This is a genomic window from Polaribacter sp. KT 15 (assembly GCF_900143115.1).
Taxonomy (GTDB): Bacteria; Bacteroidota; Bacteroidia; order Flavobacteriales; family Flavobacteriaceae; genus Polaribacter; species Polaribacter marinaquae.
This window is the reverse complement of record NZ_LT670850.1, coordinates 1,540,457-1,597,701: the sequence shown is the minus strand read 5'-3', so window position 1 is coordinate 1,597,701 and position 57,245 is coordinate 1,540,457. Positions and strand designations below refer to the sequence as shown.

The following is a 57,245-nucleotide window of genomic DNA, read 5'->3' as shown; positions in this document are numbered from 1 at the left end:
TGTGGCACTTCTTTGTCTAAAATCATTTGTAAACCAGTATTAACCAATTTAAAACCCATCATTTTAGTAGCGTTATAAAAATGATACATGGCTTCGTCTATAATTTTAGGGCCTTTATCTTCTTGATACGAAGACAAAACAACAGCAGAAGCTCCGTCGCCAAAAATGGCTGCAGAAACAATATTTGTCATCGAATAATCTTCTAACTGAAACGTTGCCGTTGGTGCCTCTACGGCAATAACAGCTGCTCTTTTATTCGGATTCGCTTTTAAAAAATTTTTAGCATAAATAATACCAGAAACACCTGCAGCACAACCCATTTCTGTAACTGGCAAACGCACAATATCTTGTTTCATTTCAAGCGAATTTATTAAATACGCATCTACAGACGGAATCATGATTCCGGTGCAACTTACCGTAATTATATAATCGATATCTGTAGGTTTTAGATTGGCTTTATTTAAAGATTTTTTAAGAGATTTTTCTGCCAATTGCACAACTTCTCTTGTATAAATATCATTTTTTTCTTCAAAAGAAGTCGCTGTAAAAACCTCTTCCGGATCCATTATAGAATAACGTTTATCTACGCCTGCACCTTCAAAAAGCTTGATAACTTTTCTTTGAAAACGAGTTTCTTGATCTTGCATCCATAATTTTACAAACGGAATAATATCTTTTGTTTCTTTATAATATTTTGGTAATTGCTTTGCTACCGAAGTTATTTTAACTGCCATTTATTTTGTAATTATCCATTGAAAACGAAACGCCCATTTCCAAGAAATTTGTGGTTTTCTATTTAATTTATTAGACATTCTAATTAAATCTTCTCTTTTAAAACTTCTTAAAACAGAAATCAAACCATCATGAATAATCATTTTATTTTTTATAAAAACAGACAATAATTTAAACAAATAATAGGCTAATTTATGTCTGTGTAAATCGTTTACAATAATTGCTTTTTTAGTATGTTTTAATGTATCTTTTAAAAAAGAAACCAAAGGTTTTTCTTTAAAATGATGAAAAAACAAGGTGGCTAAAACAATATCAAACTCTCTATTTTTAAAAGCATCAGAAAAAATATCTTCAACAATAAAAGTTAACTCTGTAAATTCTGTAGATAGTTCTTTTGCGTACTCGATAGCTGTTGGGTTTGCATCTATACCTAGTAACTTAAATCTATATCCATTTTTTCTTCCGAATTTGGCTACATCACGTAAAATATCTCCGTGCCCACAACCAATATCTGCAATTACGAATTCTTTAGATTTATCGTGATTTTTTAATACCTTTTTTAAGGAATTTACGGTAACCAAATTGCCACCTAACCATCTATTAATATTTTCTAATTTATCTAAAACATCTCTTAAATAATCGCCACCAATAGAAAAATCATCCATCAATTCTTCTTGATCAGACCTTTTTGATGTATCTACTAATAAAGCCATTATATTTTAATTAATTTACCGTGAGTTTGTTTAATTATTATGGGTAATAAAAAAGGAAATTTTCTTAAAACTCTTAATAAAAATGCTGCAATTTTATCTTTTCTAAATAACATTGCTATAAAATGACCTGTTTTTAATCGCCATTTAAATTCTTTGTTCCATTGTCTAATATACTCTTTTTCTAGCTCGTTTCTAGACAAGACAACACCGTCTAGATAATTTAGAATCAATTTAGATGCTATTTGTGCAGATTGTATTGCCATACTCATTCCGTTACCACAAAGTGGATGGATCATTCCGGCAGCATCACCACACATTATTAAATGATTTTCTATTGGCTTCTTGGTTTCAAACGAAATCTGACTAATAGAAAGTGGCTTGTTCCAAACAGGTTTAGAATTTTTAAAAATCTCTTTTAAAAACTTATTTTTAAAAACTACATTTTCTTGAAAATCATCTATATTTTTATACTTTTTAAATGCTGAAAAACTCGTGATATAACACAAGTTAATTGCATTATTTTCTACTTTAGAAACCCCACAATAACCACCTTTAAAATTATGCAACGCGACTAAATTTTCTTGAAAATTACCTTTTACATGTATTTTTACACCTAAATAAGGAGACTTCTTTTTGATAAAACCTCTATTTAACTTTACATCTATTAAAGATCTTTTTCCAAAAGCACCAATACATATTTTAGAATGAAAACACTTATTTTCTTTAGTTTCAAGGGTAAAAACATCATCTTTATATTTAACATCTACAACATTGTCTTGTAAAAAAACCACACCATTTTCTTTGGCTTTTTCTGATAAAATAAAATCTAATTTGTAACGAGAAATACCAAATCCGCCTAAAGGTAACTTTGCGGTAATCATCTTACTTTTTGTGGTTGATAATTTAAAATTATCGATTTTTACAGCTCCATAATCAAACGGATTGATATTTAAAAACTGTAAATAAGGTAAAACTTCATTAGAAATATATTCACCACAAACTTTGTGTTTTGGGTATTCACTTTTTTCTATCAGTAAAACTTTTTTACCAAACTTAGACAAGTGAATTGCACTGCACAAACCTGCCAAACCTCCGCCAATTACTACAATTTCATAATTCTTATTCATCTAATAAATCTGCCAATTCTTTACCAACTAAACTACCAATTGCAATTCCCATTCCGCCCAAGCGAACACCACAAAAAACATGGTTAGAAATTTGTTTTACAATTGCTTTTTTCTGATTACCAACTCCCATAATTCCGCTCCAACGATGGTCGATTTCAAAATTTGTATCTGGTAAAATCGTTTCTTTTAAAATACTTTCTAATGTATTCTGAATAATATCTGTTTGACCAAATAGAGTTGTTTCTTCGGTTGTAAAATCTAGATTTCTACCGCCACCAAACAAAATTCTATCATGTATATTTCTAAAATAATAATAACCTTTATCTAAATGAAAAGTACCTTTAATGTGTAAGTTTTTAATAGGTTTTGTTATTAAAATTTGCGCTCTTGCAGGTTGCACTTTTTCTTCTATTAAATTATTTGCAAAACCATTTGTAGCAATAAGCAAGTTATTGGTTTTAAAATTGATTTTATCGGTTTTTACTTCAACCCAACTATCTGTTTCAGTAAAAGCATCAACATACATATTATTTAAAATTTTAACTCCTAATTTTTGAACTTCTAAGAGCAATTGATGCATCATTTTACCTGTATCTACTTGCCCTTCAAAATTATTAACGATATAATCTTGATGTATATTTTGAAAACTAAAAGTATTGTGTGATGTTGTAAAAACATCCTCTTTAAAAATAGGTTTTAAAAACTGATTTATTTCATCTTTTTTAGAAATACATTCTTCAAAAAAACTGCTGTTATTACATAATTCAAAACCTTTATTTTGCTGAAAATCGATGTTTTTATCTCCTAAATTATTTCTTAATAATTGTAAACCTTCGCAACGCTTGTTAACTAAATTAAAAACCTCTTCTGTTGTATGAGTATTTAAATCGTCTATAATTTCAGATAAACTTCCAAAACAAGCAAAACCTGCATTTTTAGTACTTGCGCCTTGTGGTAGCATTCCTTTTTCTAAAATTAAAACCTTTGCTTTTGGGTGTTGTTTTTTTAATTGCAAAGCACAATTTAAACCTACAATTCCGCTACCAACAATAGTAAAATCTATGTTGGTAAACCATTCTTTTAACTCCCAATAACTGTAATTCATTTACACGTTTTTTTCGAAACAAATACTATTTTTCATTCCAATATATTGTCCGTAATTGTCAATAATATTATACTTACTTTTTTTATAAAATTTTACTGCTGCTTTTTGTCTTTTGCCAGTTTCTAAAATACATTTAGAAAAACCCAATTCTTTTGTCCAGATTTCTAATTCTTCTATTATTTTTTGTGCTAAACCTTTGCTTCTATACTTGCTAGAAACATACATCCTTTTAATTTCCATAGTAGAATTGTCAAACTTTTTAATAGCGCCACAACCTACCGTAATTTTATCAACATATAATACAACTACATGTTTTATTACATCAATATGATTAAATTGATTGTAAAAATCATGCTCATCTTGGTCTGTAATTTTAAGAAATGCGTCTAATTCTTTTACTAAAATCTTAAAATCTGGATGTGTTGCATTGGTTCTAAAAACTTCTATATTCATGCTACTAATCTTCTTCGTTAAAAAAATCTGACTCTTTAAATTTTAACTTTAATTGCACCCAAACTGGTTCTTTAATTTCGGTGTTTAAATTACCAAATGACAACCCCAATAATCTAACTGAGTTTGGCAATTCATCTTGATATAACAACTCTTTTACCACAGGAAAAAATTCTTCCTTTTTCTGCATAAAATGGCCTTTTGTTTTACTTCTAGTTTGTTGTGTAAAATCAGAATATTTTATTTTTAAAGTAATTGTTTTGCCTTTGGTGTCTGCCTTTAGCATGCGTTTTTCTAACTCGTCTGCAATTTTGTCTAAACGTTCTAGCATAAAGATTTCCGAAGAAATGTTTTCGCTAAAAGTTCTTTCTGCAGCTAACGATTTTCTAATTCTGTTTGGCTTAACCGCACTGTTATGAATGCCTCTAACAATATTAAAATAATGCACGCCAGATTTACCAAAAAGTTTTACAAGTTCTTCTAGAGATTTCTTTTTTAAATCGTTGCCAACAAAAATACCGTTGTTGTACATTTTTGCTGCAGTTACTTTACCAACACCATAAAATTTGTTTACCGGTAATTCTTCTAAAAACTGAATTACCTCATCTGGATGCACGGTTTTTTGACCGTTTGGTTTGTTAATATCAGAAGCAACTTTTGCAATAAATTTATTTATAGAAATTCCTGCGGATGCTCTTAAACCTGTTTCTTCGAAAATTTTTTGACGAATTTCTCTTGCTATTTCATTTGCAGACGGATTTCCTTTTTTATTTTCTGTTACATCTAAATACGCCTCGTCTAAAGAAAGAGGTTCTACTAAATCTGTGTACTCAAAAAATATTTCTCTTACTTTCGCAGAGATTTCTTTATAACGCGGAAAATCTGATTTAACAAATATTAAATGCGGGCATTTTTGTCTTGCTAAACTACCACTCATAGCAGATCTTACACCAAATTTTCTTGCCTCGTAACTTGCCGCAGAAATAACACCTCTTCTACCTTCGCCACCAACAGCAATGGCTTTTCCTTTTAATTCTGGATTGTCTAATTCTGCAACAGATGCATAAAACGCATCCATATCTACATGAATTATTTTTCTAAAAGGCGGTTGCAATTCCATAGGTCTAAATTACGAAGTTAGACAGGAATATCATTAATTATTTCAATAGAAAACTACGTTTTAATCTAAAAAATGAATACACAAATTTTTAACTTCTTCTAATTCTTTTGATAAACTTTCTTGTAACCAAGGATGCGAGACATTAAAAACATGATCGGCATTTTCTATAATTTCTAATTTACTGTTAGAACACCAAGAATCTATTTTTTTACCTTCATTTAAAGAAATTGATGTATCATTATCTCCGTGGATAATTAATAACGGAATCTTTAAATTTTTTACGGCATTTTCTATAAATAATCGATTTTCGTTTTCTTTAAAATTGGTGTAAAATTGATAAAAATGTGGCATATTTTGCTTTGTTCGTCCATTTACAACATATTTTACACCGTTTTTTCGCCAGTTTTCTAAATCACCTATTGTAGAACTTCTACTACCAAAATCTGAAACCGCAGCCAATGTAATTACCTTTTTTACTCTCGAATCTTCGTTAGCTTTAAGCAATACGATTCCGCCACCTCGACTATGACCAATTAAAGTAATATGATTCAAATCAACATCATTTTTAAAATTTTCTTCGGATGAAATCCAATCTAATACACTTTCTAAATCGTCTAATTCTTTGGTATAATTATTATTACCAAAAGCCTCTAAATCTGGAAAATCTATTGGTTGTTCTGCTGTACCACCGTTATGCGAAAAATTAAATTTTATAAAGAAAAAATCGGCTTTTGCAAACGCTTTTGCCATAATATTCCATGCGCCCCAATCTTTAAAACCTTTGTAACCATGACAAAAAATTACTACTTTTTTGGGTGTTTTATCCTCTTTATAAAAAACATCTGTTACAATTGGTTTTTTATGTTTTCCTGGTACTAGAACATTCTGTATAACTTTCATTTTAAACAATTTTAAAGAACAAATTTTAAAAGTGTACATAACGCAAAAGTCGCAGTTAAAACACATAAAAATAAGTTGATATGATTGGTGAATTTACCTGTTTTTTGCTTAATTACAAGTGCAAATTTTCCGTATAATAATAAAATAGAATATGTACCAAGTACAGATCCTAAAACAAAAAATAAGACAAAAATTATATCGAAATTAAAAGAATTAAATGCAATAAGTATGGCTACAATTGTACAGAAAAACGGAATTGCAAACATGTTTAACAAGGATAAAATTATGCCTGTAAAAAAAGAATTTCGTGTTTTAATTTCAATTTTCTTTTGTTCTTTTTTATGCTGTTTATAAAAGTAAATCGATAACGATACAAGAACCAAAATACCAGTTTTTTCTAAAAACGCTAATAAAACTGTGTTTGTTGAAAAATATTCTATAATGTAAACAGAAATGCAAACCTGCATAAAAACCACCAGCAAAACGCCTAAGGTAAATTTTGTAAATTCTATTTTGGTAGCGTTTAATCTAATTTTTAAAGCAGTCATATTTAGTACGCTTGGTAGCGTAAAACCTAAAAAAGAACCTAAAAAACCATAAAGAAGTAAAGAAAACATAAACACTATCTTGTATAAGAAATCAGTCGGTTTACAAACTTATTAATTACTTTTTTAAATTAAAAAAACAATTTTACTATCGAAAATAACGCTACAAAACCAGTTAAAATTGATAAAACTAAGTTTATATCCTTTGTAAGCTTTCCTGTTTTTTGTTGAATAAATTGTGCAAATTTTCCGTAGACAAAGAGAATATAAAAGGTTCCTAAAACAGAACTTATTATAAAAATAAACGTATCTAAAGTTGAATAATTATACATATCGTAAGCATTTAATAAAATGATTACGCCACAGTAAAATGGTATAGAAAACATGTTTAAAATAGAAAGAATTATACCTGTTAAAAACGGGTTTTCTTTTTTGGTTTTCATTTTAGCTATTTTAATTTTACTTTTTTGAGATTCTCTATAGTAATAGTAACTTAAAAATATAAAAATAACTGTTGCAATTTTTTCTAGAGTTGCTAAAATAGAAGGATTATCTGCTAAAAACTTGGTTAAAGTAACTGCAATAATTATTTGAGGTATAACTATAACCGCTACTGCAAAAGCATATTTGTACGCTGCTTTCTTTCCGTTAGTTAAACTAACTTTTAAGGCTGTCATATTTAATAAGCTAGGTGTAATAGAACCAGCAAAAGAAAATAAAAACCCAAAGAAAAATAGAAATAAAAGTTTCACATATTTTATTTATATAACAAATATAATAGATTTCCTAGTGCAACAACGCCTGTTAATGCACCTAAAATAAAATCCATTTTTGTAGCTATATATGTTAACTTATGTTCTATGTTTTTTGCAACTATTGCATATAAAGAATACAAGGTAAAAGAACCAATTGTAGAACCAATTGAAAAATAAAAACCGGTTAAATAAGAATATTCAAAATAATTTAAACCAATTAAAAGTGAAATTGTAGTAAAGTAAAACGGAATTGCAATTGTGTTTAAAGAAGACATCATTATTCCGTGTAAATAAGCTTTCGATTTTGGTATTTCTTCTTTTACTTTTTTCTCTTTTGATGAAAAGTGTAATCGGAAAAAATTAATCGATAATAAGAATAAAAGTCCTGTTCCTATTTTTTGAAGTAAGGTTATATATTCTGAGTTTTTCATTAAAATACTAGACAAATATGCACCAATATTTGCTTGAAAAAACAATATGGTTGCGTAGCCACCAATAAGATAAAAAGCTGCTTTTTTTCCGTTTCTAAGGCTAAACTTTACAACAGTTAAATTTAAAAAACTTGGTGTAATACTACCAAATGCAGCAATTACAAAACCTAAGATTACACAGATAAAGAAGTTCATATTTATATTTTATATCTGCAAAAAAACAAAAAAACGCGTTAAATAATTAACGCGTTTCAATTTTATAATAACTTAAAAGAGTTCTATTACACAACCCCTTGTGCTAACATTGCATCTGCAACTTTTACAAAACCAGCAATATTTGCTCCTTTTATATAGTCTATAGATCCATCGTCGTTTTTACCATATTCTACACAAGAATCATGAATATCTTCCATAATATCTTTCAATCTTTCGTCTACTTCTTTACGAGACCAGCTTAAACGTAACGAGTTTTGGCTCATTTCTAATCCAGAAGTTGCTACACCACCTGCGTTAGATGCTTTACCTGGCGCAAATAAGATTTTCCCTTTTTGAAACTCGTGAATTGCTTCTGGTGTAGAAGGCATATTTGCTCCTTCAGAAACACACATACAACCGTTTGCTATTAATGTTTTTGCTTCTTCTCCGTTTAACTCATTTTGAGTTGCACATGGTAAAGCTACATCACATTTAACAGACCAAGGTCTTTCTCCTGCAACATATTTTGCATTCGGATATTTTTCTAAGTATTCGCTAATTCTACCACGTTTTTCGTTTTTAATGTACATAACGTGTTGTAACTTTTCTGTATCGATACCTTCTTCGTCTAAAATATATCCTCCAGAATCTGATAAAGTTAAAATTGTAGCACCTAATTCTAATGCTTTTTCTGCTGCATATTGTGCAACGTTACCAGAACCAGAAATAACTACTTTTTTACCTTCAAAAGAATCTCCTTTACGTTTTAACATATTGTCTGCAAAGTATACGTTACCGTAACCTGTAGCTTCTGGTCTAATTAAAGAACCACCCCAAGATTGCCCTTTACCAGTTAAAACACCTGTAAATTCGTTGTTTAGTTTTTTATACATACCAAACATAAAACCAATCTCTCTAGCACCAACACCAATATCTCCTGCAGGTACATCTGTATTAGAACCAATGTGTCTAAATAATTCGCTCATAAATGCATGACAGAAACGCATAATTTCATTGTCTGATTTTCCTTTAGGATCAAAATCAGAACCTCCTTTACCTCCACCCATTGGTAAAGTTGTTAAAGAGTTTTTAAATACTTGCTCAAAAGCTAAAAACTTTAAAATGCTTGCATTTACAGTTGGGTGAAAACGTAAACCACCTTTATAAGGCCCAATTGCAGAATTCATTTGAACTCTATAACCTCTGTTTACTTGAATTTCTCCATTATCATCTACCCAAGAAACTCTAAAAGAGATCAATCTTTCTGGCTCTACCATTCTTAATAGAATGTTTTTACCATGGTAAATATCATGATTAATAATATACGGTATTACAGTTTCTGCAACTTCTTGTACAGCTTGTAAGAATTCTGGCTCATGGTTATTTCTTGTTTTAACCATTTCCATAAACTCATTTATTTTTAACTCTATACTTTCAGCCATAATTTTTTATGAATTTAATAAAAATTTAATGGGACAAAGATAGTTAATTTCTGAATTCGCAAATAAAAAAAGTATTTTTATTTATTTCTAAGATATCCTTATTTCAATCGATTTCGAAAGCTCTTGTTGTTTTCTTAACTTTAGATTGATAAAACTCTATAAAAAACACTAAATTTGTCGCATAATTTTACGCAAGAAATGTTAGACAAAGTAAAAGAACTTATTGGCGAGGTACAAGCGTTTAAAGCTACAACCAAAGATGAAGTAGAAACTTTTAGAATTAAATATTTAGGAAGCAAAGGTTTACTAAAAGACCTTTTTGCAGAATTTAAAAATGTAGATGCAGAATTACGTAAAGATTTTGGGCAAGCTCTAAATAATTTAAAAAAATCTGCAGAAGGTAAAGTTGCAGAATTAACAGATGCCTTAGAAAACAATACAACAGAAAAATCTTTTTACGGAGATTTAACAAGGCCATCAGAACCAATAGAATTAGGTTCTAGACATCCTATTTCTTTAGTAAGAAACCAAATTATAGAAGTTTTTAATAGAATTGGTTTTACTGTTTCTGAAGGACCAGAAATAGAAGACGATTGGCATAATTTTACTGCCTTAAACTTGCCAGAATATCATCCGGCAAGAGATATGCAAGACACGTTTTTTATTGAGCAAGATCCAGATATTTTATTAAGAACACACACTTCTTCTGTACAAGTGCGTTATATGGAAGAAAACGAACCGCCAATTAGAACAATTTCTCCTGGTAGAGTTTTTAGAAACGAAGATATTTCTGCAAGAGCGCACTGTATTTTTCATCAAGTAGAAGGTTTGTATATTGATACTGATGTTTCGTTTGCAGATTTAAAACAAACCCTTTTATACTTTACAAAAGAGATGTTTGGTAAATCTAAAATTAGATTAAGACCTTCTTATTTTCCGTTTACAGAGCCAAGTGCAGAAGTAGATATTTATTGGGGATTAGAAACTGAAACTGATTACAGAATAACAAAAGGTACTGGTTGGTTAGAAATTATGGGTTGTGGTATGGTAGATCCTAATGTTCTTAAAAACGCCAATATCGATCCAACTAAATATTCTGGTTACGCATTTGGTATGGGTATAGAGCGTATTGCAATGTTATTATATCAAATACCAGATATTAGAATGTTTTACGAAAATGATAAACGTTTCTTAGAACAATTTAAATCTATTATTTAATGAATTATTTTACACAGGTTTGGGATGAAAACAGAGATGATGAATATGCAGATTGGGGTAACTCTATTTGGTATTTTGAAACGAATGATGCAGACCAAGTAATAAAACAAGTTACTATTTATGACAATGGTAAACTTGTAAAATATAGTGAAGATAATATAGAAGATAAATTTGGTGGTTTGTGCGAAGGCGCATTAACTATTGATGATTGCGACGGAGAAGAAATTACAAAAGAAGACTTTTACAAAGTTTGGTCTTAATTGGCACAATAAACTTTTAGATTTCATGAAAAAAGACATTCAAATACCAGAAGTTACAGGCGTAGAAATGGCTGTAGTTTATGAGTTTAATGATATTTACAACACCAACGATTGGAACATTTATATTATCAATAATAAAAATGTAGATTTAGAAATGATGGTGATTGTGTCTCAAGGTTTTTCTGATACAAAAACAACTTCTTTACTACGTAAAAAATTAGAAAAACTTCCTGCAAATTCTTTTGCTAAGATCGAGTTTATTCAACCAGAATTATTTAAGTTAAACAACCGTTTTCAGGTTACTTTTTTTGAAGGAAACACTTTGTACGAAAAAACGTTTATCTTTAAAGAAAACACCATTAAAGAAGGTGCTTTGCGTATGATAGACGAAATTAAAAAACGTGGTATTTTAGCGAATTAAAAAAATTGATTAATTATTTTAATCAAAATCTGCTTCTATTTTATGAATATTAGCAACATCTTTATTGAGATACTTTATGCTTACTTTTGGCGGAATTGAAACATCAACTATTAATCTATTAGTTCTAAATCCTGCTTTTTCTAAAAGTGGTAATACATTAAAAACATCTTTTACATAATCGATAAATTTGTTTTTAGTGTTTGTGCCTAAATCACCTATTTTAGAGACTCCTTTTTTAAATTACTCAAAAATTTGATCTGCACCATCAGTAATCGTTTTACCAGTTTTTTTGATAATATTCTTTTCTTTCATAATTTTTTTTAAAAATTTAAACGTAAAAAGCTCAATAAGAATACACCAATAATCAATTCAAATTTTGTGATTTTTTTTGGGTTTGTGCGATTCTTAACATCATCCTAAAAACCCGATTGCTAAATACAATAAAACGGTTATTACACCACCTATTAACGCATAAGGCAATTGTGTTTTTACATGGTCTATATGATCACTTGCCGACGACATCGAAGAAATGATAGATGTATCGGAAATTGGCGAACAATGGTCTCCAAAAATTCCTCCTCCTAAAGTTGCAGCAACAACAATTGTAATATCTGCACCATGAATATTTGCCATTGGTATAGAAATAGCCAACATAATTGCAAAAGTTCCCCAAGAAGTTCCTGTAGAAAATGCAATAAAAGAACTTATAATAAAAACTACAGCAGGTAATAATTCTGGAGACAACCAATCTTTAGTGGCATTTGCTACGTAAACTCCGGTTTCTAATTCTTTACAAGCGTCACCAATTGCAAATGCTAATAACATTAATAAAGCCAAAGGCATTAGCTCACTTATTCCTTTTAAAGTTAAGTTTACTGCTTCTTTTGGTTTTAAAAATCCTTGAATCATATACATTACAATTGCTACTAAAAGTGCCGTAATTACTGCATATAAAACAGAAGAAGAACCAGAACCTTCTCCGATTGCTTGTGAAGCATGATTTAAAAATGATGTAGATTCTTTTACTGCATCCCAACCTGTGTAAATTAGGTTAATTGGCATCATAAAAACCATTACCAAAAGTGGCACTATCATATTATATGCCTTTGCATGAATTCCTTCTTTTGGCGGAAAAGAAGTTACCTCATCAGAAACCATTGGTTTAGAACCTTCGTTCATTAATTTACCTGTTTCTTTGGTTCTTTGTTCTGCTTTTTTCATCAAACCAATATCTTTTTTTGATAAAATGGTAAAAATCAAAATAACGATTGCTAATAACGGATAGAAGTTATACTTAATTGCAGCAATCATTACAGAAAAGGGTTTATCGATTCCTTGTGTTAATAACAAACCCATTATAAAAGCTCCCCAAGCATTAAAAGGAATTAATATTGATGACGGCGCAGAACTAGAGTCTGCGATGTATGCTAATTTTTCTCTGGGGATTTTTAATTTATCAAAAATTGGTCTGTACAAAGTACCAACCGTTAAAGAGCTAATACTAGTTTCTACAAATAACAACAAACCTGTAAATGTTGCTAAAAGTTGCACCATTACTCTACTGTATCCTGTTTTTTTAGTTTCTAATTTGGTAAGTTTTCTGTTGATAATATTTATAAACCCTTCTACTCCTCTAGAATATTGAATAAATATTAGCAATGCGCCAACCAAAGCACTAAATATTATGGTTCTTGTATTTCCTTTAGATTGAAAAACGTTTACCATGCCTTCGATCATTGAAAGCGTTCCTTTTAATGGATTAAAACCTTCTATTATCAACCAAGAAAACCAAATACCAAATAACAAAGCAATGTAAACTTGCTTGGTTCTTAAAGCCAAAATAATGGCTACAATTGGTGGTATTACTGATAAAAATCCATATTCCATATAAAAGTGTTTAAGATTGCTAAAGGTAATAATTTCTTAAGCATTTTATCTGTAGTTATTTTGTAATTTAGTGTTTTAAAAAGATTTTAAAAATGTCTAAGTTTTACACCAAATTAACTTCGAGGCTTCAAAAATTTATTGAAGTTCAAAAAATATTCTTTGTAGCAACTGCGCCAACTTCTGGCAGAATTAACTTATCTCCAAAAGGTATGGATTCTTTTAGAGTTGTATCTGAAAATAGAGTTTTATGGTTAAATGTTACCGGAAGCGGTAATGAAACTGCAGCACATTTATTAGAAAACAACAGAATTACTATTATGTTTTGTGCTTTTGAAGGCGCACCAAACATTTTACGTTTATACGGAAAAGGAAAAGAAATTAAAGAAGGAGATGCCTCTTGGAATAATTTAATTAATCTATTTCCAGAAACTCCAGGAACGCGTCAGATATTTGATATTACTGTAGAATCTGCTCAAACTTCTTGCGGTATGTCAATTCCGTTTTTTGAATATAAAAGCGAAAGAAATGAGTTAAATGATTGGGCAGCTGAACAAGGTAAAGAAGGAATTTCTAAATACTGGAAAGAAAAAAATCAAACAAGTATAGACGGCTTACCAACACATTTACTAGATTAATTTTTAATCTTTATCTACTTTTTTAATAGCGATAATAAAATCGATTAAATTGTTATTATTGGCAACTAAATGTATTGCTTCATCACAAATTTTTTCTGCTCTTTTTATTGAAAAATGTAGACCAACAGCTATTTTTCGCATTAATGCAATTTCTATCAATTTAGCTTCACCATCAATCAAAATCATTTTTGTTAAACGATACAAGCGCTCTATTCTTTCATCGTAATTAATTGGCGGATTTATCGGGTATTTTTCTGGGTTGTTTAAGATTAAAGAAAACTCTTCTAAAGTTATATTTAAGTTTTTTCCTGCTCTTATTAACAACTCTTTTTCTCCGTCTGTAATTTTACCATCTGCTCTTGCAATTTTTACAATATTAGCAAAATGACCAATTTCTTGTTTGTGTTGTCCGCTAGAATATAAATCTGATATTGCCATTTAATTTTTTCTATAAAAATAAATAAAAACAAGTAAAAAGACTATTAAAAAAAAGCTAAAACATAAATCTAATGAATCGCTTTTTCGTATTTTGCTGTATCATATCGTTATTAAATTTTAATCTAAAACTTAACTTTAGTTATGACCAATTTTTCTTACTTAAACAGAAATAATAATATCAAAGAATTAAAAGAAACTGAATTTGATATTTTGATAATTGGCGGCGGAATTACAGGTGCAGGAATTGCTTTAGATGCAGCTTCTAGAGGAATGAAAGTTGCTTTAATAGAAAAAAACGACTTTGCCTCTGGCACAAGCAGCAAATCTACCAAACTTATTCATGGTGGCTTACGTTACTTAAAGCAATTTGATTTTTGGTTGGTAAAAGAAGTGGGTACAGAACGTGCAATTGTACACAAACTAGCACCACATTTAGTTGTACCAGAAAAAATGATTTTACCTTTAATAGATGGCGGCACTTATGGTTCTTGGTTAACTTCTATCGGATTAAAAGTTTACGATATTTTAGCTTCTGTAGAAGGTGAAGACAAACGTAAAATGCTCGATAAAGAAGAAGCTTTAGAAAAAGAACCTCTTTTACCAGAAAGTATATTAAATGGTGCTGGTTATTATGCAGAATACAGAACGGATGATGCTCGTTTAACTTTAGAAGTCTTAAAAACAGCTTTAAATTACAATGCAAAAATTGTTAATTATACAGAAGCTAAAGAGTTTGTATATAAAGACGATAAAGTTGTTGGCGCAAAAGTAAAAGATATTTTTACCAATGAAGATTACGAAATTAAAGCAAAATATGTAGTAAATGCAACAGGACCTTGGGTAGATACTTTAAGACAAACCAACCATTCTAAAACAGGCAAACGTTTGCACTTAACAAAGGGCGTACATTTGGTTGTTGCTCATGATAAATTACCAGTAAAACAATCTGTTTATTTTGATGTGCCAGATGGCAGAATGATGTTTGCTATTCCAAGAGGTAAAGTTACTTATTTTGGCACCACAGACACTAATTATCAAGAAGATAAAGACAACGTAGAAACAAGTTTAGTAGATGCAACTTATTTAATATCTGCGGTAAATAATATGTTTCCAGATATAGAAATTTCTTTAGAAGATATACAATCTTCTTGGGCAGGTTTAAGACCTTTAATTCATGAAGAAGGAAAATCTGCATCAGAATTGTCTAGAAAAGATGAAATTTTTGTTTCTGATACAGAACTAATTTCTATTGCTGGTGGTAAATTAACTGGTTACAGAAAAATGGCAGAGCGTATTGTAGATTTAGTTGCCAAAAAATACAAAAGAAGATATGATAAAGACTTTGATGAAATTAAAACCAAAGAGATTGTTCTTAATGGTGGCGATTTTAAAGATTCTAGCGAAGTACGAAGTTATACAGATGCAATTTATAACAGAATCGCAGAAGTAGATTTTAACCAAAAAGATGCTGAATATTTAGTGCATAATTACGGAAAACAAACAGATATTATCTTGCAAAAATTTGACGATTTAATGCACGATAATATGCAAGAAAAAATGATAAAAGCAGAAGTTTGGTTTGCTATAAATTACGAAATGGCTTGCACACCAACAGACTTTTTTATGCGTAGAACGGGTCGTTTATTTTTTGATGCTAATAGTGTTTATACACACAAAGATTTAGTAATTCAACTATTTGAAAATCAATTTAATTGGACAGAAAATCAGAAAGAAAAAAATAGCAAAGAATTAGATGAAAAATTAACATCAATTTTAAATTTCAATTAATAAAAAAAGATATATTTGTTATAGCAAAATTTAATTTTTAAGGCTTATGAACATATAGTTAGTTATACCTCAGCAAAAGCAGGTTCTTTTAAGAAAAAAGAACAGCTACTATATTAATAATAAGAACAAACTTAAATTTTAAAATAATGAAAAAAATACACAGTGTAGCATTCGTGCTATTTATAGCTACAGCTTTATCTTTTACAACTAAATTTTCTGATATTCAAAATACAATAACTGCTACATTTATTGAAATTACAAACGATGATTTCTTTAAATTTATAGATGCTGATAAAAAAGAAATCCTTTTTTATGATGTAATCGAAGAAGTAGAAATAAGTTTATATGATGATGAAAATCTAAACAAGAAATTTACAATTACTTGGGTAGAAAAAGAAATCGAATTAATGGACGAAGAAGGAGATTTAACCGGAGAAAAAAAGAAAGTAAAATCGATAACCTCACTTACTTTAGTAAACTAATTTATAATAGAAACCGCTTTACAAATAAGCGGTTTTTTTATACATTTTCTCTTAAAAGGCTTTTATACGTTTTTCGAAGCTTTACTGGTGATACACCTAATTTATATTGTAAAAACACATAACCGTTTATTAAATTTACTTTTAACCAAGAGTTCTGTTCGTATTTTCTAGCGCTAACTGTAGCCTTAGATTGTATAATTTTAAATTTTATTTTTTGTTTTCGAACTCTACCAATCATTTCAAAATCTTCCATTATACAAAACTGTTCGTTAAAACCATTTAGATAATGAAATGTTTCTTTGGTAAAAAATTGGCATTGATCTCCGCCACCCGCAAATAAGCCGTCTTTGGTTGTAAACTTGCTGTTAAAGTTTAAAAATGCAGAATCTTTATCAAATTTATAAGCAAAAAAACCTGATTTATTTCCTTGGTTTAATGCTGTAATTATTTCTGAATAAAAATTAGTTGGCAATGCAACATCGGCATGTAAAAAAAGTAAAATATCACCGTTTGCCTTTTTTGCACCAAAATTCATTTGTGCTGCTCTTCCTTTTTTATCGCTTGTAAAATATGTAACTTTAGAAAAAGTTTTACAAACTTCCGGACTTTCATCTGTAGTTTCTGGAGAGTTAGAAACAATAATTTCTAAAGGAAATTTGTTAGCTTGTTCACATAAAAACGACAACCTCTTTAGAAGGTTTTCTTTCTCATTGTATACCGGAATAATAATACTTAATAACATATTTAAACGTACGTAAATTTATATGAAACAGTTTTTTTTAATACTTGCTTTTGCTTTTAGTTTTCACCTTGTTGCACAAGATAACATAAATTATAATGAGGTTTCTCAAGATTTATTACAAAATATTATGGTTGGAAAATCCTATACAAAAGAAGTTAAAATTTTAGAAGAAAGTACTTTAGAAGATTTGGTGACACAATTAAAAACAGACAAACAAAAAATTGCTTTTTGGGTTAATGTTTACAATTCTTTTATTCAAATATCTTTAACAGAAAACCCTAAAGAATATGAAGATAGAGGCGCATATTTTAAAAAAGAACGTGTAAAAATTGCTGGCGAAATTTTATCTTTTGATGATATAGAACACGATATTTTAAGAAGATCTAGAATAAAACTAAGTTGGGGTTATTTAAGAAAGTATTTTAGACCAAAATGGGAACGTAAACTGCGTGTAAAAAATATTGATTGGAGAATTCATTTTGCACTAAATTGCGGTGCTAAAAGTTGTCCGCCAGTAGCAAAGTTTACACCAGTAGGTTTAGATAAAGAGTTCGATTTTATGACAACGGAATACTTAAAAGAACAAACTACCTATAATAAAGATACAAGAACAGCCAAATCAGTTTCTTTGTTCTCTTGGTTTAGAGCAGATTTTGGTGGTTTGTGTGGCGCAAGACAAATTTTAGCCGACTACAAGATTACATCAGAAAAACCTAAAAAATTAGAATTTAATAATTACGATTGGACATTAAGTTTAGGTAATTTTAGAAAGATTCCTAACTAGTTTACCAATATTTATTTTTAAAAAAAAGCCTTCTATTTTAGTAAATAGAAGGCTTTTTTTTAAACTTCTTTTTGATTGTTTTCTATTTCTTCTGTTAAATCTAAATCTCTTAAAACAGGGTTTTTTAAAGCGGTTACACCAACAGTTAATAAAGTCATTGTTCCACCAAAAACTACAGCCGCCACTGGGCCAATAAGTTTTGCAGCTAAACCACTCTCAAAAGCACCTAATTCGTTAGAAGAACCAACAAACATAGAGTTTACAGAAGAAACTCTACCTCGCATATCGTCTGGTGTTTTTAACTGTAAAATGGTTTGTCTAATAACCATCGATATTCCGTCTGCAGCACCACTTATAAACAACGCCAAAATACTTACCCAAAATATAGAAGATAATCCGAAGGCAATTATACTAAGTCCAAAAATAAAGACAGATACTAACATTTTTTTACCTGTATTTTTATTAATAGGAATATATGTTGTTAAAAACATTGTTACGATACTTCCCATAGAAATAGAAGCGTTTAAAATACCAAAACCTTCTGGACCAACTTTTAAAACATCTTGTGCAAATACAGATAAAATAGCAACTGTACCACCAAATAATACTGCAATCATGTCTAAAGTTAAAACCCCTAAAATTGCTTTATTTTTAAAGACAAAACTAATTCCTGCCTTTAAACTTTCTTTCATTGGTTCACCTATTTTTTTATTTAAAATCGGTTTCTTTTTAATTAAAAAGGTAAAAATTAAAGATAGAATTACTAAAATAAAAACTAAGCAAAGAGTTTTGTCTACACCAATCCAACTTATTAAAAATCCTGCGGCTAAAGCACCAGAAACCGAAGCTGTTTTCCAGGTACTTGTGCTCCAGGTTGCTGCATTATGATAAATATTTTTAGGAACAAGTAAGGCAACTAAAGAAAATATAGTTGGTCCGAAAAAAGATCTTAAAAATCCACCGAAAAAAACCAAACCATATATAGAATATAGTATCGAGTTGGTAGACCAGCTATTTATTACACTGTCTGTAGTTAGTAAAAATAACCCTAAACTAATTAAAGAAAATGCTGCTGTACATAAGGCTAATAGATTTCTTTTTTCTTTTTGATCTACAATATGACCCGCAAATAATGCCATTGTAAATGCCGGTATAATTTCCATTAAACCAATAATACCCAAAGATAACGGGTCTTTTGTAATCGAATATACTTGCCATTCGATTACAATAAACTGCATAGACCAACCAAAAACCAATAAAAAACGTACAAATAAGAAAATATTAAATTCTCTAATTCTTAATGCTGCGTATGGATCGAGCTTTTTCATTTTGAAAAAATTTAAATATTGAACTTTTAAAAAACCTTTTCTTAATTAAAATCGTAAGTCTTTCGAGTTCTTTTTGTTTTCAACTTAAAATAATTTAAAACAAAAGTAGGGTAATTCTAAATAGAGTTGTCTTATTAATGAACAAGAATAACATCAACCTTAAAAAACATACAGATGAAAAAAATTACATTATTAATAGTATTTATTATTACAAGCTTATTTAGTATGAGCTCTAATGCACAATCAAACGAAAAATCGATAACTGCAATTTATAAAGGAATGACGGTTTCAGATAATTTTAAGTTTGAAGACAGCAAGGGAAATCCTATTGTTTTTCATGATGAAGATCAATCTTTTAAAGGTTCTATTACCCTTTGGGATGAAGGTTTAATAGGCGAAAGAATTAAAGTTTCTTATAAATGGGTAGATGTACACTTATTTAATGACCAAGGTATAGCTACAGGAAAAACTATGAAAGTTAAAAGAATTTTTAATTATAGTAAACTATAATTATCAGAACTAGAACTATTTTGAATTAATTAAGAAAAGCCGGCTTTATGCTGGTTTTTTTTTGTGCTCATTTAAAAGATAACATTTTTAAATACTGATATACAGTTGTATAATTTGTTAAAATTGTTGAATGTATTTTCTTTTTGGGTTAACGTTTTTTACATATGGGTTAATCTAAAATGTAATTAGGCCGTTACTTTGTATCAGAATTAAAGGATACATTTTAAAACCTTAATCTATAAAGAAAGACAATAATTAAAATTGTCATCAATCAATAAAAACTTTAAAATATTAGAAATTATGAAAAAATTATTTACTCAAACAGTTGCCTTTTTATTTGTTGCCATTTTATCTTTTAATGCACAAAGTACAAATGCACAAGAAACTACAAAAACAAGTAACGAAAAAACTTTAACTGCTACTTTTAAAGGTTTAAACGTTAGTGATAACTTTAAATTTGAATTTAATAACGGAGAAGCAATTGTATTTCACGATGAAGCGAAATCATCACCAAGTAAAATTAGTTTATTTGACGAAGGATTAATTGGAGATAGATTTACAATTTTTTACAAGTGGGTAGATGTAATGTTATTTGATAACGGAGTGCCTACAGGTGAGACTATGAAGGTAAAAAGAATTTATAACATTATGCCAGCAAATAATTCTTACCAAAGACCAGATGTTTTAGTTACTTCTAACGAACAATAGAAAGAAAGAAAAAAATATAAAAAAAGGCTTAAAGTTTACACTTTAAGCCTTTTTTTTAGTTCAATTTCATGTCCATTAAAATGGCAAAAGTTTGATTGATATCTTGCTCTTTTACAACAATTGTCATTTCATTAGTAGTAGAAATAATTTCTTGTAACGGAATATCTGCCCAAGCTAATTGTTTTAAGATAAAGTAATAAATACCCGATTGTTCTAAGTTTTCTTTTGGCAACTTGATTGTAATAGAAGCCAAATCCAATACGTTAGATATTAACGTTTCTTTTTCGAATATTTCGTTTACAAATGGTTGTAAATTTTTACTTGTAACAATATTTGTCTCGAAAATTCCTTGAGAAACGGTTAAGAAATAATCTGAATTTTCTGATGATTTCGTTAGAATTTTTGCAATTTCTTTTAAAAGAGATGGTGTGTTTTTAAATGTAAAATCACATAAATCTGATCTTACAATTACATCACCCAAATCTAAAGCTAACTTTTTTATATTCTTTCTAATACGAAGTTCGCTAGCAGGAGAAAGCCTGTTAATTGCCATCATTACTGCACCAACCTTAACATCTTTTTTTAGTAAAGTAGATACTTCTGGTAAAATAATACGAGCCAATGAAGAAACATTTATTAATTTTTCATGCAACGCCTCTTCAATAAACGGTGTTTTTCTAATGGTACTTTCTACAACTTCCTGTATTGTTTTCATACTTATTGTTTAATATAACATACTAATGTTCAAAATTAAACAATTAATCTAATTTATTGGTTAACTTTTTAAATTCTTTTTTAGCGTCTTTATTATTGTATAAAACGTTGTAAACCGCATTAATAATTGGTGTGTTTGCTCCGTTTTGCGCTGTCATTTTAAAAGCACTTTTTGTAGCATAAAAACCCTCTGCAACCATACTCATTTCCATTTGTGCAGATTTTACAGTGTAACCTTTACCAACCATATTACCAAATTGTCTGTTTCTACTAAAAACAGAATAACCTGTAACTAATAAATCACCTAAATAAGCAGAGTTATTAATGTTTCGCTTCATTTTATGAACTTTTTTAATAAAGCGTTTCATTTCTCTAATCGCATTACTCATTAACACAGATTGAAAATTATCTCCGTACCCCAAACCATGTGCAATACCAGCAGCAACTGCATAAATATTCTTTAACATTGCGGCATATTCTGTACCAATAATGTCATCAGAAATCTTAGTTTTTATATACCAACTTTTAAGAGATTTGCTCATTAACTTCGCATTTTCTTGGTTTTGACATGCAATTGTTAAGTAAGACAAGCGTTCCATAGCAACTTCTTCTGCGTGACAAGGCCCTGTAATAACTCCAATTTTTTCATAAGGAATATCATAAACATTATGAAAATGCTCGCCAACTATTAAACCAGTCTCTGGAACGATACCTTTTATTGCAGAAAAAATTATTTTTCCTTTTAACGATTTCTTTAATTTTTCTAACTCACCAACTAAAAATGCAGACGGAATAGCGAAAATTAAAACATCGTAGTTTTCTACCATTTTATTAATATCGCTAGATAAATCTAACTGACTTGCATATACATCTGCAGATCTTAAATAATTAGGATTATGATTGTTCTTTTTTATATGATCTATGGCAGATTTGCTTCGCATATACCAACCAACAGTTTCTAAATTTTCTGAAAGCATCTTCACAATTGCAGTTGCCCAACTTCCTCCACCTATAACCGCTATTTTTTTCTGATTATTCATTTATTTATAAATTTTATGCCCCAAAAGTAAGAAATTTACTATCTAATGATGAATGCTAGTATGAATTATTATATTTGTAAGACTTCAAACTTTATTATGAAAATACAAATCTCTATTCTTTTTAGTGTTTTTTTATTGATAACATCTTGTAAAGTTGCATCACAATCCAAAGAAAAATCTAACGTTAAAATTGTAAAACAAACAGAAACTAAAGGTACTGTTTCTATTTTAGAGAAAGAATTTGTTATTAAAAATCTAAATACAATTTCACATAAAGTTTGGGTGTATTTACCACCAAATTATACAACTTCAAAAAATAAATATCCTGTAATTTACATGCACGATGCTCAAAATCTATTTGATGCAAAAACATCTTTTGCTGGCGAGTGGGAAGTGGATGAAACTTTAGATAATTTATATAATAAAACTAAAAAGGGTTTTATTGTTGTGGGTGTAGAAAATGGCGGAGAAAAAAGAATTGAAGAATACACACCTTGGTCTAACACAAAATATGGTGGCGGTAAAGGAGACGTTTATTCAGATTTCTTGGTAAATACCTTAAAACCATACATAGATAAAAATTATAAAACTAAAACCACTGCAGAAAACACAGCTATTATTGGTAGTTCTTTAGGCGGTTTAATTTCTTTTTATACCGGTTTAAAACATCCAAGAGTATATGGTAAAATTGGTGCACTTTCTACTTCTTTTTGGTTCTCTAACAAAGTAAATTCTTTTGCAGAACAAAACGCAAACCTAAAAAACACAAAATTGTATTTATTAGTTGGCGATAAAGAAGGTGGCTCTATGGTGCCAGATACAGAAAATATGGCCGAAAGATTAATAGATTATGGTTTTAATCAAAAAAATATAAAAACTAAAGTTGCTGCAAACGGTACGCATACAGAATCGTTTTGGAAATCAGAATTTTTAGAAACAATAACTTACTTATTCAATTTATAAATAAAAATGAACGTACAAATTATAAACAAATCTAAACACGCTACACCAAATTACGAAACAAATGGTGCTGCTGGTATGGATTTAAAAGCTAATATAGAAGAAGCAATAACACTAAAACCTTTAGAAAGAGCCATTATTAAAACTGGCTTATTTATAGCCTTACCAATCGGTTTTGAAGCACAAGTTAGACCTAGAAGTGGTTTGGCGGCAAAAAAAGGAATTACCGTATTAAATTCTCCTGGTACAGTAGATGCAGATTACAGAGGAGAAATCGGTGTAATTTTAGTAAATCTTTCTAATGAAGATTTTATTGTAAATGATGGTGAAAGAATTGCTCAATTAGTAATTGCAAAACATGAAAGAGTTGTTTGGCAAGAAGTAGATATACTTAGCAAAACAGAAAGAGGTTCTGGAGGTTTTGGAAGCACAGGCGTTTAAAATGGATGAAATAGATTTACAGCCTTTAAGAATTACAAATAGTTGGCATGTAGAATGGAATTTATTTTATGAAGTTGATCCTTCTATAGAAACCATGCATTACCTAGATTCTAGCTCTTTATTACATCTAAATAATTACAGTTTAAAGCGTGCTATAAATTTAGATTATAGACCAGAAAATGATGTAAACGGATACTTTTATTTAAGAGTCCTTAATTTAAAAGAAATCATTAACTCTAAATCTAAAGAAGTTTCTTTTGATGCAGATTGGGAAAATTTACATTTCGAATTAAAATCTAAAAGTAGAATTGAAATTGTTAAAGAAATAGAACGATTAGTTCGAGAAACTCCTCCTTTTAAAGGATAATAAGTAAACTAAATAAATTTAAATTATGATTTTAGGTGTATGTGAATGGTTAAGTACAAAAACACAATTTTCGGCAAAAAACATTAGAATTCTATTTGTACTTCTTGTTTTATTTGCAGGTTTAGGTATTGGTGCTTACTTTATTTTATGGTTGGTAAAAATTCTTTCTAAAGAATAAATTAAGATTATAAAAGCTTATAAACTTGGCTCATTTTTCTTACATCGTCTTGTAATAATTCGAAAGGTAAAAAAGTATGTGAATGGTATTTATAACCTAATTTTTTATAAAACTGAAACGCTTGTTCTTGCATATTCATAGCGTCTAGCCATAAAATGGCATACTCTTTTTGTATTGCTAAGTTTTCTAACCAATTTACTATTTTTTTACCAAAACCTTTGCCTTGAGTTTTTTTATGAAGATATAATCTATGTAATTTTACTTGTTTTTCTTCGGATAAACCTTCTAAGTTTTCATCCCAAATAATTCTGATATTTCCAACTACTTCATTCTTACAACAGATAAAGTAATAAGAAGAATTCTCTTGTAAAAGCTCTTGTTCTAGGTTTTCTTTAGAATATTGAGAGTTAACATACCAATCTCCTTTATCTTTCCAAAAATGACTGTATGCAGACGGATATACTGTTTTCATTAAGGTATATAAAACCTCTGCATCAGAAAGTAAAATATTTTTTAATGTAAGATCTTCTGTAATTTTAATCATAACAATTAAATATAATAAAAAACTGCCATAGATTGATTAATTCTATGGCAGTTTATAATAGTTAGAACTTTTAAATAAACTTATTCTTGATTTTCGATAGCAACTTTTATTTTACCTTCAAGTTCTTCTGCTAATTCAGGATTGTCTTTAATTAAACCTTTCACGGCATCTCTACCTTGACCTAATTTTGTCTCTCCGTAACTAAACCAAGATCCACTTTTCTTAACAATACCTAAATCTACACCAATATCTAAAATTTCACCAACTTTAGATATTCCTTGCCCATACATAATATCAAACTCTGTAATTTGAAAAGGTGGTGCAACTTTATTTTTAACAATTTTAACCTTTGTACTGTTACCAATAACTCGGTCTCCGTCTTTAATTTGTGTTCTTCTTCTAATATCTAATCTAACAGAAGCATAAAACTTTAATGCATTACCACCCGTTGTTGTTTCTGGGTTACCAAACATTACACCAATTTTTTCTCTTAATTGGTTAATAAATATAACTGTACATTTTGTTTTAGAAATAGTACCTGTTAATTTACGTAATGCTTGCGACATTAAACGTGCATGAAGACCCATTTTAGAATCTCCCATTTCTCCTTCTATTTCAGATTTTGGTGTTAATGCTGCTACAGAATCAATAACAACAATATCAATTGCACCAGAACGAATTAAGTTTTCTGCAATTTCTAATGCTTGCTCACCATGGTCTGGTTGAGAAATTATTAAATTATCTATATCTACACCTAAGTTTTCTGCATAAAATTTATCGAATGCGTGTTCTGCATCAATAAAAGCTGCAATACCACCAGCTTTTTGTGCTTCTGCAATTGCGTGTAATGTTAAAGTTGTTTTACCAGAAGATTCTGGTCCGTAAATTTCTATAACTCTACCTCTTGGATAACCACCTACGCCTAAAGCCAAATCTAAACCTAAAGAACCAGATGAAATTGCATCTATATCTTCTGTAACTACATCACCTAATTTCATTACAGAACCTTTACCATATGTCTTATCTAGCTTATCTAGAGTAAGTTGAAGTGCTTTAAGTTTTGCTGCTTTTTCTTTATCTGCCGCCATAAATCTTGCTTGTTTTATTTTTAAATAAGTGCCACAAGTTACAAAAAACTAAGATGAATTCACTAAAAAAAAAGAGTCAAATTTATACTATTTTTACACAAATTATTTATGCAAATGAAAACCAAGGTAATCTTACAAAACAATTTTTCTACTGTTGTAATAGAAAAAGGAGAGTTAATCAGTTTTATAAAAAATAACCAAGAATTTATACATCAAAAAGGAAATAAAGGTTGGCGTAATTCTGATGATGAAATGTTTCCGGTAATTGGTCCTACGGTTAAAAATAATTTTAGAGTACATACTAAAAATGGCGACGCTATTTTAGATCAGCATGGTTTGTTACGAGAATTAGATTATAATTTAATTTCTTCGGATGAAACTTCTGCAAAATTTAAAAAAGAATACATTAAAAATACTTTAGTTACAAATAGCAAGTTTCCTGTTAAATCGAAAGAAGAACACCTTAATTGGCCTTTTAATTTTACGTTTGAAAAACATTTTACTTTAGAAAATGATATTCTAAAAATAGATTTTATTATACATTCTGAAGAAGGAATGCCGTTTATGTTAGGCTATCATCCGGCTTTTTTATTATCTAATACTGGTAAAGAAATTTTAGAATCAGGTAAAGAAAAAATTACATTAAAAGATGTTTATAAAGCTGGCTCAAACGCTTTTCCGGTATTAGGTACAGAAAAAATTACGTTAAAAAACATCAATAAAAACGACTTAGAAATTACCACAATTGGTTTTAATAACTTTATGCTGTGGACAGAAGTTGACAACATGCTTTGTATAGAACCAATAACGCAATATACTTCTTATACAGATCAAAAATTTTCGGAAGAAAACATGAGTTTGTCTAAGGGTAAAAATGAATTTTCTGTAATTTTAAATGTATTATAATTGCTTATGAAAAAAATGAAGTTTCTTTTCATTTTAATTTTTGTTAGTATAAACATCTGTTCACAAAACACATATGTACCTGATGATAATTTTGAACAATTACTTATTGATTTTGGGTACGATTCTGGACCTTTAGATGATTTTGTACCAACAAATAATATAAATTCAGTAACTGAATTATTTATAGATGATTCTTCAATTAAAAACTTTGTAGGTATAGATGGGTTCACTGCTCTTACTCGTTTATCTATAGAAATATATGAAGTTACAGAGCTAGATATTTCTAAAAATATAAAATTAAAAGACCTATCTGTCTCTAATGGTTCACTTAAAAACATAGACCTTTCTAAAAATACAGAGCTAGAAACACTACGTTTAGTTGTAGTTGATATTTCTTCAATTGACCTAAAAAATAATCTAAAATTAAAAGATTTAACAATTGGAAATACAGTTATTACCAAAATAGATTTAAGATATAATGAAAAACTTTTAGATATAAATTTAAGTCACGGAATTATAGAAAACATCAATTTAAAAAATAACAACAATACAAATATTAATACTTTTTTTTGTTCTAATAATTCAGAATTAAAATGCTTACAAGTAGATAATAAATCTTATAGTATTACTAATTGGACGGATATTGACGATAATACTGTTTACAGTGATAATTGTAGTGTTTTTAAAAATTTAACATATGTACCAGATGATAATTTTGAACAAAAGCTTATTGACTTAGGCTATGATTCTGGTAGTTTAGATAATTATGTACCTACAGCCAATATTAATACTATTAAAAACCTTAATATTACAAATGAAAACATATCTGATTTAACAGGTATTCAAGACTTTATTTCTTTAGAGGATTTACAATTTACTCAAAACAATGTATCAAATATAGATTTGTCATCTTTAATAAATTTGAAAACACTTTATTCAAACAACAACAATATTCTATCTATTGATGTTTCTAACAACATAAATTTAATAGATTTATTTACAGGATACAATCCTCTTACAAAAATAGATGTATCTAAAAATTTAAATTTAGAACAACTAGATATTTCTAATACTAATGTTTCAACTATAGAACTTTCTAAAAATAAAAAGCTTACTTTATTCAGTTCTTCAAACACCAATATTTCAGCATTAAATACTTCAAATAATCTAAATTTAACATACTTGCATTTAAGTTTTAATAAAATATCAGAATTAGATTTAACTATAAACGATAAATTATTCGAATTGAATTGTTCAAATAATCCCTTGACAAAATTATCTCTTCCACCAAATAATATTTTAGATGGTTTACATGTTAATAGTACACTAATTTCTGAACTTGATTTAAGAAATCAAGCTAACTTAATATCTAATGCAGCCTCTTTTTTAGAAATACAAGATAATGTAAATTTAAAATGCGTTTATGTAGATGACGTTAGTTATTACAATTCAGATCCAATGGGTTCAATAACAAAAGATGCACAAAGCACCTTTGTTTTAAATGAAGCAGAATGTGCTAAGTTAGATTGTAAAATTGATGTAGATACGTTAAATGATGTTAATGAGTGTAATAGTTTTGAACTTCCAAATTTAACTAATGGTAGTTTTTATACACAATCTAATGGAAATGGTACAAAGTTAAATGCAGGTGATTTTTTATATAATTCACAAACAATTTATATTTATAACGAAGATCCTTCTAATAATGCTTGTTTTAATGAAACTAGTTTTAAAGTTATAATAACACAAAAACCTTTAGTAGATAATTTAAGCGATGTTACAATAAATAATAATTATTTACTACCAGAACTAACCAATGGAAATTATTATACTCAATCAAATGGAAATGGTACAAAGCTAAATGCAGGAGATTTCTTAAATACATCGCAAACAGTTTATATTTACAATGAAGACTCTTCTAATGCTGCTTGTTCTAATGAAACTAGTTTTAAAGTTAATATCAATTCAGATTTAGAAATTCCAAATTATTTTACACCAAATAACGATGGTTTAAATGACTTTTGGGTAATACAAAACAACTCTCAAATTAATGAAATTTTAATCTATGATAGGTTTGGTAAATTAATAGCAAAACCTAATATCAGTATTGGTTGGAATGGAAACATTAATGGTAAACTATCAATACCAAATTCATATTGGTATTTAATAACTTTAAAAAATGGTAAAAAATATAAAGGTTCTTTTTCTTTAATAAAATAATATACATGAGTAGTCATCATCATTTTATGATTCATAAACCTTGGGGAATGATTTCTCAGTTTATAAATCCCGCGAAGCGGGAAAAAAAATTATTAGGAGATTTGTTCGATTTTCCTGAAGGAACGATGGCTATTGGTCGTTTAGATGTGCCTTCTGAAGGTTTATTACTTTTAACTACAGATGGTAAAGTATCCGCAGAAATTAGATCTAGAAAATACGAAAAAGAATATTATGTACAAGTAGATGGTGTTATAACAGAAAAGGAAGTTGAGCAATTAAGAAATGGTGTAGAAATAGGTTTTAATGGTAAAAAATATACCACAAAACCCGGAAAAGCTTTTATAATTGATGATCCTAAATTTCCGTTAAGAAGTCAGAAAATAAGAGATGAAAGACATGGCCCAACAAGTTGGGTTTCTATAATAATTAGAGAAGGTAAATTTAGGCAAGTTCGAAAAATGACTGCTGCTGTTGGGTTACCAACTTTGCGCTTAATTAGAGTAAGAATTGGCGATATACTTTTAGGAGATTTAGAAGTGGGCGGCGTTAAAGAAATAACTAATTTAATAGAAAAAGAGAAGTAAAATTACTTCTCTTTTTTATTTTTAGTTCTAACTAAAATTCAAACCCTAAATAGATTTGTACTACTCTATTTTTTGGTTTGTCTTGGTCATAAATATCACTTTGACCAATATGATATCTGGCGCCTAAACTAACACCTGCATCACTTTTAAAACCAGCACCAACATTTACACCCCAATCAAAATTACTTGGTTCAAACTCTTGTTCTGTATCATATAAAACAAAACCTGCATCAAAAGTTTCTTTGTGTGAAATCGAAAATCCTATTTGCGGACCAGCTTCTATAAAAAAGCTTTTAACTGGATACATTTTTAACATTAAAGGCACATTTATATATTCTAATTTTTGTGTGTAAGTACCGTTATCATCAATTATTTTATAACCTTGTTGTGAGTATAAAATCTCTGGCTGAATTGCAATGTGTTTACCAATATAAGATTCGCCATAAATACCAATATGAAATCCATGTAAATTAGAAGTTTCAGATGTTCCATCGAAACTTACAGAAGATAAATTGTAACCACCTTTAATACCAGCCGAAGCTGAGTTTTTTCTGTCTTGTGCGTTTAATGTAATACTTGTAATAAACATTAAAACTATTGTAAAATATAATGTTTTCATTTTTTAAAATTTTAAATTATTTTCCGCCATTTGCCCTTAAATCTGCTAAACATTGTGCATCTAAAGTTGGTAAACTTCCGCCAGAAACCATGTTGCCAATTCCTTGGCTAGATTCTGCGGCCCAATACATTAAACAATCTTGTTCGATGCAATGTTTTGGGTGTTCTTCATCTTCATGATCACTTTGTAAATCAGTTCCTAGATTTGTTAAACCTAAAATATGACCAAATTCGTGATGAATAACAGAGCTTTCTAAAAGGCTTCTATTTGGCTCGAATGTACTATCGCTTAAACCTTGTATTGTTTCTTCGTAAATAACAAAAGAAGTGTTCCAATAAGCGGTTCCTAAAATTGCACCTTGGTTGGTGTCTTTAGATGATTTACCATCAATAAATAACACCCAAACTGCAATTGTATTATTTGTGTTGTATTGTGTTCTGTTTACTTTTTCAATTTCTACAACCTCATCTAAAGTATAAGTTGTTTTACCTGTGTTTTCTATTGATTTTTCTACAAACGTTACACCTTCTGGTTTAAAAGTTCTATCGTTTATAAAATTTTTAAAGTTATTTAAAGCTGTTTCTGTTGGTTTAAAACCTTCTATGTAAGCAACTTCAACAATCATTTGTTTAAAAGTAGAAGCAGAAAGTAAATCGTTAGCAGAAGAACCTGTTTGTTGTCTATTTAAGTTAACATTTATAGGTGTTTCTGATTCTGTAATTATATCTGTTTCTGATGAACAAGATGTAATTATTAAACAAACTAAAAATACTTTTAATAAAAATTTTATCATTATTGATTGTTCTTTAAAACTTTACAATTGCTATTAATTACATAACAATTGTAAAGTAATTCTATTGTTTTTTACTATTAAAGTTTCTGAAAAGTTAATGTAATGCTAGCATCCGTTTTACTTTGTAAAGCAACCATTGTATCGCTGTAAGAAGCAATAACCCAATCGTTATTTAAAGCACTAACAGTATTATTGCTACCAAATGCAATGTTTAAAAATACTGATGTATCTGAACTTACAGCATAGGTACCTTCTATTTCTGATAAAGTAGCGTTTACATTATTTTTAGCAACTAATTTAAAATCGTTTGTAAACTCTATCGACCAATCTGCAAAATCTGCTGCAGTATTAACACCTGCATTTACAAAACTTTGTACTTTAAATTGTGTGTTTGTTAAAGTTGCTTCTACTTCTGCAGCCATTGTTGCAGCCTCATCTTCTTCTTCTTCAAATTGAACACAATCTGAAATTGAATCTCTAAACTCTGCATCAGAATTTAATTGAACAGTTGTACCATTGCTTAATGTTGCACTTACAGGATAATTAACTGTAAAAAATTCATCTGCTTGTAAACCAGTCATAAAAGTATATAATTGCTTTTCAGATTGTAAAACAACTGTACCTGTTTGCTCTAAAGCAATATCGTACGTTAACATTGTAATAGGAAAATTAAAATCTATACAAGAAATAGCGTCTCTACCTTCTGCTTCTGCACTTTCACATGCTGCATTTAAAGCGTCTAATTCTTCTTGATTATTAACTGTTACTTCTGTGTAGTTACTAGTTCTTACATTGATAGGAAAGTTAAATGTAACATTATCTGCATCATCATTAAATTCTGCAAAAATTTCTAAAACTGCAGAAAAATCTAATTCAGATATTATTGAAATATTTTGTCCGTTTACGGTTGCTGATAAAGGAAATAACAACTCTGTACACGCATTACCATCTAAAAAATCATCATCAGAACCATCGTTCATAGAAGCTCTTTCAAAATTAGAAGCGGTTGGCGATGTAGAAGAGTTTGCGTTTGGGTTAGCACCAACTTCTGTATTTTCTTCTGATTGACAAGATGTAAATCCTAAAACTGCTGTTAATGCAAATACTGTAATTAATTTTAATGTTTTCATTTTAATACGTTTTAATAATAAATGTTTATTGTTTCTGTTAGTAAGACAACTCAATTTTATTTTACCCTACTTTTTTTTGAATGACTATTTTTTTTGCCCTTCTGTTAATAAAACAACTACACATTTATTTACCCTACCTTTGTATTCTATTTTTTTTATTTTTATAATCTAAAACCCTACAATGACTAATAAATCTCTTTGCGACGAAATTTATTTTAATGAGTTTTACACATCTCATATACAGTCTGCTAGTAACTTTGCTTACTACAAATCTGGCAATAAAAATACGTCTTTAGATTTAGCGCAAGAAGCTTTTATAAAAATATGGGAAAATTGTGCAAAAATAGATTTTTCTAAAGCTAAATCTTACTTATTTACAGTTGTTAACAATCTATTTTTAAATAAAGTTAAGCACGAAAAGGTTGTTTTCGAGTATGCAAAAAATAGTCCGTATTTAGATGTTAATAATCAAAGTCCAGAGTATTTATTAGAAGAAGAAGAATTTAAAAATAAACTTAAAAATGCCATAGAAAACTTAACCGAAGGTGAAAGAGAAGTTTTTCTGATGAATAGAATAGACGGCAAAAAATACAGAGAAATAGGAGAAATGCTAGAAATATCGCAAAAAGCAGTAGAAAAAAGAATGTCTTCTGCCCTTAAAAAATTAAGAAGTAAAATAGATGGGATTTAAAAGTAGGGTAAATAAACATTTAGTTGTTACATATATAGAAGTCTAAAAAATGGAAAATAACAAAGACATATTAAAATGGCTAAACAAAGATATTTCTGATGAAGAATTACTGCGTTTAAAAAAAACTGAAGGTTTTGATACTTTAGAAAAAATTGCGCATTACACATCGCAAATAGAAACACCTAAAGTTAATGTAGAAAATGCATTGGCAGACTTAAAATTAAAAACTCAAAACAAAACCAAAAAACAAAAAGTTATTGCTTTTAGTTTTAATAAAGTCTTTAAATACGCAGCAGTTATTGCAGTATTGTTAACAACTAGTTACTTTTTACTTTATAGTAACGATACCAATTATACTACAGAATTCGCAGAAACTAAAACCTTTAATTTACCTGATAATTCAGAAGTTATTTTAAATTCAAATTCTAACGTTTCTTATGTTAAAAAAGAGTGGGAAAATAATAGAAATTTAACCCTAGACGGAGAAGCATTTTTTAAAGTACAAAAAGGAGAGAAATTTACTGTAAATACAGAAATAGGTAATGTTACCGTTCTTGGTACGCAATTTAATGTTAAAGAAAGAGCCAATTATTTCGAAGTAAAAACATACGAAGGTTTGGTAAGCGTAGCTTATAAAGACACACTTGTAAAATTACCTAAAGGAACAATTTTTAAAGTTGTAAACGGTATTATAGATACTAATACTACTTTTGATACAACAGAAAAATCTTGGTTACAAAAAGAATCTAATTTTAAAAGTACACAGTTAAAATTTGTACTTAAAGAAATAGAAAATCAATTTGGTTATACAATTACAACTAACAACATTAACTTAGAAACTTTATATTCTGGTGGTTTTACACATTTAGATATTAATGTTGCATTACAATCGGTAACAATACCGTTGCAGTTGTCTTATAAGATTGATGGTAAAACAATTACGATCTTTAAATATGATCAATAAAATAGCTATAATTTTATTAGGTTTTTTACTTACTACAAGTATAAACTATGCTCAGAAATCATCTTCTAAAGTTGGGCTTTCTTCTTTGCTAATTTCCTTAGAAAAAACATACGATATTAAGTTTTCTTATTCTGATGATGACATCGAAAACATAAAAATTATAGCACCACAAACAGGTATTTCTTTAGAATCTCTTTTAAGTTATTTAAACGATAAAACTTATTTACAATTTAAAACATTAGACAACAGATATGTAACAGTTTCGTTTTTAAATAAAACTATAAATATCTGCGGAAACGTATTAGAAAGTCAAAATCTTATGCCTTTAGCTTTAGCATCTATAAAAGTAAATGGCTATAATTTAGGAACAACATCAAATACAAACGGAACTTTTTATTTGCAAAATGTACCGGTAAAATCTGTAATAAATATATCATATATCGGTTTTAAAAACTTAGAAATTTCTGCTAAAGAATTATTTCTAAATGCTAATTGTAAACAGTTGTATTTAGAAGAATCTTCAGAAATTTTATCAGAAATTACAATGCAAAAGTTTTTAACTTCTGGCTTGCAAAAAAGTGCCGATGGAAGCACAATTTTAAACACAGAAAAATTCGGAATTTTACCAGGATTAATAGAACCCGATATTTTAAAAACTATTAAAATTTTACCTGGCGTAGAAAGTGTAAACGAAAGTATTTCTAATATAAATGTAAGAGGTGGTACAAACGACCAGAATTTAATGCTTTGGGACGGAATTAAAATGTACCATGCAGGTCATTTTTTTGGTTTAATTTCTGCTTACAATCCGTATTTAACCAAAAAAGTTACGGTTACTAAAAATGGTACAAGTAGTGTTTTTTCCGACGGAGTTTCATCAACAATTAATATGGAAACCTCGAATAGAATAACGAATAAATTTTCTGGCGGCGCAGGTTTTAATTTGATAAGTGCAGATGCTTTTGTACAAATACCAATTAAAGATAATTTAGAATTGCATGTTTCTGGTAGAAGATCTTTTACAGATTTTTTAAACACACCAACTTATACCAATTATTTTAATAGAAGTTTTCAAGATAATTCTATTGCTTCTAACAGTGTTAACAACTCAGAATCTAAGTTTTTCTTCTACGATTATTCGTTTAAAGTTTTGTACGATCTTAATTACAATCATGCAATTAGAGCCAACTTTATTCACATAAAAAATAATTTAGATTATCTAGAACAATACACAAACAATAACAATTCTATTGAAGAAAATAGTAATTTAAAGCAAGAAAATTTAGGTGCTAAAATTAATTGGGAAGCCAACTGGAACTCTAAATTTATAACCAATCTTTCGGCATTTATTTCTGATTATAGAATCAATTCTTCAGATTATAATAAAGATACAGATCAGTTTCAAACACAATTTAACAATGTTTTAGAAACAGCGGTAAAACTAAATACTGTGTATGAATTTTCTGATTTTTTTTATTTAACAAACGGTTTTGTTTTTAACGAAATAGGCGTAAAAAATACCACAAGTATTAACGCACCAACTTTTTCTAAAACGATAAAAGAAGTGTTGTTAAAAAGTGCTTTTTATTCAGAAATTGAATATAAAAAAAACAATACTTACGCTAGAGTTGGTTTTAGAGCTAATTATTTTGATAAGTTTCAAAAATTTATTTTCGAACCTAGAATAAACATAAGACAAAAACTAAATGAAACGTATTCTTTAAAGTTAGAAGGAGAGTTTAAAAATCAAACAACAGCTCAAAAAATAGATTTTGAAGATAATTTTTTAGGTATCGAAAAACGTAGATGGATTTTATCTGATAATAATAGAACGCCAATAATAACAAGCAAACAAGCTTCTTTTGGTATTTCTTATACCAAAAATAAATTGTACGCAGATATTACAGGTTTTTATAAAGTAGTTAACGGTATTTCTACTGCAAATCAAGGTTTTTACAACAACACTCAGAATTTTAGTTCTATTGGTAATTATAAAACTAAAGGAATTGAATTTTTAATTAACAAACAAACTAATACCATTAGTACTTGGTTAAGTTATACGTTGGCAGAAAACAACTACACATTTGGTGTTTTTAATCCAAAGAAATTTGCAAATAGCTTAGATATTACACACTCTTTAAGTACTGCTTTTAATTATAATTTTACCAAAAATTTAAAAGCATCTATTGGCGGAATTTTACGTTCTGGTAGGCCTTATACAAAACCTGTAGATGGTAACGAAACTTTACAAAATGGCGATAAAACTATTGTAAATTATGATAACCCTAATACAGAAAATTTAGACATTTTTTTTAGAATTGATGTTTCTGGAAGTTATAATTTTATATTTTCTGAAGCTATAAAAGCCACAATTAGACTTGGTTTTACTAACATTACAGATAGAAAAAACACCATAGACTCTTACTATATTGTAGATGAATCGCAAGAAAATAATGTGAGAAGAATAGATAATTACTCGTTGCCTTTTACTCCTAATTTAAGTTTTAGAGTACGTTTTTAGTTCTAAATTCTATCCATTCTTATATGCGGAATACCATCTTCTAAGTACTCCTCTCCTACTTTTGTAAAATTATGAGATTCATAAAATTTTTGTAAATATTTTTGAGCAGAAATGGTAATTGTATCGCTATTAAAGTTTTCTTTAATTGCGTTTATAGAAGCTTTCATTAAATTGTGCCCATAACTGTGTTTTCTTTCTAAAGCTGCTACTACTACTCTACCAATGCTAGCATTTTTAAAATAATCACCAGGTTTAAAAATACGCGTGTAAGCAATAATTTTATCATCTTTAAAACCAATTACATGTAAAGATTTTTGATCTTTAAAATCTATATCTTGATACACACAATTTTGTTCTACCACAAAAACTTCCGATCGTAATTGTAAAATTGCATACAATTCGTTTACCGTTAATTCGTTAAAAGATTTTACTTTGATATTCATAATTAATATAAACTACTAGATATTAAAAAAATCACTCAAACTAAATTTTAAAACAGTTTAAGTGATTTATTTTAAAGATTATCCTGCACAAGAAATTTTACTTACTCTATTAGCATGTCTACCGCCTTCAAATTCTGTAGAAAGAAAAATATCTACAAAACCTATAGCTTGTTGTAAAGAAACAAAACGTGCCGGAATTGTAAGAATATTTGCATCGTTATGTTGTCTTGTTAATGCAACTAACTCATTGTTCCAACACAAAGCAGCTCTTATACCTTGGTGTTTATTTGCTGTCATTTGTGCGCCGTTACCAGAACCGCATAAAATAACTCCTAACGTAGCTTTACCAGTTTCTACTGCTTCTGCCGTTGGATGAATAGCATCTGGGTAATCCATAGACGAATTAGAATCTGTACCAAAATTAATAACATTATAACCTTTCTCTTCTAAATGTTTTATAATTTCGAACTTGTATTCTGTACCAGCGTGATCGTTACCAATTGCAATTGTCATAATAAATTGATTTTAATTAAGTTGTGTACTACAAAAATACAGAAACTAACGGTTATCAACAGTTATAAACAATCAAAAAAATAGCTTTTTTAATAACTCTTTAGTTTTTAAGTTTTTAGCATTTTAATAGAATGTTAAGAAGTTGCAATGAAAAACTGAAAAGTATTTTTGGTGAATTCAATATTTATTACAATACAGCGAGTAGTTTAACATATGCAACTTTTTTTATGAGTTTTTGATAAAAGTTTATCAACATAAAATTTACAATTTGTTTACATAGAAATACAACATAGTTATTCAGAATATTTAGTTAATACCTGTTTATAACTATTGTTAATAACTCTACTTTTTAATTGATTTTAAAGCTTTTAAACTACTAACAACATGTAAACGTTTTTTAATAACTCAAATATTAAAATAAATATTATAAAATTTATAGTAGCTATTCACACACTATTATAACCATCATAGTTTTTTTAAAATTTTATAAAAGAAAAATAATTATAATATAGAATGTTTATAACTGTGAAAAACTCGAAAAAAAAATAAATTGAAATTAGAAAGAGAAAATTTTTGAAAAAAAATTTAAACTGTTTTCTTTTCTGCTTTTAGTAGGTAAGTGGTGTCTTTTTGAATTTCTACGCTTTTTTCTTGCGGATCTATTTTGTTAAGAGATTTGTTTACCGTTATAATGGTTACAAAGATGCCTGCAACAAAAATAATTAGAAATAAGCCGATAATTTTACGTAGATTTTTCATCTTAATTTAAAAGTCTCTTTCTATAAAGACGCTTCTTTTTAAGATTCGTTACAAAAAAATTAAGATTTTTTTAACTTTTATACTTGATAACTAATTAATTACAAAATTAATTGCTTTAGGTACAATGCTAATTTGAAGTTTACCAGAAGTTATCAACTCGCCATCTGCTTGTATAAAAGGTTTAGCATTTATAGGCGTTACCGTAATTTTTGATGTTTTGTAAGTGTTTACTTTTTTATGATTTACAATTGCACCAGAGTAAAGTTTGGGTAGATTAATTACTAAATCTAAAAAATTTAAGTTTTTAGCAATTGTTATGTCTAATAAGCCATCTGTAGTATTAACATCTTTTGTAAACTGCATTCCGCCACCAGAATATTTACAAATTCCGCATACAACCATTAAACATTTTTCTTTTAATTCTTTATTGTTTATAAGTATCTTATATGCACTTTTCTTATAAAAAATTAAACCATAAATACCTGCTAACAAATAAGATAAAGCACCAAATTTTTTAAGATATTTTAGTTTATTAACAATATATCCATCATAACCAATACCTGCTACATTGTTATAATAAATAGTATTTTTATCAGTAGTAATAACACCAATATCTTGTAAAATTGTAGTTTTTTTTGATATAATTTCTAAAGCTTTTTCTATGGAATTAGGTTGTTTGTAGGTTTTAATCCAATCGTTGCCAGTTCCTAAAGGTAATACGCCAATAGTTATATTAGAAGTTTTTACATACCTTTGCAGCATTACTCCGTTTACAACATTATGTAATGTTCCGTCTCCGCCCACAGATATAATGTTTCTATAACCCTTTTTAATAGCGTTTTGTACCAAATCTATTTCGTGTTTAGAAAACTGAGTAAAAGCAAAAGAATAGTCTAAATTTTTGTTTTTAAGTAATTGCTCAATTTTTTTCCAAATTTTAGAAAAATTTTTATTTCCAGAAGCTGGGTTTGCAATTATAAACCAAGAATTAGTATTGATTTTATCAATAGTAGACATAAATAAATTATTATAAACAAGCCAAATTACAAAATAGATTCATAACAGTTTTTTAATGCTTTATTAAACTTATAATTGTAATTTGCAGAGTACGTTAATTTTTATCAAAAAGACAGAAAGAATTAACGCTAAAACAGAAGTATAAATGACAAAAAAAAAGAAAAAAATATATAAAAAGAAAGGTAAAGTCGTAAAAAATTTAACTAAAAATATATTCAGAATTTTAAATGAAGACAGCGATAAGTTTTACAATTACAAACAAATTGCTGCAAAATTAAGTATTGTAGATACCGATGGTAAAAACCAAGTAATTAAAAAGTTGGCAGAATTAGCATCAACAAAAAAAATTGTAGAAGTAGATAGAGGTAAATTTAAAATAAATGCGGATAGAAAATACTCTGTAGGTACTTTAGATATTACATCTAACGGTAATGGTTACTTTGTTACAGAAGATTATGAAGATGATATTTTTATACCAAATGTAAATTTAGGTAAAGGTTTACACAACGATATAGTAAAAGCTTATGTATACAAAAAACGAAGCGGTAAGAAGTTAGAAGCAGATGTTGTAGAAATTTTAGAACGTGCTAAAACAGAATTTGTTGGTGTTTTACAAAAAAGTAAAAACTTTGGTTTTGTGTTACCAGACAGTAATAAAATGTATGCTGATATTTTTATTTCTGAAAATAAAATGAATGGTGCCGAACACGGAGATAAAGTACAAGCTACAATTTCTGATTGGCCACAAAACTCTAAAAATCCGTTTGGTAAAATAACCAAAGTACTAGGTAAACCAGGAGACCATAATACAGAAATGCATTCTATTTTACTAGAATATGATTTACCATACGAGTTTCCAGAAGAAGTAGAAAAAGATGCAGAAAGTTTACCGTTAGAAATTACTGAAGAAGAAATTTCTAAACGTAGAGATATGCGTAAAGATTTAACGTTTACCATAGATCCTAAAGATGCAAAAGATTTTGATGATGCTTTGTCTTTTGTAAAATTAGAAAATGGTAATTACGAAGTAGGAATTCATATAGCAGATGTTTCGCATTATTTACAACCAAAAACTATTTTAGATGATGAGGCTTATGACAGAGCAACATCTGTTTATTTGGTAGATAGAGTAGTACCAATGTTACCAGAAATGTTAAGTAATGGTGTTTGTTCTTTAAGACCACACGAAGAAAAATTAACGTTTTCTGCAGTTTTCGAAATTAATCAAAAAGCGCAAGTAGTAGGCGAGTGGTTTGGTAGAACTGTAACATATTCAGACCAACGTTTTGCTTATGAAGAAGCACAATCTATTATAGAAAATTGCGAATTATCTGATGATGTACAACCTTATACAATGCCATTAGAAACTTCTATCATAGACAAAGAATACGAAGTTACACCAGAAATTGTAGAAGCAACTTTACAGCTAGATAAATTAGCAAAAGTATTGCGTAAAAAGAGAATGAAACAAGGTGCAATTTCTTTTGATAGAGTAGAAGTGAAGTTTAATTTAGATGAAGAAGCAAACCCAGTTGGTGTTTTCTTTAAAAAATCTAAAGATGCTAATAAATTAATTGAAGAATTTATGTTATTAGCAAACAGAAAAGTAGCAGAATTTATTGGTCGTAAAAAAGGAAAACCTTCTAACGATACCTTTATTTACAGAGTTCATGATGAGCCAGATCTAGAAAAATTAGCCTCTTTACAAAACATCATTAGTAAATTTGGTTATAAGATAAATACAGAAACTAAAGAAAGTACATCTGCAACTTTAAATCAGTTATTAAATGATGTAAATGGTAAAGCAGAATCTAATATGATAGAAACTTTAGCAATCAGATCGATGTCTAAAGCAGTTTATACTACACAAAATATTGGTCATTATGGTTTAGCTTTCGATTATTACAGTCACTTTACATCGCCTATAAGACGTTATCCTGATGTAATGACACATAGATTACTGCAACATTATTTAGATGGCGGAAAATCGCCAAAAGCAGAATTGTATGAAGAAAAATGTAAACATTCTTCTAAAAGAGAAGAATTAGCATCAAAAGCAGAAAGAGATTCTATAAAATACATGCAGGTAAAATACATGCAAGATCACAAAGATGAAGTTTTTGATGGCGTAATTACAGGTGTAACAGAATGGGGTATTTATGTAGAAATTTCTACTAATAAATGCGAAGGAATGGTAAGAATTAGAGATATAAAAAGCGATTATTATATTTTTGATGAAAAACAATATGCTATTGTTGGGCAATCTACAAAAAACATGTATCAATTAGGTGATGATGTAAAAGTACAAGTTAAAAAAACAGATTTAGAGCGTAAACATTTAGATTTTAATTTAATTGAAGATTAGTTATTATGATTTTAACAACTACAAACAACATAGAAAATTTTAAAATAGTAGATTATTTAGGTATTGTAACCGGTACAGCTTACGATTCTAGTTATTCTGCTAACGGATCTAAACTATCTTTTAAAGATATGTTTAGTATGTCTAAATACTACGAAAAATATAGTTTAGCATTAGAAGGCATTAAAGAAAAAGCGTTTCAGAATTTAAAAGACAATGCGACAAAGTTAGGTGCAAATGCAGTTGTTGGTATACAATTAGATGTAGAACCGCTTGCAAACTCGTCTACACTATTGGTTTCTATTACTGGTACAGCTGTTAAAGTAAAATAAACACGTATAGATTTATAATATTTTTAATAATTTTCCTTTATTATAATGGTATAATTGTTGTTTTATATTAAATATCAAACTTATAAAAATGAAAAATTTAATCTTAGTATGTGCTTTTATTGTTGGTTTATCAACATACGCACAAAATACAATTAAACAAGATCTAGGAGACTTTAACACGCTTAAAGTATATAATGGTATAGAATTAGAGTTGATTAAAGCTTCTAGCCAAAAAATAGAAATTACAGGTGAGAAGGCAAATCTTGTTAAAATTAAAAATGTAAATAATACATTAAAACTTTCTTTACCGTTTTCTTTAAAACCATCAGATAATTCTGCAGAAGGTAAAATACTTATTAAATTATATTACAATAAAAATATAGATTTAATTGATGTAAATGAAGGTGCAACTATTACTAGTAAAGATTTTAACCAAGATAAAGTATCTTTAAATGCACAAGAAAGAGGTTTCATTAACTTAACTACAAAAACAAAGTATTTAAGTATTAGAGCAACTTCTGGCGGTATTATTAAAGTTTCTGGTGCATCTAAAAATCAAGAAGTAGATTTAGATTTGTATGGTATTTACCATGGTTTTAATTTAAAATCTACAGGTAACTCTAATGTTAAAGCAGGTACAGGTGCAAAAGCAGAAATAAATGCTGGCGAAACTTTAAATGCTAAAGTAAGTTTTGGTGGTACAATATTCTATAAAGGAAACCCAGAAGTTGTAAAAGACAAAAAGGTTATTGGTGGTATTATCGAGAAAAGAAATTAATACAGAAACAGATTAGATTGCTTTAACAACCTTTTTTGTATCTTTGTAACTTATAAAATTATATAATGATGAATAATTTATCTATTTTTTTTGGATTTGTTAGCGGACCTCAAATTGCAATTATACTTGTAGTTGTTTTATTATTATTTGGTGGAAAAAAAATACCAGAATTAATGAAAGGTTTAGGTAGCGGAATTAAGGAATTTAAAAACGCTTCTAAAGAAGAAAATCCAGAAGAAAAACTAGAAGAAAAAAAGTAGATATTAATCACTTTTTTTAACAAAATAAGAAAGCTCAATTTGTATAAATACAAGTTGAGCTTTTTAGTTATCAAATTAAAATATTCCCCCAAATATTTAATCTAAATTTCTTCGAGACAAATATAGTTTTCATTATAATATCTTTAACTTATTTGTTGTAAAAAGGAAGATTTATTGGGTTTTTGGGATAAATGGGAACGTTTAACTAATTAATCTTAATAATGATTGCTTAGAAAAACTTCTAGATACAGGTATATCTATTTCAATAACCTTAGATTTTAATAAATAACCTCTTGCATTTCCAGAAATATCTGTAATATAATTGGTGTTTACAATATAACTTTTATGACATCTAATAATAGTAGGATACTTTTCTAATTTTGCAATAATTTTTGCAAGTGTAACTCGTAATATTTTCTCATTAATTTTGTCATCCTTTTTAATAAAAAAACTTGCATAATTTCCTTGCGAAGTTACATACACTAAATTGTCGATATAAAAACTAATTTTCTCTTTACCATTTTCTGATGTTATACTAACTTCTTTTGTTAATTTTTCTGTGTTATTTAGTTCTTGTACTTTTTTTAATTCTCTAATTTCTTTAACCTTTTTTTCTCTTCGTAATCTTATATTTTTTTCATTTAGAAATACAAAAAATGTTAAGGGTATAAGGCTTACCAAAAAAGTATATGATAAGAATTGTAAAAGGTTTATTTTTCTTAGGTTATAGGGTTCTTTATAAATTTCACCAAAATACCATAAAGCAACTCCTATAAAGGTTACACCAACAAACATTAATAGTAAATTTCTGCCTATAGTCCAATTATCTTCACTAAAATAATCTTTAAAAATAAGTGCTGGTAAGTATAAAATTAAAAAAGTGGCAACAAAAGCTGTAATACCAATACCTATGGTATATGGTAATATAATTTCATCAAATTCGTGTAGATAAAAAGGTCTAAAAATATATAAAAAAAGAAAAATAAATAAACCATGATAAATACTTATCTTTAACTTATACAGAGGTTTAGGATTAAAATAATACGGTTTATTTAACCATGAAAAAATAGCTTTCATTAATATTTTTTAGTAAAAATATAAAAATTTAATAAAAAAAGACAGTAATTTATATTACTGTCTTTTTAGTTTTGTTATCAAGAAGAATTAATTATTCTTCTAATTTTTTAGTTTTAGCATTTTTCATTGCTTCGCCAATTTGGTTACTTGCAGTAAAACTTGCAACCATATCGTTTAGCATTTGGCTACCTGCTTGTGGCGAGTTTGGTAATAAAATTAAATTACTATTTGTTTCTTGTCCGATAGATTGTAAAGTATCATAATGTTGTGTTACAACAATTAAAGCAGATGCTTCTTGCGAGTTGATACCAACTTTGTTTAAAACTTCTACAGATTCTTCTAAACCACGAGCAATTTCTCTTCTTTGATCTGCAATACCTTGTCCTTGTAAACGCTTGCTTTCTGCTTCTGCTTTAGCTCTTTCTACAATTAAAATACGTTGTGCATCTCCTTCAAATTGTGCTGCTGTTTTTTCTCTATCTGCAGCGTTAATTCTATTCATGGCAGCTTTTACTTGGGCATCTGGATCTATATCTGTTACTAAAGTTTTAATAATATCATAACCATAATCTGTCATGTATTCTTGCAATTCTCTTTTTACTGCAATTGCAATATCATCTTTTTTAACAAAAACGTCATCTAATTTCATTTTTGGTACTTCTGCTCTTACAACATCAAAAACAAAAGAAGTAATTTGATCGTGTGGATAATCTAATTTATAAAACGCATCATAAACTTTATCTCTTATAACTTTGTATTGTACAGAAACTTTTAATTTTACAAATACATCATCTAAAGTTTTTGTTTCTATAATTACATCTAACTGCTGAATTTTTAAACTTAACTTACCAGAAACTTTATCTATTAAAGGTATTTTAAATTGAAGACCAGATTGTCTTATACTTTGAAATTTTCCGAAACGTTCTATAATAGCTGCGCTTTGCTGTTTTACAATAAAAAAGGATGCAAATATTATAACTGCAGTAATAACAATAAGAATAATAAATGGTGGTGATATCATAACAAGGTTTTTAATAGTTAATAAATAGTTGAATTGTAAATATACTTCTTTTAAGCATTTAATTATTTGACGCAGATTTGTTTATAATGTTACATTTTAAAATAAAAAAAACCTCTCGAAATTAACGAGAGGCTTTTTATTTAGTTGTAATAATTATAATTTTTCTATGGCGTTTTTAAGTCTTAGTAAAGTTTCTTCTTTACCAATCATAGCAATAATATCAAACAAATGTGGGCCAGCTAATTTACCAACCAAACTTAATCTTAATGGTTGCATAACTTTACCAAAACCAACTTCTTTCGCAGTTATCCATTCTTTTACTTCCTTTTCTGTATTTTCTGATGAAAAATCTTCGATTGATGAAATTACGGTAATTAATTCATTCATTAAATCTGCAGTTCCTTCTTTCCAATTTTTCTTAGAAGCTTTGGCATCGTATTCTGTTGGTGTTTCAAAAAAGAAACTAGATAAATCCCAAAAATCATTTACAAAAACAGCTCTTTCTTTAATAGCAGAAACAACTTTTAAAACGTATTCTTTGTCTTTTGTGATTCCTTTATCTGCTAAAATCGGTAAAAATACTTCTGTTAGTTCAGTATCAGACTTTGTTTGCATGTATTGCTGATTGAACCACTTTGTTTTATCCGGACTAAATTTAGCACCAGATTTACTAACTCTTTTTAAATCGAAAGCTGCAATTAATTCTTCTAAAGAGAAGATTTCTTGTTCTGTACCAGGATTCCATCCTAAGAAAGCTAACATGTTTATAAAAGCATCATTAAAATAACCATCTTCTTTATAACCACGTGAAACATCACCAGTTTTTTCGTTGGTATATTCTAACGGAAATACAGGAAATCCTAATTTATCTCCGTCTCTTTTACTTAATTTACCTTTACCAACTGGTTTTAAAATTAATGGTAAATGAGCAAATTTTGGTGCTTCCCAACCAAATGCTTTATATAACAATACGTGTAATGGCATAGATGGTAACCATTCTTCACCTCTAATTACATGCGTAATTTCCATTAAATGATCATCAACAATATTTGCTAAATGATAAGTTGGCATACCATCTCCTTTAAATAAAATTTTATCATCTAAAGTATTGGTATCAATTTTAATATTTCCACGAATTTCGTCTTCCATTCTTAAAAGTTCGTCTTGCGGAGTTTTAAAACGGATTACATAATTTTCGCCAGCATTTATTTTTGCTTGCACTTCATCATCAGTTAAAACCAAAGAATTTACCAATTTGCCTTTTTCTCTATTATGCCAATTGTAAATAAAGGTTTTTCCTTCTGCTTCGTGTCCTTTTCTATGTGCATCTAATTGTTCTGATGTATCAAAAGCATAATAAGCCCAACCAGTTTTTATTAAAATATCTGCGTATTCTTTATAAAGATTTTTACGTTCAGATTGTCTGTATGGTCCAAATTTTTCATTTTTATTTGGTCCTTCATCAAAAGGAATATTACACCATTCTAAAGCGTCTATAATATATTGTTCGGCATTTGCAACGTAACGAGTTTGGTCTGTATCTTCTATACGTAATACAAAAGTACCGTTGTATTTTTTTGCAAATAAATAATTATATAAAGCTGTTCTTACACCACCAATATGTAAAGGTCCTGTAGGACTTGGTGCAAAACGCACACGAACATTAGATTCCATTTTTTTCTGTTTTTTAATGCTGCAAAGATAGTTTTTAAAAGAGAAAATAGAAATTAGAGACCAAAAAAAAGACTTTAGAATATTATTTTCTAAAGTCTGTATTATTTAATAATATTTTGGCTTAAAATGTATTAAAAATTCCGATTGAAAAAGCTGTTTTTTTAGGAACGTTATTACCAAAAAAAGCATTACCAAAACTTGTTGTAATACCTAAATCGCACAACTGTAAAATTCCTTTTAATCCGTAAGCACCATATTCTTGATCTGTTACATATAAACCATTTCTTGGTGTTAATGTTTGCGGATTAATTTCACCTGGTTTGTATACACCATTATCTAAATTCTTTACAATATCTACAAAGCCAATTAACCAAATATTTTTTGATATTTTACCACCAAATTCTCCACCAATTTTAAAATTATTACTGTAATCGTTTGTTCTTATATCTGCACCAATTTGTGTTTGTAAAAATGTTTTACCAAAACTTTTACCAATTAGCAATTGAGGTGTAAAGGTAAAAGCATCGTAGCCAGTTCTAATTTTTGTGTTTTCATCAAAAGTACTTGTGTTTAATTCTGTAACCAATTGCCCAGAAATAACCCAATTTTTATTATAAAATTGATGTTTTAAACCCAAAGATATATTACCAAAAGCAGTTTTAGAACCAGAATCTAAGCTAGATATTAAATTGTTAGTATCTTCTGTTTTTATAGATTTTAAAGGGATATTAAAAACAAATGCTGTTTTATTTGTTAACCCATATTCACCGTAGATTTGATACGTTTTATCTGTAATATTTTTCTCGGTTTTATAATCTGGATCGCCAAATAATTCGTTATAATTCGCTATGGAAGTGTAAGATAAATTTAGAAACAAATCTTTCTTTTCTTTTGTCCACGGACTTTGAGAAAATGCTGATAAACTTGCTATAAAAAATACTATTTTAAGGCTATTTTTCATGATCTTTTTTTTATTTAAATTTAGTTGCAAACTTTTTTAAAAACTTACAAAAAGCTTTTAACATTTAATTTCATTGTAAATCCTATCAAAAATACTATTTTTATTAGTTGATTATGAGCGCATTTAAAATAATTGAGCAAAAGCTACATCAGTTTACAAGAAAATATTACGTAAACGAATTAATTAAAGGAGTAATTTTATTTCTTTCTTTAGGATGTTTATATTTCTTTTTTACTCTTTTTTTAGAGTATTTTTTATGGTTAAAACCAACGGCAAGAACTTTTTTGTTTTGGCTTTTTATTTTAGTAGAATTATTTCTATTAATTAAGTTTATTGCTATTCCAATTTTTAAATTATTTGGTCTACGAAAAGGGATTTCTTTAAAAGAATCATCAGCAATTATTGGCAATCATTTTCCGGATGTAAAAGATAAATTGTTAAATGTAATTCAGTTACAAGAATCGTCTTTACAATCAGAATTATTATTGGCAAGTATCAATCAAAAATCTAATGATTTACAACCGATTCCTTTTGTTAAAGCAATTGATTTTACTCAGAATAAAAAGTATTTAAAATATGCTATTTTTCCTATTTTAATTTTTTTAACTATCTTATTTACAGATAGTAAACAAATTTTTTCAGAAAGTTTAGATAGAGTTGTAAACCATAGAACTGCATATACGCCGCCAGCACCTTTTTATTTTGATATTATCAATACTTCTTTAAAAGTAATTCAAGGAAATTCTATTACAATAGATGTAAAAACGATTGGTGAAGTTTATCCATCCGAAGTAAAAATTCATTTTAATAACGAGCAATATTTTCTTAACAATAATAACAATGGTACTTTTTCTTACACTTTTTCTGATGTTTTAAATCCTGTTGATTTCTATTTAGAATCTAACGGAGTTTTATCGAATAATTACAAAATAGACATTGTAAAAACACCAGTTATTAACAATATAAGTTTAGAATTAAAATATCCTTTTTACACAGGCAAAAAAAATGAAGTTATAAATAATTCTGGTAATTTAATTGTACCAGAAGGCACAAAGATTAATTGGTTGGTTACTGCAGTAAATACTAACCAAGTTTTTTTTATCAATAATAACAAAAGGGAAAAATTTAAAAGTGAAGGACAAGATAATTTTACATTTTCTAAAAGAATAAGAAATACTGTTAATTATGAAATTTCTTCTTCTAATGCTAATTTACAAGATTATGAAAATTTACAATTTTCTGTAAATGTTATAAAAGATGAATTGCCAGAAATTGAAGTGAAAACAAATATCGATTCCATTTCTAGAGGTACTGTTTTTTTTGCTGGTCAGATTTCTGATGATTATGGTTTAAAGAAATTAGAATTAATTTATTATGATGAAAATAATCCTGAAGCAATTAAAACACATCAAATAAAAATTTCTAGTACAAATGTTCAAACCTTTTTTTATGAATTTCCAAATAATCTAAACTTACAAAAAGGTATTAATTATGAATTATTTTTTGAAGTTTTTGATAATGATGCTGTAAACGGAAGTAAGAAAGCGCGTACTAAAATTTTTAAATATCGTCAAAAAACAAATGATGAAGTAGAAGAGGAGCTTTTGCAAGAACAACGTAACACAATTAATAGTTTGGAAAACTCTATTCAGAAACAACAAAAACAACAGAAAGACTTAGATCAAATAAAAGAACAACTTCAGAATAAGAAAAAGTTAGGTTGGAATGATAAAAAGAAGGTTGAGAGTTTTATAAAAAGGCAAGAACAATATAAAAATATGATGCAACGTCAAACAGATATGTTGCAAGAAAATTTAGATGAAAAGAAAGAACAATCTGAAGATTTACAGAATAAAAAAGAAGAATTAAAAAAGCGCATCGAAGAATTAAAGAAAACCGATAAGCAACAAAAACTTTTAGATGAAATTGCAAAACTTGCAGAAAAGTTAAACAAAGAAGACTTGGTTAAAAAGGCTAAACAACTAGCACAACAAAATAAACAACAACAAAGAAGTTTAGAACGTATGTTAGAATTAACAAAGCGTTTTTACGTTGAGCAAAAAACCATGCAAATTGCTAATAAGTTAGATCAATTATCAAAAAAACAGGAAGATTTATTAAAGCAAGATTCATTAGATTTATATTCGCAAAAACAAATTAACAAAGAGTTTAACGAATTAAAAGAAGAATTAGATGAATTGGCTAAGGACAATGAAAAATTAAAAGAGCCAATGGAATTGCCAGATGTTGAAGATGAAAAAGAGGCAATAGATACTACTTTAAAAAAGTCTGAAGAAGATATTCAAAAAAAGGATCAAAAGTCTGCTAAAGATTCTCAGAAAAAAAGTGCTGCTAAGATGAAAGAAATGAGTTCTAAAATGCAACAAGCGATGATCGAGATGGAAGGAGAATCGATAGAAGAAAATATGGATGATCTTCGTAAAATTTTAGAAAATTTAGTCACTTTTTCTTTCAAACAAGAAAACTTAATGAATAAGTTTAGTGAGATTTCTACTACGCATCCTGATTTTGGTAAAGATTTAAAAAAGCAAAATGACATAAGAACCTATTTTGAACATATAGATGATAGTTTATATGTGCTTTCTATGCGTCTACCTAAAATTTCGGCTAAAATACAAGACGACTTATCATCTGCACATTATAATTTAGAACAGTCTTTAGAAAATTTTTCAGAAAATAGGTTTAACAACGGTGTTTCTAATCAACGTTATGTGATGACAGCTACAAATAATTTAGCAGATTACTTAAGTAATATGTTAAATAGTATGAAAAATGCTTCAATGAAAATGGGTAAAGGAAAAGGAAAGGGTAAAGGTAATGGCTTTAGTTTACCTGATATCATTAAAAAACAAGGTGAACTTTCAGAGAAGATGCAACAAGGCATGAAAAAAGGGTCGAAACCCGGAGAAAGTAAATCAGGTGGTAAAGAAGGTAAGAAACCAGGAGATAAAAAAGGAGAAAAAGGGCAATCTGGAAAAGATGGAAAAGACGGTAAAGACGGAAAAGGAAATAAAAAAGGTAATGGTGAAGGAAATAGCGAGGGTGGAAATGGAAAACATAATGGACAAGGTAATTCTGACAACGATGATTTAGATGGAGAACTTTATGAAATTTATAAAGAACAAACACAACTTAGACAACAACTTCAAGATGCAATAAAAGAATCTGGTGAATCAGGTTCTGGAAACAATTCTAATGCAAAAAAGGTTTTAAAAACGATGGAGCAGTTAGAAAACGAAATATTAGAAAAAGGTTTTAACGCTGCTACAATTCAGAAAATGCAGCGCCTTAATTACGAATTATTAAAATTAGATAAAGCAGCTTTAGAACAAGGAAAAGATAGTAAGCGTAAATCTAATACTAATAATTTACTTAATAAACGTAATACTATTAAAGCTTTAGAATTTAAAAAGCAGTTTTACAATCAAATAGAAATATTAAACAGACAATCATTACCTTTGCAACAAAAGTATAAATTAAAGGTTAGAGAATATTTTTCTCTACCTAAGAATAAAGCAAAATGATTACGTTTAATTACGAAACCAATTTTAAATTAGATAATGAGAGTTCAACAGAAAATTGGATTCAAACTATTATTGATAAACATAACTGTGAGTTAGGTGAAATTAATTATATTTTTTGTGATGATAATTATCTTCATAAATTAAATGTTCAATTTTTACAACACGATACACTTACAGATATTATTAGTTTCGATAATTCACTTGGTAAACTTATTAATGGTGATATATATATTTCTATTGAAAGGGTAGAGGATAACGCCAAAGATTTTAAAGTTTCATTCATTGAAGAATTGCATAGAGTAATTATTCACGGCGTTTTACATTACATTGGTTTTAAAGATAAAACTGAAGCTGATCAAAATGAGATGACTTTACAAGAAAATCTTGCTTTAAAAGAGTTAAAATATTAAAAATCAATAAGTTAATTTACACGTTTCACGTGGAACTATAAAAAATGAGTTTATTTTCAACAACATTTGATGTTATAGTAGTTGGTGGTGGTCACGCAGGGAGTGAAGCAGCAGCTGCGAGCGCAAATATGGGTGCACACACATTGTTAATTACAATGAATTTGCAAAATATTGCGCAAATGAGTTGTAATCCTGCAATGGGTGGAATTGCAAAAGGACAGATAGTAAGAGAGATTGATGCGTTAGGAGGTTATAGCGGAATTGTGACTGATAAAACAGCAATACAATTTAAAATGCTTAATAAGTCTAAAGGTCCAGCAATGTGGAGTCCAAGAGCACAATCTGATAGAATGCAATTTGCAGAATGTTGGAGAACGATGCTAGAGCAAACAGATAATTTAGATTTTTATCAAGATTCTGTAAATGGTTTATTGTTTGATGGTGATAAAATTGTTGGTGTAAAAACTGCTTTAGGTTTAGAGATAAAATCTAAAACTGTTATTGTTACAGCTGGTACTTTTTTGAACGGATTGATTCATATTGGTGATAAAAGTTTTGGTGGTGGTAGAGCAGGTGAAGGAGTGTCAAAAGGAATTACAGAAGATTTAGTTGCGAAAGGTTTTGAAGCTGGAAGAATGAAAACTGGAACTCCGCCAAGAGTTGATGGTAGATCCTTAGATTATTCTAAAATGTTAGAGCAACCTGGTGATGAAATTACAGAAAAGTTTTCTTATTTGCCAACCACAAAAGCATTACAAAAACAACGTTCTTGTTGGTTAACTTATACAAATCTTGATGTTCATGATTTACTTCGTGAAGGTTTTGATCGTTCGCCAATGTTTAATGGTAGAATACAATCTACGGGTCCGAGATATTGTCCTTCGATAGAAGATAAAATAGATCGTTTTGCAACGAAAGATAGACATCAAATTTTTGTAGAACCAGAAGGTTGGTCTACTGTAGAAATGTATGTAAATGGTTTTTCTACTTCTTTGCCAGAAGATATTCAAGATAAAGCAATACGTTCTATAGAAGGTTTTGAAAATGTAAAGTTTTTAAGATATGGTTATGCGATAGAGTATGATTATTTTCCGCCTACACAATTAACACACACTTTAGAAACAAAGTTAATAGAGAATTTATATTTTGCTGGTCAAATTAACGGAACAACAGGTTATGAAGAAGCTGCTTCGCAAGGTCTAATGGCTGGTGTAAATGCTGCTTTAAAAGTACAAGATAAAGAACCTTTTATCTTAAAAAGGAATGAAGCTTATATTGGTGTTTTAATTGATGACTTAATTACTAAGGGTACAGAAGAACCATATAGAATGTTTACTTCTCGTGCAGAATATAGAACTTTGTTAAGACAAGATAATGCAGATCTAAGATTAACACCAAGAGGTTTTGAAATTGGTTTAGCTTCTAAAGAACGTATGGATCGTGTTTTAGAAAAGCAAGAAAAGACAGAAATGTTGATTCAGTTTCTGCATAAAACTAGTGTAAAACAAGAAGAGGTAAATCCTATTTTAGAGGCTAAAAATTTAGCATTAGTGAATCAATCTATGAAATTGTTTAAAATTGCTGCAAGACCTCAATTGTCTTTCGATGATTTTAAATCTATAAAAAAATTAAATGATTTTATACTTGAAAATAATATACAAAAAGATGTTATAGAACAAGCTGAAATTCATTTAAAATATTCCGGATATATTGATAAAGAAAAGAACAATGCAGATAAATTAAATAGGTTAGAAAATGTTGTAATACCTTCTAATTTTAAATACGAAAAAGTAAAATCTCTTTCTTTTGAAGCTAGAGAAAAATTAAATAAAATTAAACCAGTATCTATTTCGCAAGCAAGTAGAATTAGCGGTGTATCACCTAGTGATATTTCTGTGCTTTTGGTTTATATGGGAAGATAAAAAAAAGAAAAATTGCAAATGTTCCTCGTGGAACAAATTTAAAAATTAAGTAATATGGAGAATGAAAAAGAACTCTATACAAATTTAATCCCTCTTTTAAATTGTAAAGATTATACTGTTTCTGGTGATACTTTTGAAGTAATGCAGAACCAAGATTATGAAATGCTGGTTACGTCTCCTGTGCCAGTAGATTTAGAAAACTACTATAAAAGTGAAAACTACATTTCACATACAGATAGTAAAAAATCACTTTTCGATAAAGTTTATCAAAAAGTAAAAAACCATACTTTAAAACAAAAGTTAAGTTTACTTAATTCTTTTAAAACAGAAACTAAATCTGTTTTAGATGTTGGTGCTGGAACCGGAGATTTTTTAAAAGTTTGTAAAAATAATAGTTGGGAAACTTTTGGAGTAGAACCAAGTTTAGATGCTAAAAAAATTGCTGAAACTAAAGGTGTCTTTTTAGAAAGTGATTTGTTTGAAATTTCAAATAAGAAATTTGATGTTATTACTCTTTGGCATGTTTTAGAACATGTAGAGAGTTTAAAGAAAACTATTAAAACTTTAAAAAAATTATTAAAGCCAAATGGTAGGGTAGTGGTTGCTGTACCTAATTATAAAAGTTACGATGCAAAGTATTATAAAGAATATTGGGCTGCTTATGATGTACCAAGACATCTTTGGCATTTTAGTCAATGTTCTATTCATAAATTATTTTCTGAAGTAGAAATGATAGTAGAAAATACTTTACCTATGAAATTTGATAGTTATTATGTTTCATTATTAAGCGAAAAATACAAATCAGGTAAATCGAACCCTTTAAAAGCAAGTTACGTTGGTTTTGTATCAAATTTTAAAGCAAGATCAACTTCTGAGTATTCCTCACTGATTTATGTTCTTAAAAACTACTAAAAACAGATTTCTAAAGGTTTTAATTGTATTTTAATTGCTTAAATGTATAAATACTATCTAATAATTAAAAAAGGTCTTAAAACACGTGTTTTAAGACCTTTTTTAATAGTTTTTAATTATTTTAAATTTATATTTAATAGTTTTTAATTATTTAGAAGATAAACACCAATTACTGTTAAGATAAAATAGACGGTTAAAGACATCGCTCCTGCATAATCTTTTGCAAGACGTTGACCAACTAATAAAAAAAGTAAAGTAATCGCAGAGAGCTCAATTCCTAACAAAGCAATTTCTTTGGCTTCTGATGTGTAAATTTGGTAAACTCCAATAAGCATTAATATTGATGCGATAATTTCTACAACTAAAACTACAGCAAGTAAAACCGGAACGTAATTTTTTAATGGAGAGTTTTTAAAATGATCTTTAATAAATGCAATATTTCCTTTCCAGTCTGTTATTTTATCGATGCTAGATTGTACATAAGTAATTATTAAAAAGAAAAGAATTAAAATTTCTGCAGGATAATTAGATAATAATTTCATGTTTTTATTTTCCGAATAATCGTTTAAAAAATCCTTTTGTTTTAGTTGTAGCTTCTTCTATTCCTTCTTTAGCATCTTCTGCTAAATCTGCTAAATTTTCTACTGCATCACTGGCTATTTCAGAGGCTTTTTCAGAGACATCTTCTAATACTTCTTTGGCATCATCTGTATATTCATCTAACTTATCTTTAACTTTGTCAATATTTTCTTCAGAAAAAGTTTCATTCATTTTTTCTTTTACTGTTTCAAAAGCTTCTTTAGATTCTTCTTTTAACTCTGTTGCTTTATCTTTTACCTCATTTTTAAGCTCTTTTGCTTGTTGTTTTATATTTTCTAAAGCATTTTTATCAGTGTTTTTTACACTTTTATTTGGTGTTAAATCTTCATTCATTTTTATTAATTATATGATTATCAGTGTTTTATTTATTTAAAAGCTTCATCTACTGGCTCCCAAAGTTCTATTTTATTGTTTTCGTTGTCTAAAATCCATCCAAATTTACCATATTCAAATTCCTGAATTTCACCAACAACAGTTACACCTTCTTCTTTTAGTTGTGCTAATAATTCAACTAAATTTTCTACCCTATAATTAAACATAAAGTCTTTTTTAGAAGGTTCAAAATAATCTGTATCGCTGCTAAAAGGACTCCATTGTGTGGTAGCGTCTTTACCGTCTTTATCTTTCCACCAAAAAGTAGCACCCCAATCGTCTGTATTAAAACCTAAATGTTTTTGATACCAATCTTTTGCATTTTTTGGATTGTCAGATTTAAAAAATACACCACCAATTCCTATTACTTTTCCTTTTTTCATCTATTTGTTATTAATTGAAGATTCATACAAAGAAATCCAATCTTCTACAGTTACTTTTTTACACAATGCTGCAATTAACTCAAACGGAATTTCTTCTATTTTTTTGAATCGGATACAACTTTTACCCATATCTAATTTTCTTTTGCAATGTTTTGGATATTCATTTACAAACCAATTCTTCAATTTTTCATCTGCATAAATACCGCTATGATATAAATTTATAGAATTTTTTTGTGATGCAAAACTCATAAAAGGCAATGGTTCTTTTGGATTGCAATGATAACCGTTTGGATAAATTGAATGTGGTACATAAAAGCTAATAAAATTGTATTGGATACCTTCTTCAAATCCTTTTGGTAGATTTTCTTTGATAGTTTTACGCAGTTTTTTAAGCGTTTCTTGTCGCTCTTTCGGAACCTGATTTATATAATCTTCTGGTGAATTTGCCTTGTATTGCATTTGTATAAATTTAGTGCTAACAAGTTAACAAAATTTAGATTTAATTTTATTTACAATAGTTTGAGCTAATCTTTCTTTGCTTTCAATTGTCCATCCGGCAACATGAGGTGATAAGATAACTCTATCAGAATTTATTAAATATTCGAAAGCTTCTGGCATTTTATTATCTGAAAAAAGGTTTTCGAATGATGATTTTTCGTATTCTAAAACATCCAAACCTGCGCCTAAAATTTTACCAGATTTTAGAGCATCAACCAAATCTTTAGTAACAACAGATGTTCCACGTGCGGTATTTATCAACCAAAAATTCTTTTTAAAATTATTGATAAACGCTGCATTAATCATATTTTTAGTTAAAGGTGTTTGTGGTGTATGTAAACTTAAAACATCTGCTTTTTCTTGCAATTCTTTTAAAGAAACTTGCTTGCAGTTTTTGTCTCCAACATTTGGTTTTAAATCATAACAAAGTACTTCTACATCAAAACCGCGTAATTTTTTAGCAAAAGATTTTCCCATATTACCATAACCAATTAAACCTACTGTTCTACCGTCTAATTCTATGCCTCTATTATCTTCTCGAAGCCATTTGCCAGTTCTAACCTCTTTATCGGCTTTATTTAGCTTGTTAAATAAAGAAAGTAGCATTGCTAAAGAATGTTCGCCTACAGCGTTTCTATTGCCTTCTGGTGCAGCAATTAGAGTTATTCCTTTGCTTTCGGCATAATCACAATCTATATTTTCTAAACCAGCGCCAACTCTACCAATAAATTTTAAATTTTTGGCTTTATCTAAGAATCCTTTATCAATAGAAAAACGACTTCTAATGATAAAACCATCATACAAATGAATTTTTTCTTCGACAGTTTTTTTTGAAGAAGTATAATCTTCATCATTAGTAAAACCTAAAGTATTTAATTGATTTATTAACAATGGATGGTTAGAGTCTAAATGTAAAATTTTCATGTTTTT

Annotated in this window: 62 protein-coding genes (1 of these 62 cut by a window edge); 27 read left to right on the top strand and 35 right to left on the bottom strand. The window is 28.4% G+C overall.

What is annotated here, in order from left to right; all coding sequences use genetic code 11:
* The 11 genes from B5464_RS07195 to gdhA all read right to left on the bottom strand — a co-directional run.
* Positions 1 to 734: the 5' portion of a type III polyketide synthase gene (locus tag B5464_RS07195; protein WP_079737821.1), read on the bottom strand. It extends 319 nt beyond the left edge of the window; 734 of the gene's 1,053 nt are visible here — the first part of the coding sequence; the start codon lies at positions 732 to 734; its stop codon lies off the left edge, out of view.
* On the bottom strand, positions 735 to 1,445 hold the full coding sequence (locus tag B5464_RS07190; RefSeq protein WP_079737820.1) for a methyltransferase domain-containing protein: 711 nt from the start codon (positions 1,443 to 1,445) through the stop codon (positions 735 to 737).
* Complete coding sequence (locus B5464_RS07185) at positions 1,445 to 2,572, bottom strand: NAD(P)/FAD-dependent oxidoreductase (protein WP_079737819.1); 1,128 nt, start codon at positions 2,570 to 2,572, stop codon at positions 1,445 to 1,447. The genes B5464_RS07190 and B5464_RS07185 overlap by 1 nt, the downstream gene beginning before the upstream one ends.
* Complete coding sequence (locus B5464_RS07180) at positions 2,565 to 3,677, bottom strand: FAD-binding oxidoreductase (protein ID WP_079737818.1); 1,113 nt, start codon at positions 3,675 to 3,677, stop codon at positions 2,565 to 2,567. The genes B5464_RS07185 and B5464_RS07180 overlap by 8 nt, the downstream gene beginning before the upstream one ends.
* Complete coding sequence (locus tag B5464_RS07175) at positions 3,678 to 4,130, bottom strand: GNAT family N-acetyltransferase (protein WP_079737817.1); 453 nt, start codon at positions 4,128 to 4,130, stop codon at positions 3,678 to 3,680.
* A 4-nt stretch (positions 4,131 to 4,134) separates the two neighbouring features.
* Positions 4,135 to 5,247: a DNA polymerase IV gene (dinB, locus tag B5464_RS07170; protein ID WP_079737816.1), complete on the bottom strand. Its 1,113-nt coding sequence runs from the start codon at positions 5,245 to 5,247 to the stop codon at positions 4,135 to 4,137.
* Positions 5,248 to 5,307: 60 nt separating this feature from the next.
* Positions 5,308 to 6,147: a S9 family peptidase gene (locus tag B5464_RS07165; protein ID WP_079738994.1), complete on the bottom strand. Its 840-nt coding sequence runs from the start codon at positions 6,145 to 6,147 to the stop codon at positions 5,308 to 5,310.
* Between the two features lie 11 nt (positions 6,148 to 6,158).
* Positions 6,159 to 6,764: a glutamate dehydrogenase gene (locus B5464_RS07160; RefSeq protein ID WP_154066950.1), complete on the bottom strand. Its 606-nt coding sequence runs from the start codon at positions 6,762 to 6,764 to the stop codon at positions 6,159 to 6,161.
* Between the two features lie 59 nt (positions 6,765 to 6,823).
* A complete protein-coding gene (locus tag B5464_RS07155) occupies positions 6,824 to 7,444 on the bottom strand; it encodes a LysE family transporter (protein WP_079737814.1) in 621 nt (206 codons plus the stop codon).
* 5 nt (positions 7,445 to 7,449) lie between these two features.
* A complete protein-coding gene (locus tag B5464_RS07150) occupies positions 7,450 to 8,073 on the bottom strand; it encodes a LysE family transporter (protein WP_079737813.1) in 624 nt (207 codons plus the stop codon).
* 86 nt (positions 8,074 to 8,159) lie between these two features.
* Positions 8,160 to 9,503 carry an NADP-specific glutamate dehydrogenase gene (gene gdhA / locus B5464_RS07145; RefSeq protein ID WP_077811415.1) on the bottom strand — a complete coding sequence of 448 codons (1,344 nt, stop codon included), beginning with the start codon at positions 9,501 to 9,503 and terminating at the stop codon, positions 8,160 to 8,162.
* 210 nt (positions 9,504 to 9,713) lie between these two features.
* Here gdhA and pheS point away from each other — a divergent pair, with 210 nt between their 5' ends.
* The 3 genes from pheS to B5464_RS07130 are packed head-to-tail and all read left to right on the top strand — an operon-like array spanning position 9,714 to position 11,414.
* On the top strand, positions 9,714 to 10,733 hold the full coding sequence (gene pheS, locus B5464_RS07140; RefSeq protein ID WP_079737812.1) for a phenylalanine--tRNA ligase subunit alpha: 1,020 nt from the start codon (positions 9,714 to 9,716) through the stop codon (positions 10,731 to 10,733).
* Positions 10,733 to 10,993: a hypothetical protein gene (locus tag B5464_RS07135; RefSeq protein WP_079737811.1), complete on the top strand. Its 261-nt coding sequence runs from the start codon at positions 10,733 to 10,735 to the stop codon at positions 10,991 to 10,993. The genes pheS and B5464_RS07135 overlap by 1 nt, the downstream gene beginning before the upstream one ends.
* Before the next feature lie 25 nt (positions 10,994 to 11,018).
* A complete protein-coding gene (locus B5464_RS07130) occupies positions 11,019 to 11,414 on the top strand; it encodes a hypothetical protein (RefSeq protein WP_079737810.1) in 396 nt (131 codons plus the stop codon).
* 411 nt (positions 11,415 to 11,825) lie between these two features.
* On the opposite strand, the gene B5464_RS07120 is transcribed toward B5464_RS07130, so the two are convergent.
* Positions 11,826 to 13,301 (bottom strand): Na+/H+ antiporter NhaC family protein, encoded by a 1,476-nt coding sequence (locus tag B5464_RS07120; protein ID WP_079737809.1) that lies wholly within the window; start codon positions 13,299 to 13,301, stop codon positions 11,826 to 11,828.
* Between the two features lie 92 nt (positions 13,302 to 13,393).
* Here B5464_RS07120 and B5464_RS07115 point away from each other — a divergent pair, with 92 nt between their 5' ends.
* On the top strand, positions 13,394 to 13,936 hold the full coding sequence (locus tag B5464_RS07115) for a pyridoxamine 5'-phosphate oxidase family protein (protein WP_079737808.1): 543 nt from the start codon (positions 13,394 to 13,396) through the stop codon (positions 13,934 to 13,936).
* Between the two features lie 3 nt (positions 13,937 to 13,939).
* On the opposite strand, the gene B5464_RS07110 is transcribed toward B5464_RS07115, so the two are convergent.
* Positions 13,940 to 14,374: a hypothetical protein gene (locus B5464_RS07110; protein WP_079737807.1), complete on the bottom strand. Its 435-nt coding sequence runs from the start codon at positions 14,372 to 14,374 to the stop codon at positions 13,940 to 13,942.
* Positions 14,375 to 14,515: 141 nt separating this feature from the next.
* Here B5464_RS07110 and B5464_RS07105 point away from each other — a divergent pair, with 141 nt between their 5' ends.
* Complete coding sequence (locus B5464_RS07105; RefSeq protein ID WP_079737806.1) at positions 14,516 to 16,162, top strand: glycerol-3-phosphate dehydrogenase/oxidase; 1,647 nt, start codon at positions 14,516 to 14,518, stop codon at positions 16,160 to 16,162.
* Between the two features lie 146 nt (positions 16,163 to 16,308).
* On the top strand, positions 16,309 to 16,644 hold the full coding sequence (locus tag B5464_RS07100) for a hypothetical protein (protein WP_079737805.1): 336 nt from the start codon (positions 16,309 to 16,311) through the stop codon (positions 16,642 to 16,644).
* Between the two features lie 37 nt (positions 16,645 to 16,681).
* Here B5464_RS07100 and B5464_RS07095 read toward each other — a convergent pair whose 3' ends face one another.
* Positions 16,682 to 17,386, bottom strand: a complete 705-nt coding sequence (locus B5464_RS07095; RefSeq protein WP_079737804.1) for a TIGR04283 family arsenosugar biosynthesis glycosyltransferase — start codon at positions 17,384 to 17,386, stop codon at positions 16,682 to 16,684.
* Between the two features lie 22 nt (positions 17,387 to 17,408).
* On the opposite strand from B5464_RS07095, the gene B5464_RS07090 reads away from it, so the two are divergent.
* The gene (locus tag B5464_RS07090; protein ID WP_079737803.1) at positions 17,409 to 18,170 is read left to right on the top strand and encodes a DUF547 domain-containing protein; all 762 of its coding nucleotides are present in this window, start codon (positions 17,409 to 17,411) and stop codon (positions 18,168 to 18,170) included.
* 59 nt (positions 18,171 to 18,229) lie between these two features.
* On the opposite strand, the gene B5464_RS07085 is transcribed toward B5464_RS07090, so the two are convergent.
* Positions 18,230 to 19,498: an MFS transporter gene (locus tag B5464_RS07085; RefSeq protein WP_079737802.1), complete on the bottom strand. Its 1,269-nt coding sequence runs from the start codon at positions 19,496 to 19,498 to the stop codon at positions 18,230 to 18,232.
* Positions 19,499 to 19,672: 174 nt separating this feature from the next.
* On the opposite strand from B5464_RS07085, the gene B5464_RS07080 reads away from it, so the two are divergent.
* Positions 19,673 to 20,008 carry a hypothetical protein gene (locus tag B5464_RS07080; RefSeq protein WP_154066949.1) on the top strand — a complete coding sequence of 112 codons (336 nt, stop codon included), beginning with the start codon at positions 19,673 to 19,675 and terminating at the stop codon, positions 20,006 to 20,008.
* 300 nt (positions 20,009 to 20,308) lie between these two features.
* Entirely contained in the window at positions 20,309 to 20,716 is a 408-nt protein-coding gene (locus B5464_RS07075) for a hypothetical protein (protein WP_079737800.1), read from the top strand.
* 55 nt (positions 20,717 to 20,771) lie between these two features.
* Here B5464_RS07075 and B5464_RS07070 read toward each other — a convergent pair whose 3' ends face one another.
* Both B5464_RS07070 and B5464_RS07065 read right to left on the bottom strand, forming a co-directional pair.
* A complete protein-coding gene (locus B5464_RS07070) occupies positions 20,772 to 21,431 on the bottom strand; it encodes a hypothetical protein (RefSeq protein WP_077810683.1) in 660 nt (219 codons plus the stop codon).
* 43 nt (positions 21,432 to 21,474) lie between these two features.
* Entirely contained in the window at positions 21,475 to 22,470 is a 996-nt protein-coding gene (locus B5464_RS07065) for an NAD(P)H-dependent glycerol-3-phosphate dehydrogenase (RefSeq protein WP_077810682.1), read from the bottom strand.
* Positions 22,471 to 22,566: 96 nt separating this feature from the next.
* On the opposite strand from B5464_RS07065, the gene B5464_RS07060 reads away from it, so the two are divergent.
* Genes B5464_RS07060 through B5464_RS07045 form a run of 4 tightly spaced genes read left to right on the top strand, consistent with a single transcriptional unit; the run spans position 22,567 to position 24,416 of the window.
* The gene (locus tag B5464_RS07060; protein ID WP_079737799.1) at positions 22,567 to 23,433 is read left to right on the top strand and encodes an alpha/beta hydrolase; all 867 of its coding nucleotides are present in this window, start codon (positions 22,567 to 22,569) and stop codon (positions 23,431 to 23,433) included.
* Positions 23,434 to 23,439: 6 nt separating this feature from the next.
* Positions 23,440 to 23,871 carry a dUTP diphosphatase gene (gene dut, locus B5464_RS07055; RefSeq protein ID WP_079737798.1) on the top strand — a complete coding sequence of 144 codons (432 nt, stop codon included), beginning with the start codon at positions 23,440 to 23,442 and terminating at the stop codon, positions 23,869 to 23,871.
* 1 nt (position 23,872) lies between these two features.
* The gene (locus tag B5464_RS07050) at positions 23,873 to 24,238 is read left to right on the top strand and encodes a hypothetical protein (protein WP_079737797.1); all 366 of its coding nucleotides are present in this window, start codon (positions 23,873 to 23,875) and stop codon (positions 24,236 to 24,238) included.
* Positions 24,239 to 24,263: 25 nt separating this feature from the next.
* Complete coding sequence (locus B5464_RS07045) at positions 24,264 to 24,416, top strand: PspC domain-containing protein (RefSeq protein WP_077810678.1); 153 nt, start codon at positions 24,264 to 24,266, stop codon at positions 24,414 to 24,416.
* Between the two features lie 7 nt (positions 24,417 to 24,423).
* On the opposite strand, the gene B5464_RS07040 is transcribed toward B5464_RS07045, so the two are convergent.
* Together B5464_RS07040 and recA are read right to left on the bottom strand one after the other, a co-directional pair.
* Positions 24,424 to 24,960: a GNAT family N-acetyltransferase gene (locus B5464_RS07040; protein ID WP_079737796.1), complete on the bottom strand. Its 537-nt coding sequence runs from the start codon at positions 24,958 to 24,960 to the stop codon at positions 24,424 to 24,426.
* Positions 24,961 to 25,040: 80 nt separating this feature from the next.
* Complete coding sequence (recA, locus tag B5464_RS07035; RefSeq protein ID WP_077810676.1) at positions 25,041 to 26,048, bottom strand: recombinase RecA; 1,008 nt, start codon at positions 26,046 to 26,048, stop codon at positions 25,041 to 25,043.
* Positions 26,049 to 26,162: 114 nt separating this feature from the next.
* Between recA and B5464_RS07030 the strand changes: the two genes are divergently transcribed.
* Genes B5464_RS07030 through B5464_RS07020 form a run of 3 tightly spaced genes read left to right on the top strand, consistent with a single transcriptional unit; the run spans position 26,163 to position 29,758 of the window.
* Positions 26,163 to 26,954: an aldose 1-epimerase gene (locus tag B5464_RS07030; RefSeq protein ID WP_079737795.1), complete on the top strand. Its 792-nt coding sequence runs from the start codon at positions 26,163 to 26,165 to the stop codon at positions 26,952 to 26,954.
* Between the two features lie 15 nt (positions 26,955 to 26,969).
* Positions 26,970 to 29,174 (top strand): T9SS type B sorting domain-containing protein, encoded by a 2,205-nt coding sequence (locus B5464_RS07025; protein WP_172830870.1) that lies wholly within the window; start codon positions 26,970 to 26,972, stop codon positions 29,172 to 29,174.
* 5 nt (positions 29,175 to 29,179) lie between these two features.
* Positions 29,180 to 29,758: a pseudouridine synthase gene (locus B5464_RS07020; RefSeq protein WP_231963668.1), complete on the top strand. Its 579-nt coding sequence runs from the start codon at positions 29,180 to 29,182 to the stop codon at positions 29,756 to 29,758.
* 31 nt (positions 29,759 to 29,789) lie between these two features.
* Here B5464_RS07020 and B5464_RS07015 read toward each other — a convergent pair whose 3' ends face one another.
* From B5464_RS07015 to B5464_RS07005, 3 genes are all read right to left on the bottom strand, one after another.
* On the bottom strand, positions 29,790 to 30,377 hold the full coding sequence (locus tag B5464_RS07015; RefSeq protein WP_079737792.1) for a porin family protein: 588 nt from the start codon (positions 30,375 to 30,377) through the stop codon (positions 29,790 to 29,792).
* Between the two features lie 16 nt (positions 30,378 to 30,393).
* Positions 30,394 to 31,170, bottom strand: a complete 777-nt coding sequence (locus B5464_RS07010) for a membrane metalloprotease (RefSeq protein ID WP_079737791.1) — start codon at positions 31,168 to 31,170, stop codon at positions 30,394 to 30,396.
* A 77-nt stretch (positions 31,171 to 31,247) separates the two neighbouring features.
* Positions 31,248 to 32,300, bottom strand: a complete 1,053-nt coding sequence (locus B5464_RS07005; protein ID WP_079737790.1) for a hypothetical protein — start codon at positions 32,298 to 32,300, stop codon at positions 31,248 to 31,250.
* A gap of 181 nt (positions 32,301 to 32,481) precedes the next feature.
* Here B5464_RS07005 and B5464_RS07000 point away from each other — a divergent pair, with 181 nt between their 5' ends.
* From B5464_RS07000 to B5464_RS06990, 3 genes are read left to right on the top strand one after another with little or no spacing between them, the layout of a single operon-like run.
* Positions 32,482 to 32,991 carry an RNA polymerase sigma factor gene (locus tag B5464_RS07000; protein WP_079737789.1) on the top strand — a complete coding sequence of 170 codons (510 nt, stop codon included), beginning with the start codon at positions 32,482 to 32,484 and terminating at the stop codon, positions 32,989 to 32,991.
* Positions 32,992 to 33,040: 49 nt separating this feature from the next.
* On the top strand, positions 33,041 to 33,955 hold the full coding sequence (locus B5464_RS06995) for a FecR family protein (protein WP_079737788.1): 915 nt from the start codon (positions 33,041 to 33,043) through the stop codon (positions 33,953 to 33,955).
* Entirely contained in the window at positions 33,945 to 36,476 is a 2,532-nt protein-coding gene (locus B5464_RS06990) for a carboxypeptidase-like regulatory domain-containing protein (RefSeq protein WP_079738993.1), read from the top strand. The genes B5464_RS06995 and B5464_RS06990 overlap by 11 nt, the downstream gene beginning before the upstream one ends.
* Positions 36,477 to 36,478: 2 nt before the next feature.
* On the opposite strand, the gene B5464_RS06985 is transcribed toward B5464_RS06990, so the two are convergent.
* The 4 genes from B5464_RS06985 to B5464_RS06975 all read right to left on the bottom strand — a co-directional run bounded on the left by B5464_RS06985 (position 36,479) and on the right by B5464_RS06975 (position 39,208).
* Positions 36,479 to 36,919, bottom strand: coding sequence for a GNAT family N-acetyltransferase (locus B5464_RS06985; protein ID WP_079737787.1), 441 nt, complete (start codon positions 36,917 to 36,919; stop codon positions 36,479 to 36,481).
* 78 nt (positions 36,920 to 36,997) lie between these two features.
* Positions 36,998 to 37,432 carry a ribose 5-phosphate isomerase B gene (rpiB, locus tag B5464_RS06980; RefSeq protein ID WP_079737786.1) on the bottom strand — a complete coding sequence of 145 codons (435 nt, stop codon included), beginning with the start codon at positions 37,430 to 37,432 and terminating at the stop codon, positions 36,998 to 37,000.
* 585 nt (positions 37,433 to 38,017) lie between these two features.
* Positions 38,018 to 38,191, bottom strand: a complete 174-nt coding sequence (locus B5464_RS14445; protein WP_172830869.1) for a hypothetical protein — start codon at positions 38,189 to 38,191, stop codon at positions 38,018 to 38,020.
* 90 nt (positions 38,192 to 38,281) lie between these two features.
* Positions 38,282 to 39,208, bottom strand: coding sequence for a diacylglycerol kinase family protein (locus tag B5464_RS06975; protein ID WP_079737785.1), 927 nt, complete (start codon positions 39,206 to 39,208; stop codon positions 38,282 to 38,284).
* Positions 39,209 to 39,353: 145 nt separating this feature from the next.
* On the opposite strand from B5464_RS06975, the gene rnr reads away from it, so the two are divergent.
* From rnr to B5464_RS06955, 4 genes are all read left to right on the top strand, one after another.
* Entirely contained in the window at positions 39,354 to 41,573 is a 2,220-nt protein-coding gene (gene rnr, locus B5464_RS06970) for a ribonuclease R (protein WP_079737784.1), read from the top strand.
* A 5-nt stretch (positions 41,574 to 41,578) separates the two neighbouring features.
* The gene (locus tag B5464_RS06965) at positions 41,579 to 41,902 is read left to right on the top strand and encodes a YbjQ family protein (protein ID WP_079737783.1); all 324 of its coding nucleotides are present in this window, start codon (positions 41,579 to 41,581) and stop codon (positions 41,900 to 41,902) included.
* A gap of 88 nt (positions 41,903 to 41,990) precedes the next feature.
* Complete coding sequence (locus B5464_RS06960) at positions 41,991 to 42,680, top strand: head GIN domain-containing protein (protein WP_077810663.1); 690 nt, start codon at positions 41,991 to 41,993, stop codon at positions 42,678 to 42,680.
* A gap of 68 nt (positions 42,681 to 42,748) precedes the next feature.
* A complete protein-coding gene (locus B5464_RS06955; protein ID WP_077810662.1) occupies positions 42,749 to 42,940 on the top strand; it encodes a twin-arginine translocase TatA/TatE family subunit in 192 nt (63 codons plus the stop codon).
* Between the two features lie 201 nt (positions 42,941 to 43,141).
* On the opposite strand, the gene B5464_RS06950 is transcribed toward B5464_RS06955, so the two are convergent.
* The 4 genes from B5464_RS06950 to B5464_RS06935 all read right to left on the bottom strand — a co-directional run bounded on the left by B5464_RS06950 (position 43,142) and on the right by B5464_RS06935 (position 47,673).
* Positions 43,142 to 44,017 (bottom strand): LytTR family DNA-binding domain-containing protein, encoded by an 876-nt coding sequence (locus B5464_RS06950; RefSeq protein WP_079737782.1) that lies wholly within the window; start codon positions 44,015 to 44,017, stop codon positions 43,142 to 43,144.
* A 91-nt stretch (positions 44,018 to 44,108) separates the two neighbouring features.
* Entirely contained in the window at positions 44,109 to 45,038 is a 930-nt protein-coding gene (locus tag B5464_RS06945) for an SPFH domain-containing protein (RefSeq protein ID WP_079737781.1), read from the bottom strand.
* A gap of 153 nt (positions 45,039 to 45,191) precedes the next feature.
* The gene (gene gltX, locus B5464_RS06940; protein WP_079737780.1) at positions 45,192 to 46,712 is read right to left on the bottom strand and encodes a glutamate--tRNA ligase; all 1,521 of its coding nucleotides are present in this window, start codon (positions 46,710 to 46,712) and stop codon (positions 45,192 to 45,194) included.
* Positions 46,713 to 46,833: 121 nt separating this feature from the next.
* Positions 46,834 to 47,673 (bottom strand): hypothetical protein, encoded by an 840-nt coding sequence (locus B5464_RS06935; protein WP_079737779.1) that lies wholly within the window; start codon positions 47,671 to 47,673, stop codon positions 46,834 to 46,836.
* A gap of 113 nt (positions 47,674 to 47,786) precedes the next feature.
* Between B5464_RS06935 and B5464_RS06930 the strand changes: the two genes are divergently transcribed.
* The 4 genes from B5464_RS06930 to B5464_RS06915 are packed head-to-tail and all read left to right on the top strand — an operon-like array spanning position 47,787 to position 54,462.
* Positions 47,787 to 51,218 (top strand): DUF4175 family protein, encoded by a 3,432-nt coding sequence (locus B5464_RS06930; protein ID WP_079737778.1) that lies wholly within the window; start codon positions 47,787 to 47,789, stop codon positions 51,216 to 51,218.
* On the top strand, positions 51,215 to 51,628 hold the full coding sequence (gene ybeY, locus B5464_RS06925; protein WP_079737777.1) for an rRNA maturation RNase YbeY: 414 nt from the start codon (positions 51,215 to 51,217) through the stop codon (positions 51,626 to 51,628). Before B5464_RS06930 ends, ybeY begins: the two co-directional genes overlap by 4 nt.
* A gap of 44 nt (positions 51,629 to 51,672) precedes the next feature.
* On the top strand, positions 51,673 to 53,550 hold the full coding sequence (gene mnmG / locus B5464_RS06920) for a tRNA uridine-5-carboxymethylaminomethyl(34) synthesis enzyme MnmG (RefSeq protein ID WP_079737776.1): 1,878 nt from the start codon (positions 51,673 to 51,675) through the stop codon (positions 53,548 to 53,550).
* 54 nt (positions 53,551 to 53,604) lie between these two features.
* Entirely contained in the window at positions 53,605 to 54,462 is an 858-nt protein-coding gene (locus tag B5464_RS06915; RefSeq protein WP_079737775.1) for a class I SAM-dependent methyltransferase, read from the top strand.
* Positions 54,463 to 54,605: 143 nt separating this feature from the next.
* On the opposite strand, the gene B5464_RS06910 is transcribed toward B5464_RS06915, so the two are convergent.
* Genes B5464_RS06910 through B5464_RS06890 form a run of 5 tightly spaced genes read right to left on the bottom strand, consistent with a single transcriptional unit; the run spans position 54,606 to position 57,239 of the window.
* Positions 54,606 to 55,004, bottom strand: a complete 399-nt coding sequence (locus B5464_RS06910) for a DoxX family protein (RefSeq protein WP_079737774.1) — start codon at positions 55,002 to 55,004, stop codon at positions 54,606 to 54,608.
* Between the two features lie 4 nt (positions 55,005 to 55,008).
* Positions 55,009 to 55,395, bottom strand: coding sequence for a hypothetical protein (locus B5464_RS06905; RefSeq protein ID WP_079737773.1), 387 nt, complete (start codon positions 55,393 to 55,395; stop codon positions 55,009 to 55,011).
* Between the two features lie 32 nt (positions 55,396 to 55,427).
* A complete protein-coding gene (locus B5464_RS06900) occupies positions 55,428 to 55,817 on the bottom strand; it encodes a VOC family protein (protein ID WP_079737772.1) in 390 nt (129 codons plus the stop codon).
* A complete protein-coding gene (locus B5464_RS06895) occupies positions 55,818 to 56,276 on the bottom strand; it encodes a DUF1801 domain-containing protein (protein ID WP_079737771.1) in 459 nt (152 codons plus the stop codon).
* A gap of 24 nt (positions 56,277 to 56,300) precedes the next feature.
* Complete coding sequence (locus tag B5464_RS06890) at positions 56,301 to 57,239, bottom strand: 2-hydroxyacid dehydrogenase (RefSeq protein WP_079737770.1); 939 nt, start codon at positions 57,237 to 57,239, stop codon at positions 56,301 to 56,303.
* Positions 57,240 to 57,245: the final 6 nt, after the last annotated feature.

Excerpts from the sequence above, each read along its gene's own strand:
- B5464_RS07190 (WP_079737820.1), bottom strand. The coding sequence starts at position 1,445 with ATGGCTTTATTAGTAGATACATCAAAAAGGTCTGATCAAGAAGAATTG.
- B5464_RS07185 (WP_079737819.1), bottom strand. The coding sequence starts at position 2,572 with ATGAATAAGAATTATGAAATTGTAGTAATTGGCGGAGGTTTGGCAGGT.
- B5464_RS07180 (WP_079737818.1), bottom strand. The coding sequence starts at position 3,677 with ATGAATTACAGTTATTGGGAGTTAAAAGAATGGTTTACCAACATAGAT.
- B5464_RS07175 (WP_079737817.1), bottom strand. The coding sequence starts at position 4,130 with ATGAATATAGAAGTTTTTAGAACCAATGCAACACATCCAGATTTTAAG.
- dinB (WP_079737816.1), bottom strand. The coding sequence starts at position 5,247 with ATGGAATTGCAACCGCCTTTTAGAAAAATAATTCATGTAGATATGGAT.
- B5464_RS07165 (WP_079738994.1), bottom strand. The coding sequence starts at position 6,147 with ATGAAAGTTATACAGAATGTTCTAGTACCAGGAAAACATAAAAAACCA.
- B5464_RS07160 (WP_154066950.1), bottom strand. The coding sequence starts at position 6,764 with ATGTTTTCTTTACTTCTTTATGGTTTTTTAGGTTCTTTTTTAGGTTTT.
- B5464_RS07150 (WP_079737813.1), bottom strand. The coding sequence starts at position 8,073 with ATGAACTTCTTTATCTGTGTAATCTTAGGTTTTGTAATTGCTGCATTT.
- pheS (WP_079737812.1), top strand. The coding sequence starts at position 9,714 with ATGTTAGACAAAGTAAAAGAACTTATTGGCGAGGTACAAGCGTTTAAA.
- B5464_RS07135 (WP_079737811.1), top strand. The coding sequence starts at position 10,733 with ATGAATTATTTTACACAGGTTTGGGATGAAAACAGAGATGATGAATAT.
- B5464_RS07130 (WP_079737810.1), top strand. The coding sequence starts at position 11,019 with ATGAAAAAAGACATTCAAATACCAGAAGTTACAGGCGTAGAAATGGCT.
- B5464_RS07120 (WP_079737809.1), bottom strand. The coding sequence starts at position 13,301 with ATGGAATATGGATTTTTATCAGTAATACCACCAATTGTAGCCATTATT.
- B5464_RS07115 (WP_079737808.1), top strand. The coding sequence starts at position 13,394 with ATGTCTAAGTTTTACACCAAATTAACTTCGAGGCTTCAAAAATTTATT.
- B5464_RS07110 (WP_079737807.1), bottom strand. The coding sequence starts at position 14,374 with ATGGCAATATCAGATTTATATTCTAGCGGACAACACAAACAAGAAATT.
- B5464_RS07105 (WP_079737806.1), top strand. The coding sequence starts at position 14,516 with ATGACCAATTTTTCTTACTTAAACAGAAATAATAATATCAAAGAATTA.
- B5464_RS07100 (WP_079737805.1), top strand. The coding sequence starts at position 16,309 with ATGAAAAAAATACACAGTGTAGCATTCGTGCTATTTATAGCTACAGCT.
- B5464_RS07095 (WP_079737804.1), bottom strand. The coding sequence starts at position 17,386 with ATGTTATTAAGTATTATTATTCCGGTATACAATGAGAAAGAAAACCTT.
- B5464_RS07090 (WP_079737803.1), top strand. The coding sequence starts at position 17,409 with ATGAAACAGTTTTTTTTAATACTTGCTTTTGCTTTTAGTTTTCACCTT.
- B5464_RS07085 (WP_079737802.1), bottom strand. The coding sequence starts at position 19,498 with ATGAAAAAGCTCGATCCATACGCAGCATTAAGAATTAGAGAATTTAAT.
- B5464_RS07080 (WP_154066949.1), top strand. The coding sequence starts at position 19,673 with ATGAAAAAAATTACATTATTAATAGTATTTATTATTACAAGCTTATTT.
- B5464_RS07075 (WP_079737800.1), top strand. The coding sequence starts at position 20,309 with ATGAAAAAATTATTTACTCAAACAGTTGCCTTTTTATTTGTTGCCATT.
- B5464_RS07070 (WP_077810683.1), bottom strand. The coding sequence starts at position 21,431 with ATGAAAACAATACAGGAAGTTGTAGAAAGTACCATTAGAAAAACACCG.
- B5464_RS07065 (WP_077810682.1), bottom strand. The coding sequence starts at position 22,470 with ATGAATAATCAGAAAAAAATAGCGGTTATAGGTGGAGGAAGTTGGGCA.
- B5464_RS07060 (WP_079737799.1), top strand. The coding sequence starts at position 22,567 with ATGAAAATACAAATCTCTATTCTTTTTAGTGTTTTTTTATTGATAACA.
- dut (WP_079737798.1), top strand. The coding sequence starts at position 23,440 with ATGAACGTACAAATTATAAACAAATCTAAACACGCTACACCAAATTAC.
- B5464_RS07050 (WP_079737797.1), top strand. The coding sequence starts at position 23,873 with ATGGATGAAATAGATTTACAGCCTTTAAGAATTACAAATAGTTGGCAT.
- B5464_RS07045 (WP_077810678.1), top strand. The coding sequence starts at position 24,264 with ATGATTTTAGGTGTATGTGAATGGTTAAGTACAAAAACACAATTTTCG.
- B5464_RS07040 (WP_079737796.1), bottom strand. The coding sequence starts at position 24,960 with ATGATTAAAATTACAGAAGATCTTACATTAAAAAATATTTTACTTTCT.
- recA (WP_077810676.1), bottom strand. The coding sequence starts at position 26,048 with ATGGCGGCAGATAAAGAAAAAGCAGCAAAACTTAAAGCACTTCAACTT.
- B5464_RS07030 (WP_079737795.1), top strand. The coding sequence starts at position 26,163 with ATGAAAACCAAGGTAATCTTACAAAACAATTTTTCTACTGTTGTAATA.
- B5464_RS07025 (WP_172830870.1), top strand. The coding sequence starts at position 26,970 with ATGAAGTTTCTTTTCATTTTAATTTTTGTTAGTATAAACATCTGTTCA.
- B5464_RS07020 (WP_231963668.1), top strand. The coding sequence starts at position 29,180 with ATGAGTAGTCATCATCATTTTATGATTCATAAACCTTGGGGAATGATT.
- B5464_RS07015 (WP_079737792.1), bottom strand. The coding sequence starts at position 30,377 with ATGAAAACATTATATTTTACAATAGTTTTAATGTTTATTACAAGTATT.
- B5464_RS07010 (WP_079737791.1), bottom strand. The coding sequence starts at position 31,170 with ATGATAAAATTTTTATTAAAAGTATTTTTAGTTTGTTTAATAATTACA.
- B5464_RS07005 (WP_079737790.1), bottom strand. The coding sequence starts at position 32,300 with ATGAAAACATTAAAATTAATTACAGTATTTGCATTAACAGCAGTTTTA.
- B5464_RS07000 (WP_079737789.1), top strand. The coding sequence starts at position 32,482 with ATGACTAATAAATCTCTTTGCGACGAAATTTATTTTAATGAGTTTTAC.
- B5464_RS06995 (WP_079737788.1), top strand. The coding sequence starts at position 33,041 with ATGGAAAATAACAAAGACATATTAAAATGGCTAAACAAAGATATTTCT.
- B5464_RS06990 (WP_079738993.1), top strand. The coding sequence starts at position 33,945 with ATGATCAATAAAATAGCTATAATTTTATTAGGTTTTTTACTTACTACA.
- B5464_RS06985 (WP_079737787.1), bottom strand. The coding sequence starts at position 36,919 with ATGAATATCAAAGTAAAATCTTTTAACGAATTAACGGTAAACGAATTG.
- rpiB (WP_079737786.1), bottom strand. The coding sequence starts at position 37,432 with ATGACAATTGCAATTGGTAACGATCACGCTGGTACAGAATACAAGTTC.
- B5464_RS14445 (WP_172830869.1), bottom strand. The coding sequence starts at position 38,191 with ATGAAAAATCTACGTAAAATTATCGGCTTATTTCTAATTATTTTTGTT.
- B5464_RS06975 (WP_079737785.1), bottom strand. The coding sequence starts at position 39,208 with ATGTCTACTATTGATAAAATCAATACTAATTCTTGGTTTATAATTGCA.
- rnr (WP_079737784.1), top strand. The coding sequence starts at position 39,354 with ATGACAAAAAAAAAGAAAAAAATATATAAAAAGAAAGGTAAAGTCGTA.
- B5464_RS06965 (WP_079737783.1), top strand. The coding sequence starts at position 41,579 with ATGATTTTAACAACTACAAACAACATAGAAAATTTTAAAATAGTAGAT.
- B5464_RS06960 (WP_077810663.1), top strand. The coding sequence starts at position 41,991 with ATGAAAAATTTAATCTTAGTATGTGCTTTTATTGTTGGTTTATCAACA.
- B5464_RS06955 (WP_077810662.1), top strand. The coding sequence starts at position 42,749 with ATGAATAATTTATCTATTTTTTTTGGATTTGTTAGCGGACCTCAAATT.
- B5464_RS06950 (WP_079737782.1), bottom strand. The coding sequence starts at position 44,017 with ATGAAAGCTATTTTTTCATGGTTAAATAAACCGTATTATTTTAATCCT.
- B5464_RS06945 (WP_079737781.1), bottom strand. The coding sequence starts at position 45,038 with ATGATATCACCACCATTTATTATTCTTATTGTTATTACTGCAGTTATA.
- gltX (WP_079737780.1), bottom strand. The coding sequence starts at position 46,712 with ATGGAATCTAATGTTCGTGTGCGTTTTGCACCAAGTCCTACAGGACCT.
- B5464_RS06935 (WP_079737779.1), bottom strand. The coding sequence starts at position 47,673 with ATGAAAAATAGCCTTAAAATAGTATTTTTTATAGCAAGTTTATCAGCA.
- B5464_RS06930 (WP_079737778.1), top strand. The coding sequence starts at position 47,787 with ATGAGCGCATTTAAAATAATTGAGCAAAAGCTACATCAGTTTACAAGA.
- ybeY (WP_079737777.1), top strand. The coding sequence starts at position 51,215 with ATGATTACGTTTAATTACGAAACCAATTTTAAATTAGATAATGAGAGT.
- mnmG (WP_079737776.1), top strand. The coding sequence starts at position 51,673 with ATGAGTTTATTTTCAACAACATTTGATGTTATAGTAGTTGGTGGTGGT.
- B5464_RS06915 (WP_079737775.1), top strand. The coding sequence starts at position 53,605 with ATGGAGAATGAAAAAGAACTCTATACAAATTTAATCCCTCTTTTAAAT.
- B5464_RS06910 (WP_079737774.1), bottom strand. The coding sequence starts at position 55,004 with ATGAAATTATTATCTAATTATCCTGCAGAAATTTTAATTCTTTTCTTT.
- B5464_RS06905 (WP_079737773.1), bottom strand. The coding sequence starts at position 55,395 with ATGAATGAAGATTTAACACCAAATAAAAGTGTAAAAAACACTGATAAA.
- B5464_RS06900 (WP_079737772.1), bottom strand. The coding sequence starts at position 55,817 with ATGAAAAAAGGAAAAGTAATAGGAATTGGTGGTGTATTTTTTAAATCT.
- B5464_RS06895 (WP_079737771.1), bottom strand. The coding sequence starts at position 56,276 with ATGCAATACAAGGCAAATTCACCAGAAGATTATATAAATCAGGTTCCG.
- B5464_RS06890 (WP_079737770.1), bottom strand. The coding sequence starts at position 57,239 with ATGAAAATTTTACATTTAGACTCTAACCATCCATTGTTAATAAATCAA.